This is a genomic window from Bacillus atrophaeus, from assembly GCF_001584335.1.
Classification (GTDB): Bacteria; Bacillota; Bacilli; order Bacillales; family Bacillaceae; genus Bacillus; species Bacillus atrophaeus.
Genome location: NZ_LSBB01000003.1, coordinates 171339 through 212918 on the forward strand (window position 1 = coordinate 171339; position 41580 = coordinate 212918).

The 41580-nt window shown below is 39.4% G+C and carries 32 protein-coding genes and 5 pseudogenes (1 of these 37 cut by a window edge); 26 read left to right on the plus strand and 11 right to left on the minus strand.

Annotation, left to right across the window (positions count from 1 at the left end; genetic code table 11):
- On the plus strand, positions 1-222 hold the end of the coding sequence (locus AXI57_RS06910) for a PhzF family phenazine biosynthesis protein (RefSeq protein WP_061572284.1). It extends 555 nt beyond the left edge of the window; the window shows 222 of its 777 coding nt (coding positions 556-777); the start codon falls outside the window, past its left edge; the stop codon is at positions 220-222.
- 483 nt (positions 223-705) lie between these two features.
- On the opposite strand, the gene AXI57_RS06915 is transcribed toward AXI57_RS06910, so the two are convergent.
- Complete coding sequence (locus AXI57_RS06915; RefSeq protein WP_061669658.1) at positions 706-1908, minus strand: MFS transporter; 1203 nt, start codon at positions 1906-1908, stop codon at positions 706-708.
- 304 nt (positions 1909-2212) lie between these two features.
- Here AXI57_RS06915 and AXI57_RS21950 point away from each other — a divergent pair.
- Positions 2213-2439 (plus strand): annotated as a pseudogene (locus AXI57_RS21950) (MerR family transcriptional regulator); the annotation flags it as partial.
- Positions 2440-2782: 343 nt separating this feature from the next.
- Positions 2783-3030: pseudogene (locus tag AXI57_RS21955) on the plus strand (EamA family transporter); the annotation flags it as partial.
- A 329-nt stretch (positions 3031-3359) separates the two neighbouring features.
- Here AXI57_RS21955 and AXI57_RS06920 read toward each other — a convergent pair.
- Positions 3360-4223 (minus strand): DMT family transporter, encoded by an 864-nt coding sequence (locus AXI57_RS06920; RefSeq protein ID WP_061669659.1) that lies wholly within the window; start codon positions 4221-4223, stop codon positions 3360-3362.
- Positions 4224-4392: 169 nt separating this feature from the next.
- On the opposite strand from AXI57_RS06920, the gene pdxR reads away from it, so the two are divergent.
- The 3 genes and pseudogenes from pdxR to AXI57_RS21960 all read left to right on the plus strand — a co-directional run.
- On the plus strand, positions 4393-5784 hold the full coding sequence (gene pdxR, locus AXI57_RS06925; RefSeq protein WP_061669660.1) for a MocR-like pyridoxine biosynthesis transcription factor PdxR: 1392 nt from the start codon (positions 4393-4395) through the stop codon (positions 5782-5784).
- Between the two features lie 280 nt (positions 5785-6064).
- Positions 6065-6937, plus strand: coding sequence for a YitT family protein (locus tag AXI57_RS06930; protein ID WP_003328210.1), 873 nt, complete (start codon positions 6065-6067; stop codon positions 6935-6937).
- Between the two features lie 91 nt (positions 6938-7028).
- A pseudogene (locus AXI57_RS21960) lies at positions 7029-7103 on the plus strand (NAD(P)H-dependent oxidoreductase); the annotation flags it as partial.
- 175 nt (positions 7104-7278) lie between these two features.
- Here the strand turns inward: AXI57_RS21960 and AXI57_RS06935 are convergent.
- A complete protein-coding gene (locus AXI57_RS06935; RefSeq protein ID WP_061669661.1) occupies positions 7279-7542 on the minus strand; it encodes an ArsR/SmtB family transcription factor in 264 nt (87 codons plus the stop codon).
- Positions 7543-7691: 149 nt separating this feature from the next.
- On the opposite strand from AXI57_RS06935, the gene AXI57_RS06940 reads away from it, so the two are divergent.
- From AXI57_RS06940 to AXI57_RS06955, 4 genes are all read left to right on the plus strand, one after another.
- Positions 7692-8039, plus strand: coding sequence for an ArsR/SmtB family transcription factor (locus tag AXI57_RS06940; RefSeq protein ID WP_061669662.1), 348 nt, complete (start codon positions 7692-7694; stop codon positions 8037-8039).
- 11 nt (positions 8040-8050) lie between these two features.
- On the plus strand, positions 8051-9349 hold the full coding sequence (locus AXI57_RS06945; RefSeq protein WP_061669663.1) for an arsenical efflux pump membrane protein ArsB: 1299 nt from the start codon (positions 8051-8053) through the stop codon (positions 9347-9349).
- Positions 9350-9373: 24 nt separating this feature from the next.
- Positions 9374-9793, plus strand: a complete 420-nt coding sequence (gene arsC, locus AXI57_RS06950; protein ID WP_061669664.1) for an arsenate reductase (thioredoxin) — start codon at positions 9374-9376, stop codon at positions 9791-9793.
- A gap of 467 nt (positions 9794-10260) precedes the next feature.
- Positions 10261-10902: a hypothetical protein gene (locus AXI57_RS06955; RefSeq protein ID WP_061669665.1), complete on the plus strand. Its 642-nt coding sequence runs from the start codon at positions 10261-10263 to the stop codon at positions 10900-10902.
- Positions 10903-11336: 434 nt separating this feature from the next.
- Here the strand turns inward: AXI57_RS06955 and AXI57_RS06960 are convergent, their stop codons facing one another.
- Positions 11337-12815, minus strand: a complete 1479-nt coding sequence (locus AXI57_RS06960; protein WP_061669666.1) for a sodium:solute symporter family protein — start codon at positions 12813-12815, stop codon at positions 11337-11339.
- Positions 12812-13012, minus strand: coding sequence for a DUF3311 domain-containing protein (locus AXI57_RS06965; RefSeq protein WP_035174964.1), 201 nt, complete (start codon positions 13010-13012; stop codon positions 12812-12814). Before AXI57_RS06965 ends, AXI57_RS06960 begins: the two co-directional genes overlap by 4 nt.
- Positions 13013-13682: 670 nt before the next feature.
- Between AXI57_RS06965 and AXI57_RS06970 the strand changes: the two genes are divergently transcribed.
- From AXI57_RS06970 to AXI57_RS20720, 6 genes and pseudogenes are all read left to right on the plus strand, one after another.
- Positions 13683-14138 (plus strand): MarR family transcriptional regulator, encoded by a 456-nt coding sequence (locus AXI57_RS06970; RefSeq protein ID WP_003328220.1) that lies wholly within the window; start codon positions 13683-13685, stop codon positions 14136-14138.
- Positions 14135-16792, plus strand: a complete 2658-nt coding sequence (locus AXI57_RS06975; protein WP_061669667.1) for an MMPL family transporter — start codon at positions 14135-14137, stop codon at positions 16790-16792. The genes AXI57_RS06970 and AXI57_RS06975 overlap by 4 nt, the downstream gene beginning before the upstream one ends.
- An 818-nt stretch (positions 16793-17610) precedes the next feature.
- Entirely contained in the window at positions 17611-19563 is a 1953-nt protein-coding gene (gene manR, locus AXI57_RS06980) for a mannose transport/utilization transcriptional regulator ManR (RefSeq protein ID WP_061669668.1), read from the plus strand.
- Between the two features lie 148 nt (positions 19564-19711).
- A complete protein-coding gene (locus tag AXI57_RS06985; protein WP_061669669.1) occupies positions 19712-21649 on the plus strand; it encodes a PTS fructose transporter subunit IIABC in 1938 nt (645 codons plus the stop codon).
- A gap of 14 nt (positions 21650-21663) precedes the next feature.
- The gene (gene manA, locus AXI57_RS06990; protein ID WP_141292208.1) at positions 21664-22611 is read left to right on the plus strand and encodes a mannose-6-phosphate isomerase, class I; all 948 of its coding nucleotides are present in this window, start codon (positions 21664-21666) and stop codon (positions 22609-22611) included.
- A 60-nt stretch (positions 22612-22671) separates the two neighbouring features.
- A pseudogene (locus tag AXI57_RS20720) lies at positions 22672-22887 on the plus strand (hotdog family protein); the annotation flags it as partial.
- A 242-nt stretch (positions 22888-23129) separates the two neighbouring features.
- Here the strand turns inward: AXI57_RS20720 and AXI57_RS06995 are convergent.
- Complete coding sequence (locus tag AXI57_RS06995; RefSeq protein WP_061669671.1) at positions 23130-24029, minus strand: DMT family transporter; 900 nt, start codon at positions 24027-24029, stop codon at positions 23130-23132.
- Between the two features lie 133 nt (positions 24030-24162).
- Between AXI57_RS06995 and AXI57_RS07000 the strand changes: the two genes are divergently transcribed.
- Together AXI57_RS07000 and AXI57_RS07005 are read left to right on the plus strand one after the other, a co-directional pair.
- Positions 24163-25611 (plus strand): aminotransferase-like domain-containing protein, encoded by a 1449-nt coding sequence (locus AXI57_RS07000; RefSeq protein ID WP_061669672.1) that lies wholly within the window; start codon positions 24163-24165, stop codon positions 25609-25611.
- A gap of 218 nt (positions 25612-25829) precedes the next feature.
- Positions 25830-26603, plus strand: a complete 774-nt coding sequence (locus tag AXI57_RS07005) for a GNAT family N-acetyltransferase (RefSeq protein WP_061669673.1) — start codon at positions 25830-25832, stop codon at positions 26601-26603.
- An 86-nt stretch (positions 26604-26689) separates the two neighbouring features.
- Here the strand turns inward: AXI57_RS07005 and AXI57_RS07010 are convergent, their stop codons facing one another.
- Positions 26690-27451, minus strand: a complete 762-nt coding sequence (locus tag AXI57_RS07010; RefSeq protein WP_061669674.1) for an MBL fold metallo-hydrolase — start codon at positions 27449-27451, stop codon at positions 26690-26692.
- A gap of 295 nt (positions 27452-27746) precedes the next feature.
- Here AXI57_RS07010 and AXI57_RS07015 point away from each other — a divergent pair, with 295 nt between their 5' ends.
- Positions 27747-28166: an Lrp/AsnC family transcriptional regulator gene (locus AXI57_RS07015; RefSeq protein ID WP_061669675.1), complete on the plus strand. Its 420-nt coding sequence runs from the start codon at positions 27747-27749 to the stop codon at positions 28164-28166.
- Positions 28167-28240: 74 nt separating this feature from the next.
- Positions 28241-28348: pseudogene (locus AXI57_RS21965) on the plus strand (methyltransferase); the annotation flags it as partial.
- Between the two features lie 357 nt (positions 28349-28705).
- On the opposite strand, the gene abc-f reads toward AXI57_RS21965, so the two are convergent.
- Positions 28706-30340, minus strand: coding sequence for a ribosomal protection-like ABC-F family protein (gene abc-f / locus AXI57_RS07025; protein ID WP_061669677.1), 1635 nt, complete (start codon positions 30338-30340; stop codon positions 28706-28708).
- A 708-nt stretch (positions 30341-31048) separates the two neighbouring features.
- Between abc-f and AXI57_RS21705 the strand changes: the two genes are divergently transcribed.
- Positions 31049-31297: a hypothetical protein gene (locus AXI57_RS21705; protein WP_174522097.1), complete on the plus strand. Its 249-nt coding sequence runs from the start codon at positions 31049-31051 to the stop codon at positions 31295-31297.
- Between the two features lie 156 nt (positions 31298-31453).
- Here the strand turns inward: AXI57_RS21705 and AXI57_RS07030 are convergent, their stop codons facing one another.
- Positions 31454-31870 carry a hypothetical protein gene (locus tag AXI57_RS07030; RefSeq protein ID WP_061669678.1) on the minus strand — a complete coding sequence of 139 codons (417 nt, stop codon included), beginning with the start codon at positions 31868-31870 and terminating at the stop codon, positions 31454-31456.
- 268 nt (positions 31871-32138) lie between these two features.
- Positions 32139-32750 (minus strand): DUF2306 domain-containing protein, encoded by a 612-nt coding sequence (locus tag AXI57_RS07035; RefSeq protein ID WP_061669684.1) that lies wholly within the window; start codon positions 32748-32750, stop codon positions 32139-32141.
- 658 nt (positions 32751-33408) lie between these two features.
- Here AXI57_RS07035 and blaOXA point away from each other — a divergent pair.
- Positions 33409-34215: a class D beta-lactamase gene (gene blaOXA / locus AXI57_RS07040; RefSeq protein ID WP_061669679.1), complete on the plus strand. Its 807-nt coding sequence runs from the start codon at positions 33409-33411 to the stop codon at positions 34213-34215.
- Between the two features lie 111 nt (positions 34216-34326).
- Here blaOXA and AXI57_RS07045 read toward each other — a convergent pair whose 3' ends face one another.
- Positions 34327-34797 (minus strand): DinB family protein, encoded by a 471-nt coding sequence (locus tag AXI57_RS07045; RefSeq protein ID WP_003328242.1) that lies wholly within the window; start codon positions 34795-34797, stop codon positions 34327-34329.
- 171 nt (positions 34798-34968) lie between these two features.
- On the opposite strand from AXI57_RS07045, the gene AXI57_RS07050 reads away from it, so the two are divergent.
- From AXI57_RS07050 to AXI57_RS07065, 4 genes are all read left to right on the plus strand, one after another.
- Complete coding sequence (locus tag AXI57_RS07050) at positions 34969-36174, plus strand: Bcr/CflA family efflux MFS transporter (protein WP_010787685.1); 1206 nt, start codon at positions 34969-34971, stop codon at positions 36172-36174.
- Between the two features lie 639 nt (positions 36175-36813).
- Positions 36814-37923 (plus strand): glycerol dehydrogenase, encoded by a 1110-nt coding sequence (locus AXI57_RS07055; RefSeq protein ID WP_206699496.1) that lies wholly within the window; start codon positions 36814-36816, stop codon positions 37921-37923.
- Between the two features lie 207 nt (positions 37924-38130).
- The gene (locus tag AXI57_RS07060) at positions 38131-39396 is read left to right on the plus strand and encodes a glycoside hydrolase family 18 protein (RefSeq protein ID WP_010787687.1); all 1266 of its coding nucleotides are present in this window, start codon (positions 38131-38133) and stop codon (positions 39394-39396) included.
- Positions 39397-39671: 275 nt separating this feature from the next.
- Positions 39672-40856: a macrolide family glycosyltransferase gene (locus AXI57_RS07065; protein ID WP_061669680.1), complete on the plus strand. Its 1185-nt coding sequence runs from the start codon at positions 39672-39674 to the stop codon at positions 40854-40856.
- Positions 40857-41580: the final 724 nt, after the last annotated feature.

A 41580-nucleotide genomic window follows, 5' to 3' on the forward strand; every position in this document is an offset into this window, starting at 1 on the left:
TCCAGAGCATTTTTTCCAAAATTAAATGTAAATGAAGATCCTGTCTGCGGATCTGCACATTGTAATTTTATTCCTTATTGGGCAAAAAATCTAAGCAAGAATGAAATGGTAGCTAGACAACTTTCTAAAAGAGGCGGCAAGTTATACTGTAAGTTTGAAGGTGACAGAGTGAAAATCAGTGGTTCTGCAGTTTTATATTCTATTGCTGATCTTCAAATATAAAAGAGGTCGACATATGATGGATATAGAGCGGAAGCTGTAAGAGCTAGGTATTTACTTGGCTGAAGATCAAAATCAATATCCTGTTGTTTTATGGGCGTTCACTTTTTTGAGGGAGACTGATCAATAGTTCAGGAGCAGTCATGAATGACAAGTGTAGAGAATGTAATGTGAAAAAACAAAGAAGTTAAAGTGAGTCTATTTATGAGCTGAAATGGTGGAGAGAATTGGATGAACTTTAAAAGTCACTATGCGTAGTGGTTTATTTTAGTCTAAAACAGTGCCCATTTTGTGCCCAAAATGTATATAAAATGCTGAAAACTCGGTACCGAATGACTTACAAAGGCTTGAACGGTTTGCCTTTAAATACTGAAAAAAAACATACCAACATTATTTGGTATGTTTTCTTTATAAGGCCCTTCTCTCGCTCGCAATTGAGTTTACCTGTATAATCCAGATTTTTAAGCTTGATTATTTAGTGAACAGTTAATTCAGGGGTGAAACTTCATTTGATTTTTCTTTCCATAGCATTGTAAGACTTAGACCAATAATCATAACTATTCCAGCAAAAAGGAAAGGATAATGAATGTTAAGGTCAAATAGAATACCACCTAGAGCTGGACCAAATATAGTACCTAAGCTAGTGTAAGTGGAGTTCATGCCTGCTACGAAACCCTGCTGGTTACCGGCAACTTTAGATAAAAAAGTAGTTAAGGCTGGGCGCAGCAAATCAAACGCTAGAAAAATAAAACAAGTTACAAGCAAAACAGCTAAAAATCCTGACATAACAGTAGACACGAAAGCTAAGACCGCACCGATGATTAAGCAAAGCTGAATCACCCTTTTCTCTCCAAGTTTATTGACCAATTTCCCGAATAATAGAACTTGAATAATCACGGCAACTATTGAACTAATCGTAATAATGATTGCGATATCCTTTGGTGTGAAGCCAAATTTATGATCAGAAAACAAGCTGAATACCGTTTCATAGGCTGATAAGCCGAAAGCTAGTACAAAGACTATAATAAATGCAATTAAATAAACAGGGTGAATTGATTTTTTTAAATCTTTAAAGAAATTGGATTCCTCTGTATTAGCCAAGAGTTGTTCGCGCTCTTTTTTCGGCAATGACTCTTTTAATATAAAAACGGAAGAGATAGCTGCTAAGCATGCTATAGCGGCAGCGAAGAAAAATGGCATGCGAATGCCATAGCCGGCAATAAACCCTCCAGCCCCAGGTCCAATAATAAAGCCAGTGCTAATAGCTGCAGAAACATACCCCATAGCCTTTGACCTTTCCTGCATGGTTGTAATATCAGCGACATATGCTGTTACAGCAGGCATGATAAAGGCGGCGCTTATTCCGCCCAATATCCTCGACAAATAAAAAATTGAAACATGGGTTCCTAAGCCGAAAATCAACTCTGATATACTGAAGACAAGTAATCCGATGACAATCATTTTTTTTCTCCCAAAACGGTCAACCCATCTTCCTGCAAAAGGTGAAGTAATTAACTGGGAAACAGCGAAAACCGCAACAAGATAACCCATGGTGCTGCCGGATAAATTCATAATATTCATAAAAGAAGGCATAACGGGAATAATTAGACCAATACCAAGAAAGACTATGAAAATGTTGCTTAATAGTATAATTAATACCGTTTTTTGTTCTTTAATTGATTTTTTCATCTAAAAACTCCTCTAAAAAATTAATCAGTTTCCTGCAGAAAACAGACCAAAGAGCATCTATTTTTTTGTTTTGAAGCACTTTATCGTTTCCAAGTAAGTTCAGCTATTAAAGAATCAACAACTTAAAAAACGCACCGATTTACAGGCGTGAGAATTATTCAAGACAAGCGGAGATCAAATAAGAAAGAAATGATCTGAATGGGTTAGAATTTTCCGCCTTAACCTTTTCTTTGTTGACCGAAGCTTCTTTCAGGTCCAATAAAATCATAAAGTATATGGTTGCCGTATAGTCAAGGAGATTTTCATGAACGATGATTTAAGAAAGTTTTTCATAACAGGTGAGTTTGCCAAGCTCTGCAACATAAAAAAACTTCACTATGTTCTCCCGAATTAAAAAAAGAGAATGGTTATAGATATTATTGCTCTAATCAGTTGGAGCTTTTTCAAGTTAGCAATTTGTTTAAAGAGGCTGGTCTTCCTCTTAAAAGGCAAACACCAGGCAGGATCGTACCGCTTCTGTTGAAGCTTTCACTTTATTGAGGGCCTAGTGGGTGAATAACCCGTGGAGGTTCAAGTCCTCTCGGCCGCATCTCGATAATACCAAGGGTATAACCACCTTTGGTCGCAGAAAATACGGATCTATGTATATGGGCAGAGGATTTTTACTTAACTGACCAAGCAGACTAGCTGAGTAATCAGTCTGTGATACTCATTTACTTCTACAAGTCATTCTTTTATCCTGACTATACCTTAATTTGTGACAGAGTTGAATAAACATGCTTTGGACTCCATTATTTGAAAATGATGCACCAGTAGCACTTCTCCGCCCTTAGTGGCATTTATTTGACCTAAACTAAAAACGGAGGGTGCAAAAATGAAAAACACTTTGTTAGGTTCCATATATTCGGCATTAGCCGCCAGTGTTTGGGGCGGTATGTATGTTGTTGTAAAGGTTGTAGTATCGTTTATACCCCCGTTAGAACTGGTGTAGATGCGATATTTAGTCGCAATTGTCGCATTACTCATTATGGTTTTGTGAAAAAACTAACCTGGCGAATTCATAGACGTGACATTTTATTAATTATAACCATTGGGATAATTGGTAATACCATTTCGATTGTTATGTAATAAATTGACACTAACAATTCATAAAAAAAGAAACCTGCGGAGTCACAAAGTCCAAAGGCTTCTTTTTTCATATGGTATTTAATGATTTTATTGTAACCTACATAAGAACGGGGGCTTATTCAATTAACAGGTCAATCTCATATGAATTAACGAGGGATGAAAAAATCTTAGCGAAGAAGAAGAAGCAGACTATTTATGATTTTTTCCTTCGTGTATTTTTTGCAATTCTAGAAGTTTAAAATCAATTTGCAACGCTTTAAGAGTGCTGGAAAACAATAAAAAGCAAGTATTAATCTTGTTCGACCTTTTTTAAATGGTCTGCTTTACTTTGCGAATCGCCGAGCGGCTGCCACGCACCCTATAACGGCGACATTCACTGCTACGAGTGCCCAACCCACTTTCTCGTGCAGAATCACTGAGGCAAGCAGCAGTCCAAAGAAAGGCTGGAGAAGCTGCAGTTGTCCAACCGCCGCAATACCGCCTAGGGCGAGACCCCGATACCAGAAAACGAAGCCGATCAGCATGCTGAATAAGGATACATATGCAAGACTGAGCAGTGCAGGAACGCCGATGCCCGACCATGAGTCCGGCGTAAAATAGAATGAAAATGGCAGCATTACAGGAAGCGACAAAACGAGAGCCCAAGAGATCACTTGCCAGTTCCCTAGCCGACGCGAGAGCCGGGCTCCTTCTGCATAACCGAGCCCGCATACGACAATAGAAGCCAGCATGTATGCGTCGCCGAGGGGGGATGATCCTCCCCCCTGAATCAGGGCGAATCCTGCTACCAGTAAACTGCCTGCAGCTGAGAAAATCCAGAAGACCGGCCGGGGGCGTTCGCCTCCGCGCAGTACGCCGAAGATCGCCGTTGCGAGCGGAAGAAGTCCAATGAAAACAATGGCATGTGCGGATGTGACATACTGAAGCGCCAAGGCTGTCAGCAAGGGGAAACCGATCACCACACCGAACGCTACCACCAATAGCGGAATTATGTCACTTTTGGCAGGACGCTGCTGCTGGAAGGTGAGAAGGAGCGCTCCTGCCAATACACCAGCTATCGCAGCGCGGCATACGGTGAGGAACAATGGATCGAAGTCCGCCACAGCCAAGCGTGTTGCGGGGAGCGAGCCGCTGAAAATGAGTACCCCTAGAAAACCATTCATCCAGCCACTTGTTGCTTTGTTCATTACCATCACTCCAACTTATGTTTCTTCTGATTCTTCACTAGATCCTTTTTGAATCTGGGATTTTAAAAACCAGTTATTTTAGGATTACAATGACTATAAACTGGAATTGGCCTTGAATAAATAGCCAGTTTTCACGAAAAAAAGCATACCAGTTAGGAGGAAACAGCAAATGGATATCACGCCTTTTTTAAATAGAAATCTAAATATTCCGCTTTATCAGCAGCTTTATCAGTTTTTTAAAACAAACATGCACCATGGACGCATTCAAAAAGGAATGAAACTCCCTTCAAAAAGGCTGCTTGCGAGTCAGCTTTCCATCAGTCAAACGACTGTAGAACGGGCCTATGAACAGCTTGCTGCTGAAGGCTATATCGTGAGCAAGCCAAGAAGCGGATGGTTTGCTGATTATAATGGTTCTGATTTTGTCCATAGTAAAATGCCAAGCACATCATCAATTAAACGAAAAGCACAAGAAGATAAACGTTGGATTGATTTTCACTATGGAAATGTAGATTCTTCTCACTTCCCTTTTTCCGCTTGGCGAAAAAGCATGGTCAATAGTTTAGATCAGTATGGTTACGAGCTTTATCGACCAGGAAATGCTTTAGGGGAGCTTGAGCTGAGGAAACTCATTGCAGAGTACCTGTATCAATCGCGCGGCGTTAATTGCCTCCCTGAACAAGTCATCATAGGTGCCGGGAACCCTGTTCTTCTGCAAATCTTGTGCCAAGTTTTTGAACCGAATATTTCCATAGGATATGAGGATCCGGGTTATCCAAGAGCTCGGAAGATTTTTGAAGCCAATCGTATGAATATCGTTCCTATACCAGTCGATGATGAAGGAATCTGTATACAGAAGATCCAAGAACAGCAGCCAAACCTTGTTTATGTAACGCCTTCTCATCAATTTACGCTGGGAACAATTATGACGATTAACAGAAGAATTCAGCTGCTTAAATGGGCGGCAGAAAATCAATCATTCGTCATAGAGGACGATTATGACGGGGAATTTAGATACACAGGACAGCCGATCCCATCCTTGCAAGGGCTTGACCAGCATAACCGTGTCATTTATATGGGCACTTTTTCTAAGTCTCTTCTTCCTTCGCTGCGTATCAGCTATATGATTCTCCCTTCGCCTCTTTTGAAAAAAGGCCATGAAATCACTTCCTTATATAAGCAAACTGTGTCCTGTCACAGTCAACTGACGCTAGCTGAATTTATAAAAAATGGAGAATGGCAAAAACACATTAACAGAATGAGAAAGCTGTACCGAAAAAAAAGAGCAACTTTATTAGAGGCTGTGAAAGGTGAATTAGGAAAATACGTTAGGATTCGTGGAGAAAACTCCGGACTTCGTATCTTACTTGACGTTTACGTACCCTATAGTGAAAACGAGCTAATTGAGAAAGCGAAAGAACATGGGGTGAAAATCTATCCTGTTTCTCTTTCTTATAAAAACCATCCTCCGACAAAAACTGTCTCACTTGGTTTTGCAGGGGTTTCTGAAGTCAATATACGAGAAGGCATAAAAAAACTGAAAGCTGCCTGGAAGATATAAGGGAGATTTAAGTTTAGATTATCATGCAAAAATACTTTGATATTCATCAGGTATAACAACTCACATTCATTCACCATGTGTTAACCACAATTCACATATTGAATGTTTTAATCCATAAACGGTTAACTTATCTATAAGTTCTGTCATGGTATCAGTAGCAGTCTGCCTACAGAAATACCCGGATGACAAACACTTTTCTACATAAAAGCATGATTTTAACCGAATAAATCTATTATGGTATAGTTAAATATAACGAAATATTTGAGAAATGAGGAATGGTATGAATACAATCAAAAAGCATAAGAAATTTAAAGCAAAAATGATTCTGCAAGTCATAATGGTTATGATCGGAGGAATCATAGCGGCATATGGATTAGAAACAGTGCTAATTCCAAACAGTGTATCTGATGGAGGGGTGACAGGCCTCAGCATTGTTGGTTCACAGCTATTCAATTTGCCGCTGGGGATTCTTATTGCTGTTATTAACATCCCGTTTGTCTGGTTAGGGTATAAGCAAATTGGGAAAAGCTTTGCTTTATTATCAATTATCGGAATTGCATCACTTGCCGCTGGTACAAGTTTTATGCATCATACCCCAGCTATCATAGAGGGGGATACGTTGTTAATAACCGTTGTTGGCGGGATTATTCTTGGATTTGGAATGGGGTTAGCGTTACGTAATGGCGGCGCGTTAGATGGAATTGATATGCTTGCTGTGCTGCTATCCCGAAAATTGCCATTTGGGACGAGCGATCTCATTCTATTTTTAAACCTTTTTGTATTCATTTTTGTTTCCACTGTATTTGGCTTACAAGGGGCATTACTTTCAGTCATTGCTTACTACATTGCGTCTAAAGTCATTCATGTTGTTGAGGAAGGCTTAAGCGGTTCTAAAACCTTTCAAATTATTACAACCCAGCCTGAATTAATGGTAGAGACAATACGTGATCAATTAGGCCGAAGCGCTACATATAAAGAGGCTTATGGGGGTTTTTCCTACGAGAAATTTAAAGAAATCACATGTGTCATCAACCGCTTAGAAGAAACCAAACTAAAGGAAATTATTAATGAAATTGATAAAAGTGCCTTTGTTACCGTATATGACGTAGCTGAAGTGAAGGGCAGCAATTTTAGAAAACTTAATAATCATTAGAAAAAAAGAATCACCTTTCTAACGATAATAGCTAGGCTGGTTTTTGCCATCATGCCACCAGTGATATAATCAAAAACGCTTTATTGAGGGTGCTCATGGCCCTGGCGGAACGAAATTGAATGGTAAAGAGTGGGTGACGGCCATGTCCATCGGTTCACCTGAACATAGAATTAAATCCTAAGGTTCGCCTGCAAAGTTATTTAAAACAACTGTTGATTAAAAATAATAATTTAATGAAATTGTCAAAATCCTGTTCTCATCAAGCAGGATTTTTTGTTGTTCAGCTAACCGCTCTATTGTTAATAACAATGATGGGAAAATTTAAGCCAAGGGATTTTAACTTACCGAGAAAATAAGCATGAATAATAACTCCAAGTACCTTTTGTTTCTTTTGTAATTAAACCTGCATCTAATAAGATTTTTAAATGATAAGATAACTTAGATTGCGGCATCTGGATTTCATCATCACATACACAGGTAGAGCTACGTTCACAAAGAATATGTAACAGATGCAACCTTTTTTTATCAGATAATCCTTTGAACTTTTTTTCGTAAAGTTCAAATGTATGATGCAGCTGCTTGTTTTCCAATGGTATTTGTAACATGATAAGTCCTCCGGTTTTTTAATCAAATAATTTTGATGTAATAATCATAAATCAATCTTTTTTAATTTTTAAATTGTGGTTGGTTTATATAAGCGTTTACTTATATTCTTGTCTTGTTATACAATGTGCGATAAGGAGGGAGGAGGAAAATGACTGCTCAATCTAGCCTTGAAGCTGTTAAAGTGGTACAGTGCTTAAAAATTTTAAGTGATCAGACGAGACTCACCATAATGAAGCTTCTTCAAAAAAAAGAATATTGTGTTTGTCAGTTCGTTGATATGTTTCAAATGAGTCAACCTGCAATTAGCCAGCATCTCAGTAAATTAAAAAAAGCGGGATTTGTTCATGAAACGAAAAAAGGGCAATGGCGTTTTTATTCTATAAATCAATCTTGTCCAGAGTATGATTTGATACTGTCTATTCTTAATAAAATTGATTGTCACGATAAGTTGTTACAGTCAATTACACAAAAAGAAACTCAGGTTTCCTGTCGTTAGGAGGTTTTAAGTTGTTATCGACAATCTTAGCCGCATGTATTTTTGTGCTGACTCTTGTATTTGTCATCTGGCAGCCGAGAAATTTATCTATTGGGTGGTCAGCTTGCGGAGGTGCTGCATTAGCCTTAATCGCAGGAGTTGTTAACTTTCAAGATGTTATAGATGTAACGGGAATTGTTTGGAATGCAACGTTAGCATTTATTGCGATTATCATCATTTCCCTGATCCTCGACAATATTGGATTTTTTGAATGGGCAGCCTTGCATATGGCCAAAGCGGCCAAAGGTAATGGTGTGCTGATGTTTGTTTATGTGACGATATTAGGGGCGGTTGTTGCAGCATTTTTTGCGAATGATGGCGCTGCTCTAATCTTAACTCCGATTGTTTTGGCTATGGTGCGTGCGTTGAATTTTCAAGGGAAATTGGTTTTTCCCTTTATTATGGCGAGTGGGTTTATAGCGGATACAACGTCTTTGCCATTAGTCGTCAGCAACCTTGTCAATATTGTATCAGCAGATTACTTTCACATTGGATTCATTGAATATGCATCCAGAATGATTGTTCCAAATCTGTTCTCGCTTATTGCGAGCATCATTGTTCTATGCTTTTTCTTTAGAAAAAGCATTCCAAGACATTATGATCTTTCTGAAGTCAAAAAGCCTGTTGAAGCTATAAAAGACCAGAAGATGTTTCGTATTTCTTGGTTTGTTTTAGGAATCTTGTTAGTTGGCTACTTAGTAAGTGAACTGTTCTCGATACCTGTTTCCTTTATAGCCGGTGTCATTGCGATTTTGTTTCTCGCGATGGCGCAAAAGAGTTCAGCCGTTCAGACGAAGGAAGTTCTTAAAGGTGCACCATGGGCAATCGTTTTTTTCTCAATAGGTATGTATGTTGTTGTATACGGTTTGCGAAACGCAGGTTTAACAGATGTTCTATCTGAACTTATTCAAACAGCGTCTAACCAAGGACTGTTTGCCGGCACTATAGGAATGGGCTTTCTAGCTGCTATACTGTCTTCTATTATGAATAATATGCCTACGGTTATGATTGATGCACTGGCCATTGCTGGTACAGATACACATGGAATGATGAGAGAAGCGTTAATATATGCAAATGTCATTGGTTCAGATTTAGGGCCGAAAATCACACCGATCGGTTCCTTGGCTACACTTTTATGGCTGCATGTCCTTTCACAAAAAGGTGTGAAGATTTCTTGGGGCACGTATTTTAAAACAGGAATTATCTTAACCATACCAACCCTATTTATTACACTTGTAGGCCTGTATGTTTGGCTGCTGATTATTCATTAACAGTTCTAAAAGGAGAAGATGAACATGTCAAAGAAAACAATTTACTTTTTATGCACCGGGAACTCGTGCCGCAGCCAAATGGCTGAAGGGTGGGCTAAAAAACATCTTGGAGTTAAGTGGAACGTGTATAGCGCAGGAATCGAGGCTCATGGATTAAATCCGAATGCTGTCAAAGCGATGAAAGAAGTAGGCATTGATATCTCGGATCAAACCTCAGATATTATTGATCCTGATATTTTAAACAACGCTGATTTAGTTGTGACGCTTTGCGGTGATGCAGCCGATAAATGCCCGATGACGCCTCCTCATGTAAAACGTGAGCATTGGGGGTTTGATGATCCGGCAAAAGCACAAGGCACAGAGGAAGAGAAATGGGCGTTTTTCCAAAGAGTTCGTGATGAAATTGGAGACCGATTAAAACAGTTTGCTGAAACTGGGGAATAAAAAAACAAAATGAGCTGAGAAAGACTCAGCTTTTCCTTCAGTTTATATATAAGTGTGCTGCGGACCACTTCTTAAAAAGAAACATACCAAACAATGTTGGTATGTTTTTTTATTTCAATTCCCATAACGTTGAACCAGTGACATGTTTTTATCTGTGGCTCGCTGTTCATTATCCTAGTGACATTATTGACGGAGCACTTATTGGGCTGATAGTTATTAAAACTCCGGAAATAAAACTCTTTCACTGGATGATACATTAGACAAAAAGTTTTACCTTCAAAAAGAAAATGGAGTATAACATGCAATCAAAAATGGTATTTGTTTATTTCAACATAGTGCTCCAACACTTGGCTCAAATCCCCTTTTTTAAAAAAGTTATTCTTATTTTCATTTCATTTTTCTAGTTTAATCTTTTGTTTTGGAAGGAAAATAAGTAACAGGTAAATAAAAGGAGGAATAATCTCTATATGAAAAATAAGACAAAAAGTTTCTGTATCGCTTTAATAGGCTTATTTATGGTTGGAAATTTGATTGGCTGTACTAATCAACAAGGTTCACAAGAAAATACAACTGAAAATCACAAAAGTACTCATCAAAACACATCGAATTTAAAAAAGTATTCTAAAGATCCCGACAAAAATAGTGATGATGAAGACTTTGACTTAATAGGAACATTGGGTACTGAAACCAGCGATCAGTTAACTCTGGTTATTGATCAAAAGAAGGTCAAAGTCCCAAAAAGCAGTTCATTTAAAAAAGAGAAGATAGGGAATGAAAATGTTAAAGGGAAACTAGTTAAGGTCGAAATTGATTCAAAAAGACAAGAAGCTGAAACGTTAGAATTAACACCTCAGGCGAAGGCTGATTCTAATGGAGTGTATGAGAAAGATGATGATGGCGATTTTAAATTGATTGGAAAATTGATTGAAGAAACTGACACTAATGTGACAGTCCAAGTATCTAAAGGGAAAAAAACATATAAAAAAGCTGCTGATTATAAGAAAGATACAGAGGGTATCTCCGGAGACATTCAAGGCAAAATAGTACGGCTAGAAGTGAAGGAGAATAATGAAGTAGAAAGTTTAGACATTGATCCTGAAGATCAATGAGATAACTAAGGGAGTGGCTAAATGGTTACTCCTTTTTTGTACTGGGAAAGACTTTTGTTAGTCTGTTAACAAGATTTTCCTTGCCTATCATAGCCAATATGGTTTATGTCGTCTGTTTTTTACAACGACAAGATTGGTATTAAAAACTCCTCCTCAATTTAAATGTGACATAATTTTTTTCTATTAACTGCTTTGCGCGTATAGGATCCTGTTATGTTTTTTAATCCGCAACAGGCACATGATAAGACAGGCCTTGATTATGTGATGCTATGATATTGAGCCGCAATTGCAGCTTCCGTAAGTCCAATTTCCCGTGTTGTCTGTAGCGCTGCTGTATCCAGAGTATATAAAAAGGACTGCCAATAAAAAGCAGTCCAACTGAGACCTTAAATAATGTATCGGTAATTATTCATTTAGTGAAACCAAAAAATACTTTATTTTGCCGAGCTTATTGTTTCATCTGCGCCATGTTTGTATTTTCGAGTAACCATACTGACCATCACCATCACCATGCAGTTAATGACCAAAGCAATAATACCGGTATTTACATCTTTCAATGATTGCGGGAAAGTGGGGAATACATCAGCAATCGTTGTGTGACTAACAGTAATATATGCTACTGTGGCCAGTCCGCAAATGATACCGGCACCTGCTCCGTATTTCGTAATAAAATTATTCTTCATTAAACTAAAGAACAGTGACGGAGCTAGTTGTGTCATTAAGCTATAGCCCATCAGAATAATATTTGATAGAGTAGCTCCCCCATTCAGGGTAAAATAGACAGCTATAAGAGAGACGACAGGAACAAGAAGCTTAGCCAGTCTGCCGATTGTCTGATCAGTCGCGGAAGGTACGAACACTTTATATATATTTTTCGATAATAAAGTTGCCGTATTCATGATGAGCAATGAACCAGGTACCAACGCTGTCAATAACCCAGCTCCTCCTATTACACCAATAACCCAAGGATCAAAAGTGTCGATAGAGAGACGCAGTAAAGAAAGATCCACTTCTTCGCCTTCTAATCCCGGAACCTTCAGAATTGCTGCTGTTCCAACGAAAAATACAAATAATAACATAAGGGTATATAACGGACTAATAATAGCGTTCTTACGAAATACCTTTTCGTTTTGTGCTGTATATGTAGAACTGAACACTTGCGGCCACATATAGAAACCCAACACAAGCAGCAATACAGTGGAGATTAGCCAAGAAACACTAAGACCCTGGTCAGGGAACTTCAGAAATTCAGGGTTCGCTGTATGTACTGCTTCGAACATAGGTTGAAACCCGCCATAATAATGTATAGGCAGATAAATTCCCAGGAAGCCTATCACTCCGACCATCACAATATCTTTGATTATAGCTATCCAAGCTGATCCATGGACTCCTGATATCATGACGTATACGGTTAGACTTATAGCACCCAGCCAAACAGCTGTATGCATCGGGATCGCCCCATACGATGCTTGCGAAACGATGATTCCCATGCCTTTCAGTTGAACGACAATAACAGGTATCATTCCTATCACACCAACCAGTGCTACAAGCACACCTAAAAACGGACTTCTATACTTACTCACAAAGAAATCCGATTGCGACAGTAAGTTATTCTCTTTTGCATACTTCCATATGACAGGCAATAGCCAATAGGATAAAACATATGATAAGACAATATACATAAGAACGTATAAAGCCGGCGCTCCTTTGCCGTAAGCCCAGCCGCTGCCGCCAAGGAAAGAGAAGGTCGTATAGATTTCCCCAGCCATCAAAAGAAAGACCAAGATTGCACCGAATCCCCTGCCTCCGACTGTCCATTGTTCCAAGTCCATCTTTTTTCCTTTTGTGGATCGAATGCCTAAGAAAACTGCCAGAAGTAAAAATCCTATTATAATCAAAAGAGCAATATTCATTTTTTATCATCCTCTTTGTTTCGGGGATCCAATTTATACATGATACCTAGAATAACAGAGGTAAGAACTGTCCAAATAGCCACCCAAAACATAATAAACGGCATAGAAAACACAAAAGGCTCGACTCTGTTAACGAAAGGAAGAAAGCACAACATACCTATGAAAGGTAGTATGGAAAGAAGATAAACAACTTTCATTTTGAAATCACCATCCAAATATTAGTTGAAACCTTGCGATTAGTGAGTTGCTTCATGAAGACATCTTATGCTTTATTTCATCTTTATGCAAAATTGTTTACCATGTAGCGATGTTCACAATATGATTTATTGTAACACCTGGTTTGAATCTTAAGAGATAGAAACTTTTTCTGCATGAGATGATAGAAGTTAAAATTTCACAAAGAAAATATGTGTTGAACCCCTATTTCGGAACACTGTAGTCTGTGGCTAAAAATATTCCTGTTCACCTAACCGCTCATTAAAAAATGTAAAAAGTGAAAATTACTTTTGTACTAAAGCTTCAACAAAAAGGGATTATTATTAATTTTGGTAGTATCATGTTCACAATACGTATTCCTTTATTGAGGGCCTATCTATCTTAAAATGAAACATACCAAACAATGTTGGTATGTTTTTGGTTGTAGGGTATAATCATAAATTCTTTGTTTATATATCAATATAACTGATGACCTCTAAATGAGATTGTTCTTTTATTTTCTTTGCCTTTGTTTAGGTAAACCATTGTTTGATTTTAGACATTCCTTGTTTGAAAATAACATGTTGACAGGACATAGTTTAGCGGGATAAACTAATTGACATCAATCATAAAGTTTATAGGGATAAACTATAATGCAGGGAGGGAATACGATTGGATGAAAAAAAGCTATGTCAGGCAATAGAACTCTTTGCAGAAGTATTATTTGAAGGCACAGAGTTTGTGCATCGCGAAGTAAATCAGGATGTATTCGAACATATTTCAAGAGAACAGGCTGACCTGTTAATGATTTTAAAAATTAAAGGCCCATCCTCTCCGGGCAGTTTGGCTATAATACAAAATGTCCATAAGAGTGCTATTTCTAACAGATTAAAGAAGCTGCTGGAAAAGGGATTGGTTGAATGGGATGACTGTCAAATCAAGAGTGATAAACGCTCAAAGCTTATTAAAATCACGGAAAAGGGAGAAAAAATAAAGGAAGAATTAGACTCAGCTGTATTTAACGCTCTCGAAGAGCTTATCGACGATATAGATGATGAGCATTTAGATTCCTTCATTGAAATATTCACCATCATAAAAAGAAAATTTAAAGGAGAACTTGCAGAATGAGGTTCATAATCAAATTCAAATGGGCAATAGCTGCGGTCATCTTAGCGCTGACGGTCGTATTGAGTTTATTTTCTCCGAACTTAACGGAGCTGGCCAATCAAAAGGGGCAGTCACAGCTTCCTGCTGATTCGGTTTCGGAAAGAGCAAATGCCATTCTAAAACAAGCCGGAGAAAATAATAACTCGATAAGCGTTGTCTTTACATTAGACCATGCTTTAAAGAAAGATACAGAAGATCAGCTCCGTAAAATGATTGGTAAAATCAAAAAGATCGACGGTGTTGAAGAGGTAATGTCTCCTTTGACAGATGAAAAAGAAGTCAAAGATCAATTGATTTCTAAAGATAAGAAAACAGTTCTTATTCCTGTAACCATTACGGGATCTGATAAAAAGGCGGAAAAAATCGCCGACGATATTTATAAAATCGTTCCCGATGATTTGACGGCATACATTACGGGAGCTTCTCTAATCAATCAGGATTTCGGACACAGCTCAGAGGACGGGCTAAAGAAAACGGAAGTGATCACAGTCTGTTTGATTATCGGTTTACTGCTGATTGTTTTCCGATCTATCGTGACACCTTTTATCCCTATTATTATTGTTGGTTTCACCTATTTAATCAGTCAATCCATATTGGGAATCTTAGTGTATAATGCTGATTTTCCTATTTCAACGTTCACCCAAACATTTTTAGTCGCAATACTGTTCGGTATTGGAACCGATTACTGTATTCTTCTTCTCACCCGTTTCCGTGAAGAATTAGCAAACGGACATGACAAGAAAGAGGCTGCTCTTATCGCTTACCGTACAGGTGGGAAAACAATATTTATCAGCGGTTTTGCGGTATTGATCGGGTTTTCTGCTTTAGGCTTTGCGAAATTTGCCATATTCCAATCGGCTGTGGGAGTCGCGGTTGGGGTTGGGATATTAATGATCGTCCTATTTACCCTGCTGCCACTATTTATGGTGACACTAGGTGGGAAATTGTTCTGGCCGTCTAAGAAAGTTTTATCTCATAGTGACAATAAATTGTGGACTTTTCTTGGCAAACATTCGGTTGCGCGTCCGTTCCTATTTATCGTTATTACAGTTATTATTACGCTGCCTTTCATTTTGACATATGATGATCAGATTTCATTCGATTCGACTGCCGAAATAAGCAGCAATTACAAATCCATAAAAGGCCTGCAAACAATCAAAGATGGATTTGGTGAAGGAAAAGCGTTTCCTGTGAATGTGGTGATTAAAGGAGAAAAAGATGTAGCGACTGCTGAAACCATCCCATATCTCGGGAATATAAGTAAAGCGATCGAGAAAGTGGATCATGTCGATTCTGTCATGACAATCACACAGCCAACCGGAGAGAAAATCAAAGATTTATATATTGATAATCAACTAGGCTCGGTATCAGACGGATTGGATAAGACAGTCAAAGGACTAGGCGATGTCCAAAGCGGTTTAACAGATGTAGAAGAAGGACTAAACCAAATGGCCGGACAAACCGGAACGGCTGCAAATAGTGATTCTGGCGGTTCACTGGCGGACACAGCAGACGGGTTGGGGAAAATCAATAAACAGTTACAGCTTGTCAGCAAGCAGCTTTCTCAAACCGGCAATACCGCGCAGGCTGTACCTCAGCTTACAGCAATCAGCGGGCAGTTGGGGCAGATTCAAAGCGGGCTTGAACAAGCCGATCTACAGCTTTCAGGCCAGCAAAAGCAAGCAGGCTCTCTGACAGAAAGTCTGAATCAGCTTGCCATAGGTGTAAGGAGTGCAAATGACGGCCTTACTAAAATTTCGGACGGCATAACCGCATCTTCTGATATGTTAGAGAAAATGAGTAAAAGCTCAACAATTCGTGATACGGGTATCTTCATTCCTGACAGTGTTATGAAAAATAAAGATTTTAAGACGTCAATTGATCGTTACTCCTTTGCAGACGGTAAAGGTGTGCAATTAAGTGTCGTCTTGGATTCAAACCCTTATTCAGAACAAGCAATCACTACAGTAAATAAGATCAAAAAAGCCGTAGCAAACGAAGTCGCCGGCACACCATTAGAGGATACGGACATTGTATATGGCGGGGTGTCCAGTACAAATGCGGATTTAAAAGATTTATCCACAACAGACTTTTCAAGAACAATGGTCATTATGATTATTGGTTTGTTTGTAGTGTTAACCATTTTGTTCCGTTCAATGGTCATGCCGATTTATATGATGGCATCACTATTGCTTACGTATTACACTTCGATATCGATTACGGAATTAATTTTTGTTAACTTCTTGGGCAATGATGGGGTCAGCTGGGCAGTTCCATTCTTTAGTTTCGTCATATTGATCGCTTTAGGTATAGATTATTCGATCTTTTTGCTCGATCGTTTTAAAGAAGAGGTACACCTTGGAATTCATCAAGGTGTAGTCAGATCAATGAGCAAAATGGGATCTGTTATCATTACAGCGGCCATCATTTTGGCAGGCACATTCGCGGCGATGATGCCTTCAGGAGTAAATACGCTTATGCAAGTGGCAAGTGTCGTCATTATTGGTCTGCTGCTATACGGACTTGTCATCCTCCCGCTGCTGTTTCCGGCAATTATCGTTACGTTTGGAGAAGGTAACTGGTGGCCGTTTGTGAGGAAGAAAATGAAGGAATAATCAAATGAGAGTGATGGACAGCGCTTCTGTTCATCACTCTTTTTTAGAACTGCACAAAGACATGTTTATTCTCACATTTCGCTTTTTCAAATGCTTTTTCTTGGGTTTTTACTTTATTTAATTTTCGGGTACCGCCCATCATTTTTTCTCAGCTTTTCATGTAGACACCTGCTTCATTTCCTAGATCAATAACCGTAAACCCCTACAACAATTAAACAAATTCCTATACCGCTTGCAAGATTAATTTTTTCTTTCCACATTAGAATTGAAATCAGTGTAGTCCCCACTGCTCCTCATCCAGCCCATATCGCATAAGCTACATTTAATGGTTTTTAGTGCTAATGAAATACAGAAAAAGGATATAAAAAACTACAAAAACCCCGATAGTAGGCAAAATCTTGGGTCGTGTTGAATGCTGTCGGACCTGGACATGGTGAAGCCGCCAGTACAGGTAATGACTGATTAAATATTAATAAGTGTTTTGGTGAGTAGCTGAGGAGCTGCTCTTTTTTTATAAACTTTATGGGAGCTCTTGCAATAAACTAGGTGCTCATCCATTAATTAGTGCTTATATACCTAAAGAAATTCATCTCGATTGAAGCTTGTCCTGAGCAATATTTTATGGTGAGTATCTTCTTTTTGATGAATGAACAGCTAAGTTTTCTGAGCATAAATCCAATTTTTCCGGAAGTTTCGGTAAAAAACGAAACTTTTAGCGCTTTTATTTTATTTTATAATGTAAGCGGTTTCGCATGTAGTATATTTATACTATTAGTACATCATTTGAGTGAAACACACAGGAAGGATAGAAAAAACAGATGAGATACATGAATACTAGACAAAAAGACATTTTGTATCTGTTGTTATCTGAACCTGATGACTATTTAGTCGTGCAAGATTTCGCCGACAGGGTAAAGTGTTCTGAAAAAACGATCAGAAATGATCTGAAAACGATTGAAAGTTATCTGCATGAACATTCTCCTGCTCAGCTCATTCGCAAACCAGGGTTAGGTGTCTATTTAAATATAGAAGAACATGAAAGGGCCCGGTTAACTCAACAATTAGGTACTGAACATTTTGCTTCAAAGCAGCAGTCCGATGAAGAAAGAATTCTGCAAATCGCTTACAAATTATTAATGCATCCAAAACATGTTTCGGCAAAAGAAATTGCCGCTCAGCTTTTTTTGAATAAATCTTCTATTAAAAGGGATTTACATGAAATTGAAGAATGGCTGAAGCGATTTGATCTCAAATTGGTTTCAAAGCAGCGGCTCGGTTTAAAGATCGAGGGAAATGAAAGAAATAAAAGAAAAGCCTTAGCCAGAATATCTGATTTGATTGATAATCCTGAGTTTACAAGTCAATTTATTAAAAGCAAGTTCTTAAGTCATGAAGTGGAATTTGTGTCGAATGAATTCAAAACATTGCAAAAGCACCATTCTATCTATTTCACAGATGAAACGTTCGAGAATTTATTATTGCATACATTGCTGATGATACGCCGAATCAAAATGAAGCAGCCAATCTCGATTTCGCCAACAGAAATGGCAGCAGTAGAAAAGAAGAACGAATATCAATGGGCAATTGCATGTTTAAAACGGCTGGAAGCGGTTTTTGCCATCCGCTTTCCTAAAGAAGAAGCCGTGTATTTAACGCTGCATATACTCGGCGGGAAAGTTCGTTTTCGGTCTCGGGAAGAAGAGAAAAAGGTTCTGGAAAATCCCTTGCTTTCTATGGTTGTGCGGCATTTAATCGATCGTGTATCAGAGCTGAAAATGCTTGATTTTCATAGTGATCAGGATTTGATCAACGGATTGAACATCCATCTCAATACAGTGCTAAACCGGCTGAATTACGATCTTTCTGTATCAAATCCAATGCTAAATGACATAAAAAAAATGTACCCTTATCTGTTTCATATGATCATTGACGTTCTGGAAGACATCAATCAAACGTTTGCTCTTTCTATTCCTGAGGAAGAGGCCGCTTATCTGACATTGCATTTTCAAGCTGCGGTTGAACGTTTGCACCACAGCAGCGAGAAGCATAAAAAGGCAATCATTCTCTGCCACATGGGCATTGGAATGTCACAATTGCTGCGAACAAAAATTGAACGGAAATTTCATCAAATCGCTGTGAAGGCCTGTATTGCAAAAGCTGATTTAACAGATTACACAACAAAGCATGGGGACATAGATCTTGTCATTTCCACGATAGCGCTGGAACATGTACCGATTCCTCATATTGTTGTATCACCGCTATTGGAGCCTTCTGATGAGAAGAAGCTAAGTGCATTTATGGATCAGGTTGAAGAATCGCAACGCCAAACACAAAAAACGTTTAAGATGTTGAACAATACGACTCCTTTCTTAGTTTTTTTGCAGCAAGAGTCAGTTCATCGCTACAAGCTGATTGAACAGATGGCAATGGTCTTATACGAGAAAGGCTATGTGGAAAAGGAGTATGCCATTCATGCTGTGATGAGAGAAAAAATGTCGGCGACAAACATTGGGGCTGGCATTGCGATTCCTCATGCAAACTCTAAATTTATTAAACAATCAGCCATTGCGATTGCCACATTAAAAGAGCCGCTTGATTGGGGTGCTGAAAAAGTGTCGCTCGTCTTTATGCTGGCTGTCAAACACGAGGATCAAAACATGACAAAGCAATTGTTCCATGAACTGTCATATCTTAGTGAGCAGCCGGCATTTATTCATAAGCTGACGAAAGAAACAAATGTTATGACATTTTTATCTTATTTGGATTATTAAAAGCGGGGCCTCGATGCCCTGCTTTTTTTGTATATGGAAAAATGCTAGTTTTTCCGGAATTAACGGTAAAAAACAGCGCTTTTACCAGCATGATTTTGATATACAGTTGTTACAGGCCTTATGAATCATACTTTAAAGGAGGACTCGTATGAAACTGTTAGCGATTACATCATGTCCGAATGGAATTGCCCATACATATATGGCGGCGGAAAATCTTCAAAAAGCTGCCGACAGATTAGGCGTCCAAATGAAAGTCGAGACCCAAGGCGGAATCGGGGTGGAAAATGAGCTGACCGGAGAGGAGATTCGTGAAGCAGACGCGATCATTATCGCTGCAGACCGCTCGGTAAACAAAGACCGGTTTATAGGAAAAAAGCTGTTGTCTGTCGGGGTTCAGGATGGTATCCGCAAACCGGAAGAATTGATTCAAAAAGCACTTAGCGGCGATGTGCCGGTCTACCGTTCAGCTTCAAAATCGGAAGTCGGCAATCAACAGGAGAAAAAACAAAATCCGATTTACCGTCATTTAATGAACGGTGTTTCTTTTATGGTTCCATTCATCGTCGTCGGCGGGTTATTGATAGCGGTTGCATTGACGCTTGGAGGTGAGAAAACACCGAAAGGCTTAGTCATTCCGGATGATTCTTTTTGGAAAACGATTGAACAGATCGGAAGTGCCTCATTCTCATTCATGATACCGATTTTGGCCGGATATATCGCGTACAGCATCGCTGATAAGCCTGGGCTTGTACCAGGAATGATCGGCGGATATATTGCAGCGACGGGAAGCTTTTACGGCAGTGCAAGCGGCGCCGGTTTTCTCGGCGGCATCATCGGCGGGTTTTTGGCGGGGTATGCTGCCCTTTGGATCAAAAAATTAAAGGTTCCAAAAGCGATTCAGCCGATTATGCCGATTATTATTATTCCAGTGTTCGCTTCACTTATTGTAGGTTTGGCGTTTGTGTTTTTGATCGGTGCACCTGTAGCCCAAATTTTCGAATCTTTAACGGTATGGCTGGCAGGTATGAAAGGTTCGAGCTCCATCCTGCTGGCATTGATTTTAGGCGCAATGATTTCATTTGATATGGGAGGTCCCGTAAACAAGGTGGCATTCCTGTTTGGATCGGCCATGATCGGAGAAGGAAACTATGAAATTATGGGACCGATTGCCGTCGCCATTTGTATACCGCCGATCGGCCTTGGGATTGCAACGTTTTTTGGAAAAAGAAAATTTCAGGAGTCGGAAAGAGAAATGGGAAAAGCATCATTTACCATGGGGCTCTTCGGCATCACTGAAGGAGCCATTCCATTTGCGGCACAGGATCCACTTCGCGTCATTCCGGGGATTATGGCAGGTTCTATGACTGGTTCTGTGATCGCTATGATCGGCAATGTCGGAGACAGAGTAGCACACGGCGGGCCCATAGTTGCAGTACTAGGCGCCGTTGATCATGTATTGATGTTTTTTATTGCAGTGATTGCCGGATCTCTTACGACTGCTCTTTTAGTTAATGTACTAAAAAAAGATATTACGGTTTCACCCGCCGGGCTGAGTGAAGCTGCAGCATCGAATGACTTTCCGCAACAGCACAATGAAGCGGAAAGCAGACAGATGGAGAAGACGGATATTAACAAGCTGACAGACATTATGAGTATAGATCTTATTGAACCAACATTATCAGGCGAAACCAGAGATGACATTATTGATGAAATGATTCAAAAATTGTCCCGTACAGGTATGCTGCATTCAGAGAGCGGTTTTAAACAAGCGATCATGAATCGTGAACAAGAGGGGACAACGGCGATTGGCATGAATATCGCGATTCCGCACGGGAAGTCTGATGCCGTCAAGAAGCCGAGTGTAGCGTTTGGAATCAAACGATCAGGTATTGACTGGAACAGTCTTGATGGATCAGAAGCAAAGTTAATCTTTATGATCGCTGTTCCGAAAGATAGCGGAGGGAACCAGCATCTGAAACTGCTGCAAATGCTATCTCGAAAACTGATGGATGACAGCTATAGGGAAAGGCTGCTCTCTGTGCAGACAAAAGAAGAAGCATACCAACTCCTAGATGAAATCATATAAAGCGGGGGATTTTCGTGATGACTGAACCGTTATTTTTCAAGCCTGTTTTCAAAGAAAAGATTTGGGGCGGCACCGCTTTGGCTGCTTTCGGCTATGACATTCCGTCAGAACGAACGGCGGAATGCTGGGCTTTTGCAGCTCATCAAAATGGACAAAGCATTGTTCAAAACGGGATATACAAGGGGCTCACGCTCAGCGAATTATGGGAATATCATCGGCATTTATTCGGACATCTGAAGGGAGACCGCTTCCCTCTTCTTACGAAAATTTTGGATGCAAATCAAGACTTATCCGTTCAGGTGCATCCGAAAGATGAGTATGCAAAAACGCGTGAAAAAGGGGAGCTCGGAAAAACAGAATGCTGGTATATCATAGACTGCCAAGAAGATGCAGAAATCATTTATGGCCACAACGCAAAAACAAAGGAAGAACTGATCTCGATGATAGAAGTTGGAAAATGGGACGAGCTCCTGCGCCGCGTAAAGGTAAAACCGGGGGATTTCTTCTATGTGCCAAGCGGCACCGTTCATGCAATTGGGAAAGGCATTCTCATTTTAGAGACACAGCAGAATTCCGATACAACCTACAGATTATATGATTATGGCCGTAAAGATACAGAAGGCAATTTGCGCGAGCTCCATTTGGAAAAGAGCATAGAAGTGATAGACGTACCATTTGCGCCAGATCAGCAAACGGTTCAATATGAACAAATAGATGATTTGCGCATAGCTGTATTGATTGAGTGCCCTTATTTTTCAGTGGAAAAGTGGGATTTAAAAGGATCAGCAAGTTTAAAACAGCAAAAATCATTCCTTCTTGTCAGTGTCCTCGAAGGAGAAGGCCGGATGATCTCCGGCGAGCGTACATATGACTTTAAAAAAGGAGATCATATGTTGCTGCCTTACGGGTTTGGGGAATTCAAACTCGCGGGGGATGCGGAGTGTATCGTATCTAATCTGTAAAATAAAACATTAGGACGAGTTTCACTTTTTAAGTCGATATAGAGAACGAACCTAAGGTAAGAGGGTTTCTATGGCGACGATATTATTGCTGGAACAGAGATGACCTTATTAAATTCATAAAACCCATGTATCCAGATGATGAACTGCATATGGTTGTTGAGGTACTAGATAAGAAACCAAAGAAAAACGAAACGGGAATACTTACTGTTATCTACTTATAATCATAAAGAAGAAAAAGTATTTGAAGGTGAGTTATCGGTATTGATTAAGCAATAAATAATGTAACATTAGAGGTTTTTAATCACCAATTGATAAAACGATGAGAGTATAATTAAGATATGCTTTCTTAACTATGGATATGGATTTAGAAAGAAACATACCAAATAATATTGGTATGTTTTTTTTACCATGCATTTTTTTATGAACCCGTCATTCCTGCAATGACATGAAGTAGAGTACTGATACCGTGCATCAAGGCAGTAAAGGAAAGAGAAGTGGCGGTTTGATAGAAAAGGAAATTAGAACTTTCTAATCACCTTTAACATCTTCATTTTGCTTCCTTTTATGTAGGTGAAACACACTCCGCTGACAGTAACCATTCCGCCTAGCAGTGAAATAAATGCAGGCATTTCGCCTATCCACATCCAGGAAATCACCAACGTCAAAGCCGGTGTTACATAAAGTGAAATCGTTGCTTCAGAAGCACCGACCATTGAAGTTACATATGCAAGTGCAAAGTACGGGATGACCGTCGGTAATAAACCTAAGTAAACGATAGACAATGTGGAGTTCATTGAGGCATTTACAAACTCCTCCCATAAGCCTGGCAGAAAAACAAGCATTGGTATGGCTGCACCCCAAATCGTGAATGTTACAAATGGAATAAAACCATACTTTTTTATATAACGGGCTTGAAAAACAAAATAAATACTCTCTGCAAAAGCTGCCAGCAGGATGAACAGAATACCTTTCATTGAATGCGTATGGTCTCCTGTGCCAAATGAAATAAATGACACACCTAATAAACTAATGATAGAGCCAATCCATTTAGAAAAACCAAAATGTTCACCAAAAAACAGTCGAGACAACACCGCAGAAAAGATCGGTGCTGTGGTTACGAGTAAGCTTGCAATCCCGGCACTAACTGTTTTTTCACCGATATTAAGCAAAATGTGATATAGTGCAAAACCTAAAAACCCTAATAATAAGATGACAGGGATATCTTTCATGTCAGGTAAGCGCATTTTAGTCAGCACAGCAAAAAGTAACAATGCCATCGATCCGATTAACAAACGAAATAAAGCAAGGTGTTCTGGTGTGTAACATTCCAGACCTACACGAATTCCCGGAAAAGCTGATGCCCACAAACCAATCATAAGACTGTAAGATATGATGAGTTGAACAGTTTTCTTTTTCATGATCTTCACTCCTTCTCTACAAAAACCAACCAGTTATTTAGTGTGTTTTATACTAATAGAGATTTGATAAAATGGCTTCAACCAGTTACATAATTTTTGACCCAACCACTTTAGTTGAAGGAGACTGCTTTTGATGAGCTTTACAGAAGAAAAAACAGTTAGAAAGCTTCCTAAGTACTTACAAATCATTGATTATATAAAAGAGAAAATAGGAAATGGAGAGTGGCCGATTGGAAGTAAGATTCCAAGCCAGCGCACGCTTGCAAAAGACTTTCATGTAAATCGAAGCACGGTTATCACAGCGTTAGAGGAATTGATGGCAGATGGGTTAATTGAAGGCAGAATGGGTAAAGGAACAGTTGTCATCAACAATACTTGGACACTGTTGGCTAAGAATTCTGCACCCAATTGGGAGAAATACGTAACTTCGGGAATCCAGCAGCCAAGCCGAAGAATTGTTCAAGAGATCAATAAATCAGAATCAAATTCTGATCTTATACAGCTCAGCAAAGGAGAACTTTCAAATGAGATTTTTCCTTTGTCTGCTATGAAAGAAATTATGGGCAAGGTATCTCAAAACATAGAGGCGTTCGGATATGAGGAACCAAAAGGATACTTACCTTTAAGAGAGGCATTGAGTGATTATTTAAAAACAATCGGTATTCATGCTTCACCTTCATCCATTCTTATTGTTTCAGGAGCACTGCAAGCCTTACAGCTTATATCAATGGGGCTTTTGCAAAGAGGATCAACTGTTTTTCTTGATCAGCCATCTTACCTTTATTCATTACATGTATTTCAATCAGCCGGAATGAATCTGACCGGACTTCCTATGGATAAAGAGGGGCTTTTGCCAAACCATATTCATATGACAAAGGGAGAACGGGGAAGAGCCATATTATATACAAACCCTTGTTTTCATAATCCGACTGGTATCTTAATGTCAGAAGAGCGGCGGAAAGAAATCCTTGCGGCAAGCGAGAAAACACAGCTTCCCATTATTGAAGACGACATATATCGTGAACTGTGGATAGATGAAATCCCGCCATATCCTATTAAAACAATAGATAAAAACGGCCATGTGCTATATGTAGGAAGTTTATCGAAAACGCTAAGTCCAGGTTTAAGGATTGGATGGATAGTCGGGCCAGAGCCAGTGATTGAACGTTTATCTGACATTAAAATGCAGACAGATTACGGATCCAGTTCGTTATCTCAAAGAGTTGCGGCGGAATGGTTTACATCTGGCCAATATCAGAAGCATCTAGAACAGGTGAGACATCAATTAAAGATAAGAAGGCAATTTGTTACGAGCGCTTTAGAAACCAATATGAAGAATGCAGCTGTTTGGACTATTCCAAAGGGGGGATTCTTTATCTGGTTAAAAATATTGCCTTCGATATCTATGAAATTACTTTATAAAAAAGCCTTAACAAAAGGGATTCTTCTCAATCTTGGCAGTATCTATGCTCAGGAAAAAGGCAATTATATTCGCTTGTCATACGCTTATGCATCCCTTGAAGATCTCCAAAAGGGAATTTATGAATTAAGTTTGATCATTAAGGAACTGGCAAGTAAATAAATATGCATTCAATGTTGAGAAACTATCTATCAAAAAACATACCAAACAATGTTGGTATGTTTTTATTTTTATAAGTTCTAAGAAATTATAAAATGAATATGCAGAGGAGTAGGTATCTCCTCATCTTACTGGCTGTTCTAAAAAACAGAAGTGTCTCTTAAAAGAGGGGAATTCTTTTACGGATAGAATAAAGAGAGAAAGTGATAGGAGGGTACAGTTTGCAGGAGGTAAAAAAAGAACAATATAGTGATGTCAAAACATTGTTACATAATAAAGAAACATGTTGCCCGACATTTGTCTATTCAATATTAGAACAAACAATTTCAGGAGTTGTTTATGCAGATGATCAATCGTTTCTGATAGGAACCAGCTCAGGAATTTATTATGTTGCCGGGGATGAAAGGAATCAAAATTGTAATGAATTTATCGTTGATTTATACAAAAGGAAAACAGAATCCAAAAAAAGATTTACTCTGTTCTCTTCTAATCGTTCATGGGACAGCGTAATAAGAACTGTACTGCATGATGAATTGAGCCAAATGATGCGATATGCATTTTCTCAACAAATTTCTGCCATAAAGGCTTTTCAGCTTCCAAAGGGGTTTACATTAAAAAGAATAAATGAAGATATTATTTTAAGAAGCACTGAATTTCAAAAAGCTTATTATGAGGAATATTGGGGTTCAGTCTCGAATTTTTTAAAAAACGGATTTGGATTTGCTGTTTTGTATGACAATCATGTTGTCAGTGAGTGCACTTCCATATTTCTAGGCGGCAATCGTGCGGAAATGGATATCTATACACGTGAAGAATATAGAGGGATGGGGTTCGCTTATATAGCTGGAAGTAAGTTTATAAATGATTGTCTCGAAAACGGCGTCAGCCCTAGCTGGGATTGTGATGTCAGCAACAAATCATCTATTCATTCAGCAAAAAAACTAGGATTTGAGATATCAACCAAATACTCCATCTTTTTTAAAAAATCAGGTTAATAAAGACCCTTCTAAGGAAGGGCCTTTTCTTGAGCACCAAGCTGACGGAGAATATCATGCTTATCCACAAGAACTCTTTTCTCCATTTAAAATGAATATGATTCGCCATCATCCGGCACTAGTACATGAGATGACATGCCTTTTTCATGAATAAAGCTTTTTAATTCTTCTCTGGATAATGTCCAATGGTTGACCGCTTCCATATGGCTCACGATTATTTTTGCATGAGGAGCAGCTTGATGCGTTTCATAGATATCTTCTTTCCCCATGACGAGAGAGCCGCCCTCAAAGAATTGATTGTTTCCTCCATTCACTACAATGATTTCTGGCTGGTGTGTATCGATCTCTTCTTGGATCGCATCATACCAAACCGTATCTCCGGCTACATATAACGTTTTCTCGCTTTGGTGTTTGAACACAACGCCGCATACAAGACCGGCAAGTTTTAAAATGTCTCCTCTGCCGTGCTCGCCTTTGGTTTTGATTAATTGAATACCTTCAAAGACTGTATCTGTTGTGAGAATCTCGACATTTTGAAAACCGGCGTTTCTTACTTCTTTCGCATCTTCTTCATTTTGTACAAACATTTTCATGTCTTTTGGCAACATGTCTTTGGCTGCATCATCAAAATGGTCTAAATGCAAATGAGTGACAATGACTGCATCAAGATTGTTGATCATATGATCCACTGATGTCGGCAAGCTGACTAAAGGATTTTTTTGGTCTTGTCTTGGTGAATTTGGGAATGGAGGGTAAGTGCCCTTTTCTGCTAACATAGGATCTATTAAAAACGTTTTGCCTGCATATTCGACAACAAGTGTGGCATTACGAATTTGTTGAATGTTCATGTTAAAACTCCTTTTCTTTAATATACGTATAGCTTATACTATGACCAATCACCAAATACATGGATAAAATCAAGTCTTTTTGCCGTTTTACTTGAATGTTGAAAGAACCTATTACATGAACATCGAACGGGCTAAAGGATATCCTTTCGGAGAGAATACAGGAGACAACTAAAATAGAACGCGGGTTTTAAAAAGTGAATGTGTTTTCGGAACTCGGACACGGGTGCCAATTTACTGCTGCCAAATTACTTTGCGCATACGATGTTTTCATATGCTTTTGAAAGGATAGGATATGATGTTGGATCACACGGATATGCGAATCATAGAAGAGTTATCTAAAAACAGCCGTATTACAATGAAAGAATTAGGAGAGAAAGTTCATTTGACGGGCCAAGCCGCTGCATCCAGAGTTGCCAAATTAGAAGATAACGGAGTAATTGATGGTTATACCATTAAAGTGAATCAAGACAAATTGGGATATTCTATCCATGCTTTGATTAATATCTATACAAAAAGCACGCATCATCAGCCTTATCTTTCCTTTATAAAAACACAAGAGACATACGTTATCAATAATTATAAAATCAGCGGGGATGGCTGTTATCTTCTGGAATGCAGATTTCCTTCTAACGAATTGCTAGATGAATTTTTGGTAGGCTTAAATAAGCATGTAAACTATAAATTGTCTATTATTATTAATAATATGCAACAATAAAAATGCATAAAGTAAGAATATATGAATGCTAAAAAAACCAAGGGTGTCAGCCTTTGGTTTTTGTTATAAGGCGGAAGGATACTGAAGTGATGAAGACATTTAATCAGACTGAGGCGAATCATCCGCAATTGGAATCCATTCTTATTCCAATTAGTGACGGGGTGACTGTAGCAAAGGTAAAGAGCGGTGATAAACAAATTGTGAATATCATCTGGATCTGTGGAGTTCTCTGGAAACAGGGGGCCGCTGCACCTGCTGTTGAACTGAACGGCCAACAATTGATATAAAAAGGCACACAAAGACGTCCATTCACACGCGTCTTTTTTAATGCAGCTTTTTAGGACTTGGATTTACATTCTCATGATCGATTTCATCAAATAAATTTCGGTTCTGAATGGGATGGCTGAACATTCACGGTTTACGAGAATAAACAATCATTTGAGCGGTCTTTAGACATTTCCTTCGATATTTTTTGGCAAGGGCTGAGGCGAAAGCTTGAAAAATACCAAGAGCGAACAGCCCTTGGTATTCTTTAAACGTTATTGATCCAGTTCATTGATTCGTTTCGTTAGCTCATTGAAAGCCTGATCAAGCTCCTTGTACGCTTTATCATTTGGCGTCATAAAACTGAGCTTGCCTAACACCTCTTGTCTTTCTGTCTCAAGCTGTAAGCGGAGCTCCTCCTGGTCATTTCTTTTGGCAGGAGCTTTGTTTAGTTGCTTTTGGATATGATTGTTCGAGATAACGAGTTTACTGTCCGTTGTTTTCTCGAGAAAATAACGGTCGTGTGATACCACAATCAGTGTGCCGCTGTATTGTGACAGTGTTTCTTCCAGCTGTTCGCGTGACGGCAGGTCGAGGTGATTGGTCGGTTCATCTAATATCAGCACGTCTTTTTCTTCTAAGATATATACCATCAGCTTACACTTTACACGCTCACCCATACTCATATGTTGAATTGGTTCTGTCCATTGAGAAGCTGTAAATCCCAATCGCTTCATGATATTCTGCACGTTTCCTCTCGCCTCGAACGTGTCTTGATAAAATAACTCCTCCGGTGTTTGTTCTAAAGGCAAATCAAATACTTCCTGTGTTAAATAACCGATTTTTGCAGATGGTGATATCCACACCTTTCCCTCTGCCGTTTCCTGTCCAAGAATGACTTTCAATAAGGTTGTTTTTCCGCTGCCGTTTGGGCCTGTAATGGCAACCTTTTCTCCGTGCTGAATCGTAAAGCGGGCGTTTTGAAACAGTGTCTTTTCGCCAAATGACTTCGTCAGGTTTTGGACCTCCAAAAACCGTTTTCCTGTTTTATGAGTTGTATCAATTGAAAAACGAACAGTATATTCCGGATCGACAGGTTCAGCCTTTGTTTTTTCGAGTTCTTTTTCAAGCCGCTTTTGTTTCGATTTGATCTGGGCATCTGTGCGCTTTGCTTTTACACGATAGTATTCTTTAAACCCTTCCTTTTTCGTCGATTGTGCGTGGGCTTTTTTCGACCATGAAGTGAGTTCTGTCATTTGTGATTCAATCCGTTCAATCATTTTCTGCTGCTTTTCATATTCGCGCTGCTGGGTCAGTCTTTTCTCTTTCCGGAACTTCATGTAACCAGAGTAATTCCCTTTGTATTCAGTCAGCGTGTGGCCCTCAATTGACCATATTTTCGTGGCAGCTTCATCTAAGAAATACCGATCGTGCGAAACGAGAATGACAGTGCCGGTAACATTTTTCAGCTGTTGAATGAGAAATTGCAAGCTTATGTCATCAAGATGGTTTGTCGGTTCATCTAACAGGAAAAGGTCTGCATCCTCTGATAGTCCTTTTGCCAGCCGTGCTTTCAGTTTTTCTCCGCCGCTTAACTGGCTGAAATCACGGGCTGGCACGTTCCATTTCTCCAGCAGTTTCACTTCGGCAGGTGTCTGATTCTCAAAGGAATACGATTCAGTCTCCTGTTCAACCAGCACCGTTTTTAAGCCGTGCTGCATCCATTGGATATGTCCCTGTGACGGAGTTAAGTCCTTGTTGATCAGGTGAAGCAGCGTCGATTTTCCAGCTCCATTTTTACCGATAATCCCAATGATATCTCCTTGCTGAACGCTGGCATTTATGTTTTTAAAAACGGTAAGATCCTTCACTTCATAGCTGACGTTTGTAAGTTTTAATCGTTCTTTCATCTATATCCCTCGCTTTAAGGGAGAACAAAAAATCCTCCCAAAATGTTTTGGAAGGATTAGCCGTGCCTTTGCCATGATCAAATAAGCTATTCTTCAGAAATAGCGCTTACGTATATAGAAAATGGGCAGACTAATCCTATTTTGTATGATTTGAAATATCAATTTCAAACGTTAAAAATAAGATTAGTTAATCATCGTCCACCCATCATCCCTTCTCATGTTATTAACATCAATATAGCATAAACTCATTTGTTAAAGCAAAAGTAAATTGGGAATTCAATTCAAATTCCCATAAGGCACTTCGATATAAAATATGAATGGGAAGACGTGAGAGTGACCGGGTATAAATAAAAAGGATTTATTATTTCATACACATGAAAGGCCTCTCATTTTCTTTTCTTTGCCATGCTAAACAAAAATCAAAGGACAACGTTAAAGCTGCCCTCTTACGTATTACATCATGTTCCCTGCAATGCTCGCTCTGCTTGCTCCTTTACACGTCTTCATGAATAGAAAATAGGTGCATGGAATGCTTCCGCCCATTCAACTTGTGCAGGGGAATGGTTTCTTACATAGTTTGACCATTATCTGCTCTAATGATTTGTCCTGTTAGTGACTTTTGAAGAAGTGTATAACAAATGGTTTCAGCAATGTCCTCAGCTATTCATGGAAAATCTAAAAAAGGATCTTCGCCTTGAGATCATAAAATTGTCGTCAAGTTTAGGCAGAGATTCTGATGATCAATCTCATCCGATAAATGACGTGCATACAAAGCGAATGATCGGTAATCTTAAGTATTTTATCACGTATGAAATACCAGGTATTTGCAGTCGTACGTTCGATTTAGATGTATTAAAATCTTCCTCAGTACAGGTGCTGCCAGCTGGCGGCAGTACTTCACAGGATTTCTTCCCTTATCATTGTGCCCGGGCATTAGGAGAACAATTAGAAACATAAGTTGTAGAATTTCCCAGACATCATAACGGCTATAGAATCCATCCTAAAGAGTTTGCTGACAGGTTGCACGACGTTTTGGTGAATTATTAGAAAATAAAGGAGTAGATATTTGTCTACTCCGTTTTTGATAAAATCGGACCCCCATCACTCCGCTTTTTAAAAGACATCTCTATTAATCTTTAAGGTTGCATTTGATGGGGTGAGTGCGTCATCTGGAGTTGAGACATCTCCATTTTCACGACTTATTTCTGCATAATGAACGACCTTATCATGATTAACAAATACAATTAAATAAATATCATCTCTATAATCTATGCTGCTTGGATCCTTGAAATTTATACCGATTTGCTCATTTATGCTTTCTTGCGGGGTGTAAGGCGGAAATATATAAGCTTTATCCCAATCAAAGTCTGTTAAGGAGTTTAAGTCAATTTTCTCCACACTGTTTTCCTTGAAAGCCGAATTGATAGATTCTTCTAGTTCTTTATTATGTTTTCCATTATATAGTGAAAAACTCACTATAATACTTACTAGAATAATTAGAAAAAAAGACACCAAAACTAGTTTCCTCACAAAAAATCACTCCTAACATACACTTGGAAAAATATTGTTAATAGAAGCTTATCATAATTTTCGTTTTTCAGAACAACAATTTGATATTGCTCAACTTTGCTTAGTTGGAATGAGTATTGCCGTGTGCGCAAAAACACATAAAGGAGTAGATATCCAATCTATCTGGCATTTCCTTTTGGTTGTTAGGATAGAAGTGCGTCCACATGCATCAATAGTTATTTTGACTATATATCAAAAGTGTTATTATGGCGCTCACTATGTTTGGATATCACAGGGTGTTTAGTCTCTTTTTAAAAATAAACCGAATGATATATTCAGCTATGACAAAGTTAAGCGTAATTGCCCCATAAACTCCTATCGTGTAACTGATTTCATAAGTGAAGCCTAATCCGTTAGTGCACATAAAAGTAATCATATGAATGAACAAATTGGTAAAGCAGAATAAATAGCTTCGAATCATCCACTTCCGATGCTTGTTGAACTGCTTTCGTCTAACTTGATATATAGCGATTATCGTCATCGCCGGCCAGATGATATTCACCATATTAAAGGCTATACTTACGATTCTTCCACCGGTCGAGTGAGGCGCCATATAGCCCGATGACAGTGTCACAATAAGTACAGAAATGAAATAGAAATAACCGTTCAATCGGTGGAACTTACGGTTGCTTGTTACTATTTTTCCGGAGAAATTAATTGCTCCAGTTAACATGGCGAAACATGCAAAAATCACGTGAACATACATGACATTTAACCAAAACGGAAGATTAAATGAATCACGCAGTACTGTTTTATGGCTCAGAAAATCTGCAGATTGCGAGTCTGTAACCAAATTCTCAAGCAGAGTGTAAGAAATATAGATTATGATAAAAATCAGCATTGTCGAATACATGTATGTCATTCTTGGACCTTGAAACTTTCTCTGACTCAGTTTATGTTCCTCCTTCAATGGATGCTGTTAAATGTGTTGCTTTGCTTTTTTTATCATAGAAGAAGGGGCCTTCAATGGCAAACCGCAATGGAATGGAGGTCCCGGAGCATATTTTGTTGAGAGAATAAGTTCGCATAATCGTCTCCGCATTCTCAATCTACGATCTGCACGCCTGCGGAAGTCACAATCTAAATCTATTTTGTGACCAATAGTGTTCAAACTTAAAATAATTCATCTAAACGTATAGGTGAAGAAAAATGTAAGATGTGGAAAAAACAAAAGGGTTTGTTTATACTGAAAATTGAAAAAAGAGGGAGTTGTTGCTTGTAAAACCTTTCATTAGTTCTCAAGTATAAAAATGGCTTTTATGCTGGCGAACAATAGGTGGGCGCTCAAAAGTACAGGCGGAAAAACTGTTGGTTCAGGTATGCCCCGGAAAGTTATCCAGATTGCCTTTCATACAAATAACGGGATGATTATCGTTGGTTAAAGCATCTGCTCTGTTTGCAGAAAAAATATGTCTTCTATATTTCTGACCTAAACTCTAAGTTCTGAAAGAAAAAGTCTCTCTGCTTAGTATTGAGCGGAGAATTTGAGGTGAATAAATATGAAAAAACGCAAGATGTCAGCAGTTTTCTTAGCTTTTATTGGTGCAGCCGGTCTATTATTTACTACAAGTGTACAGCCAATAAGCGAAGCTAGTGCTGCCGAAAAGAATCTGAATATCAAAAAGCTCGATGTCGATGAATTTTTTGCCGATCATAACGGAACGTTTATATTACGTGATATGAAAAAAGACAAAACATTTATCTATAATCAGGAACGCGCCAACCAAAGATTTGCACCGCAATCGACTTTCAAAGTTCCTAATGCACTTATTGGATTACAGGTAGGAGCTGTAGAAGATGAATACTCCATTAAATATTGGGATGGTGTGAAGCGGGAAATTGACATCTGGAATCAAGATCACACGCTTGGGTCTGGGATGAGGCACTCAGTTGTTTGGTATTATCAAGCGATGGCCCATGACATTGGAGAAAGCCGAATGAAGGAATGGATCGAAAAAATTTCCTATGGCAACCAAGATATAAGCGGTGGAATTGACCAGTTTTGGTTAAGCAGCACACTCAAAATTTCTCCGATAGAACAAGCAGACTTTATGGAAAGACTGTATAAAGAGAACCTGCCTTTTGATAAGGATGTCATGAAAACAGTAAAACGGATGATGATTCAGGAGGAAGAAGATCACTCTACTCTTTACGGAAAAACAGGTTCAGGGACAGGCATAGGGTGGTTTGTCGGTTTTGTGAAAAAAGACAATCGAGCGTATAGTTTTGTTACGAATATTGATGGAACAGGTGCAGAAGCTAAAAACATCACAATGGATATTCTAAAGAAATATAAGTTATATTAATTTCATCGTGACGGTTTTGGTGTAGAAAAAAAGACTGAAGAGTAGACGCATAGTCTACTCTTTTTGTATCTCGAGAGATTGCTTGAAAGGTATTGTGACGCGTCAATAAGCTCAATCCCAAACCCGGACCCTTGGAACATCTGCACTTCTTAAATAATCCAATAACTGACCGGCATGAACAGATTCATGATAGGCAACCCGAAGCAGCATGTCACCTAGATCTCTTATGTACCCCGCATCAGTTCGGTCAATCTTTATATCTTCTAAGTCTTCTTCGGAAAATGTTTTGATCGTATCGATGAACTGATTGCGATATGGCTCCGCAAATGCCAATTCATCAGTTACAGTGGTGAAAGGTCTATGTTCGAAAGGGGAATTGAAGACGGATAAACTCCCTCTATTTTTAATTGCTAAATGGTAATAATGTTCACTTTCCAATACGTGCCGAATCATTTCTAAACAACTCATTGCTTCATGATCTGGCTTCCAATGGAGCTTTTCTTCAGGAATAGATGTCCATACTTTTATGCTTCTTCTCCTGACTTCATGAAAGTTCAAAATGATTACATCAATTGAGTTCATAAAATATCCCCCTTTAATAGACATAACTTCATTATACAGGAATAAATGTTCTTGGGTAATCAGCTTTAACTGTTAAAAAGATATGGTACAATATAAAAATGTTTTGCAGCCTTTCATCAGTAGCAGAACACAAAATGAAATCAGAACACATAGGAAAGGTCTTGATATGATATGCTGCACAATCCAACTGGAAAAGAGCGTTTGGCATTAGCTTTTCTTCTCGGAATGCTTGCCATACTGGGACCGCTTAATATAGATATGTATTTGCCCAGCTTTCCTGAAATTGCTGATGACTTATCTGCCCGTGCATCGCTTGTCCAGCTCAGCTTAACAGCCTGTCTGATCGGGCTTACCATTGGCCAGATTATTGTCGGACCGGTCAGTGATGCGAAGGGAAGACGGAAACCTTTATTAATATGCATTTTTTTATTTGCGTTATCTTCTCTGTTTTGTGCGCTTTCGCCGAACATTACCACATTAGTGATTGCACGATTCTTACAGGGATTTACTGCCTCAGCAGGGCTTGTGCTCTCGCGTGCCATCGTGCGGGATGTCTTTACCGGAAGAGAGCTTTCGAAATTCTTCTCGCTTTTAATGGTTATTACTGCGGTCGCGCCGATGGTTGCGCCAATGACAGGCGGCGCGATTTTACTTTTACCATTTGCAACATGGCATACTATTTTTCACTTTTTAACATTAATCGGATTTATACTCGTTCTGATTATTGCTTTAAGACTAAAAGAAACTTTACCGCCAGAGAAGCGGATTCCAAGCTCAATCGGAACATCTGTAAGAACCATGGGCAGTTTGATGAAGGATCGGTCTTTTATTGGCTACGCACTGACCGTCGGTTTTATTCACGGCGGAAGTTTTGCTTATGTATCTGGAACGCCTTTTGTATATCAGGATATTTACGGGGTATCGCCTCAAGTGTTTAGTATTCTATTCGGCATTAACGGCTTGGCCATTATTACAGGGAGTTTTATTATAGGGCGCTTTGGCGGAATCATTCATGAAAAAAGCTTGCTTCGAATTGCAGTTATAACTGCCTTCATTGCAACCGCCGTTCTGCTGACCATGACAATAGTTCACGGTCCGCTGATAACACTGGTCATATCGATCTTTATTTATATGATCACGATAGGCATGGTTCTGACAAGCACTTTTACGCTCGCAATGGAAAACCAAGGGCACCGCGCAGGGAGTGCAAGTGCGATGTTAGGGATGCTTCCGTTACTGCTGGGCTCCATTGTCTCACCTCTTGTGGGAATTAACGAAACGACAGCAATTCCGATGGGAGCCATCATGTTTATAACTTCTGTTATTGGTTCTCTGGCCTTTTTTAAACTAACAAAGCAAAAGGCAGAGCAACAATAAGGGAAGATATAAACACCATAGTGCTCTTGTTTATTAGGTTTATCATATCTGTTTTTCACTGATGCCAGGGTTCTATCACCCTGGTCTTTTTTTATTTGCTAGTTTTAACTAAATCGCCACGAGAGGCTGTAGACCTTTTATTATTTTTCATTCAGCATCAAATTCCATCAACAACGAGGCGAATATGACCCTTCAAAAGAGGAATAGTCTGAGACAGGTATGGAAGCTCCCGAGGTGTGAACAGGCAAGTATTGGCGGACCTTTTAACAAGGTTCTTTTTTATTGCGTCGGGCAGCTTCTGATGATGTAAGCTATGTTATTTTTTCGCTATTATTAAATTTTTTTAAGCAAGTTCTTTGCGGAATCATTAAATAATATGTTATATTTCTTATCGTTTTGAATGATGGATTTCTTTTCATATACAGATCAGTGCCCGAGACGCCTAGTGGCTTTTGATGAAAGGGTTCCCCAAAGTGGAATACATTACTGCTCATAGGTCCGATGAAAACTTATGAAAATGAGCAGTGAGTTGATTTAATGGCAACAAGTGAATGTTTTATTAAGGCGAAATTGAGGAATCATATGAAAAGAAATTCATTTTTTATCAACAGAGTGAAAAACAACAGAGAAGGGATGATTATGTTGGAAAGAATCTTTATCAGTCCAGCTAAGTATGTACAAGGAAAAAACGCAATCGAAAAAATTGGTGACCACCTAAAAGGCATTGGTGATCAAACCGTCGTCATCGCAGACAAAATCGTGTGGGATATCGCAGGGCACAAAGTTGTAAATGAGTTAAAGAAAGAGAACATCTCCTCTGAACAGGTTGTGTTTAACGGAGAAGCGTCTAAGGAAGAGATCAAAAGAATTACTGAAATTGCTAATAACGCAGGTGCAACGATTGTGATAGGTGTCGGAGGCGGTAAAACGCTTGATACGGCAAAAGCGGTGTCAGATGAAGTGAACGCTTATACTGTTATCGTTCCAACGGCAGCTTCGACGGATGCTCCGACAAGCGGACTTTCTGTTGTTTATTCCGAGAGTGGAACCTTTGAAAATTATCGGTTCTACAACAAAAATCCGGACTTGGTTCTTGTCGATACAAAAATCGTAGCAGAAGCGCCGCCGCGTTTCTTGGCATCAGGAATTGCTGATGCAATGGCCACATGGGTAGAAGCGCGCAGTGTTATTGCCTTTGGCGGTAAAACGATGGCAGGCGGGATCACAACTATAGCCGGTGAAGCGATTGCGGAAAAATGCGAACAAGTATTATTCCAATATGGCCACCTTGCTTATGAATCCGTAAAAGCAAAAGTCGTTACTCCTGCATTGGAAGCCGTTGTTGAAGCCAATACACTTCTAAGCGGTTTAGGATTTGAAAGCGGCGGTTTGGCAGCAGCACATGCCATTCATAACGGTTTCACCGCGCTTGAAGGTGAGATTCACCACTTAACACATGGGGAAAAAGTGGCTTTTGGAACTCTGGTTCAATTAGCTCTAGAAGAACACTCATTAGAAGAGATTGAACGTTATATTGAATTCTACATCAGCCTGGGACTGCCTGTTACACTAGAGGACATTAAATTAAAAGATGCATCAAAAGAAGATATTATGAAAGTTGCTAAGGCTGCAACGATTGAAGAAGAAACAATTCATGCCGGCTTTAATGTGACAGCTGAAGACGTGGCAGATGCGATCATTGCCGCTGATCAGTACGCAAAAGCATACAAAGAAAAACACCAATTGTAAAATCGAATTTTCTCGGAAGTATCAGAAAACACCAAGGGACTTAAAGCCCCTGGTGTTTTTTTGTGTTTTAATATCAAATGGATTCTGCCTGGTATCCCTTCATGAAATGAAAACATCTTGAGAATGGCATATAGAGGCAAGTGATTTAATATGATTTTATGATGCAGCCTTAAATGGATTAACTAACGAATAAATGGAGGCTTGAAAATGTTTATTCATACAGTTCAGCCTGGGGACTCTTTGTTTTCAATAAGCAGAAGATATGGTTCTCCGATTGATCAGATACGCGGTGTTAACGGCTTAGAAGAAATGAATATTGTGCCGGGCCAAGCTTTGCTTATTCCGCTATATGTATATACTGTTCAGACGGGTGACACGCTTACCAGCATTGCAGCAAGAGCGTTTGTCCCCTTAATACAACTAAGAGCAGCAAATCCCTCCGTTAACCCTAATACTTTACAAGCAGGCATGAAAATAACAATTCCTCAAATATCAAAAAACTATCTTGCGGGAAATTTGAGTTTTTATGTGATTCGAAATCCAGATCTCGATCGTGCGTTGATTTATGATTTTGCCCCTTATTCATCTTACATTTCTATATTTGAATATCATTTTGCTCCAAATGGAGATATTGCCAACGAATTAAATGATATAGCTGCTATTGAAGCCACTTGGGGAAAAAGAGTCACACCGCTGGCGACCATTACAAATCTGACTCCGGGAGGTTTCAGTACCGAACTTGTTCATCAAGTGGTAAACAATCCAACAGCAAGAACAAATCTCGTCAATAATATTTTTTATTTAGTATCTAGAAAGGGATACGGCGGAGTAAATATTGATTTTGAGCAAGTAAGTGCAGGAGATAGGGATCTTTTTACCGGCTTTTTACGTCAATTAAGAGATCGGCTGAAGCCTGCAGGTTACGCTTTGACAATAGCTGTTCCGGCAAAAACGAGTGATCATATCCCTTGGTTGAGAGGGTACGATTATGGCGGGATTGGAGCTGTTGTCGATTTTATGTTTATTATGGCATATGACTGGCATCATGCAGGAAGTGAGCCGGGGCCTGTAGCGCCGATTACTGAGGTGAGAAGAACAATTGAATTTGCCATCGGAAGGGTGCCGCGGAGAAAATTGATATTGGGAGTCCCTCTATATGGTTATGACTGGATCTTACCTTACAGCCCGGGAACAGTCGCCACAGCCATATCAAATCAAAACTCAATTGAAACAGCCATGAGGTACCAATCACCGATTCAATATTCAGCCGAATATCAATCACCATTTTTTCGGTATAGAGATCAACAGGGGCGATCACATGAAGTGTGGTTTGAAGATGTCAGAAGTATGAGCGAAAAAATGATAACGATTCGAGAGTATGGGTTACAAGGAATAGGTGCCTGGCAATTAACACTCGGATTTAAGCCGGGACCCTGGCTTTTAAGAAAGTTTTTCACCATCAAAAAGGTGTAACGTTCACCTCCATATTATGAAATATGGAGGTTTTAAGCGTTCCTGTTACTCCATCCCGCATTATGTCTTAGTGTTTACTTTCACGTTCTTGAGCAGCAATTAGAAGTTATCTACACGATTTCATTTTCAAACAAAAATTTGATCGAGGTCGTTTCTTGCACGATCTAACCGCCCTATTTTATGATTGAAATGGTAACTAACATCAGATGATACAGGCCAGATTGTATGTAAAGCTGTTCAAAAAGCTTACATCACTATGAAAGGGAGTTTGCGGAATGAAAAATGTATTATTTATAAATTTTCCTGCAGAAGGCCACGTGAATCCTACTTTAGGTATGACAAAAGCTTTTGCTGACAGGGGGGACCATGTCCATTATATTTCCACAGAAAAATATAAAGACAGATTGGAAGGAGTGGGTGCGGCTGTCCATCTTCATCAGGATTGGCTGAGGACAGTTCCCGTTCGTACAGGTTCCCCTGATGGTATTCTCTCCTTTTTAAAGATTCATATAAAGACATCTCTGGACATATTAAGTATCGTGAAAGAACTGTCAAAAAGCATTCAGTTTGACTTTGTTTATTATGATAAATTCGGTGCGGGAGAGTTAGTCAGAGATTACCTCAACATCCCGGGCATCTCTTCATCTGCTTCCTTCTTATTCGATGAAGACCATTTAAAGATATTGCCTCTGCATCCGGATTCAGACGTGCCTTTACAATTGGATAAAGAGTGTGAAGATCTATTATTAGAGATGAAACAAAATTATGGTGTATCACCTGAAAATATGGTTCAATTCATGAATAATAAAGGTGAATTAAATGTAGTGTACACAAGCCGTTATTTTCAGCCGGAAAGCCATCGTTTCGGCAATGAATTTCTGTTTATCGGTCCAAGCTTTCCAAAGAGAGCGGAAAAAACTGATTTCCCGATTGAGAAATTAAAAGATGAGAAAGTCATCTATATTTCAATGGGGACGGTATTAGACGAAACTGAAGAGTTTTTCAACCTATGTATAGATGCTTTTTCTGATATCAAGGGCAAGGTCGTGATAGCTTCGGGAGAAAAAGCTGATCTGACAAGATTAAAGCAAGCGCCGGAGAACTTAATCATTGCTTCGTATGTGCCTCAATTGGAAGTGCTGGAACAATCAGATGCTTTCATCACTCACGGGGGAATGAACAGTGTAAATGAAGCCATTCATTTTAACGTTCCTTTAGTTGTAATGCCGCACGATAAGGACCAGCCAATGGTGGCTCAGCGGCTGGCTGAATTACAATCAGGTTATACAGTATCTAAAGACCATGTAACCGCGCAGTCTTTACAACATGCAGTGGAAGAAGTGTTGAATAACGACCGATATAAGGAAGGAATTCAAAAAATCAATCAAAGCTTTCAGGATTGTATGAATATGAAAGAGGTAATGGAGCGGATTGATCAATTTATAGATCAGAGAAAATAAACAGCAAAAATGCCTCCGCATGGAATAAGAAAAAGAGTGAGATTAAAATGGTCTCACTCTTTTTTACTGATAGAGTCTTACAGGCATCATTGTGGAAATAACCGGAGCCATTTTGCGGATCATCGGTTTTGGCAACAGGATGATACATTTGTAAGGGCTCTTTTACTGGGAGCGCCGGCAGCAGGAGGAATACTTTCGCATTCATTCACACTCAAAATCATTTTTCATATTATGAATAAGCGTATGGGAAATTCAGTAATAAAAGGATGTGAATAGAAATTATGTCTCGGAAACCATCACATAGGTGCCCTTACTGTGGATCTAACTCTCCAAGCCCCAGTTGTAGAGTAGGCCCTAAAAAAAATCCTGAGCCTAAACATTCATGTATGTGCTGCTGTTGCGTAAGGGGAGCAAGAGGGCCGCAGGGACCACGCGGATTACGCGGTATCCCAGGCAGTATTGGAGCCACGGGAGCCACAGGACCACCAGGACCACCAGGGCCGGCCGGAGCCACGGGGGCCACAGGACCACCAGGACTGGCCGGGGCTACGGGAGCCACGGGACCACCAGGACTGGCCGGAGCTACGGGAGCCACGGGACCACCAGGACTGGCCGGAGCCACGGGAGCCACGGGACCACCAGGACTGGCCGGAGCTACGGGAGCCACGGGACCACCAGGACTGGCCGGAGTCACGGGGGCCACAGGACCACCAGGACTGGCCGG

Bases quoted from the DNA above. Each gene is read 5' to 3' on its own strand.
- AXI57_RS06915 (WP_061669658.1), bottom strand. From the start codon at position 1,908: ATGAAAAAATCAATTAAAGAACAAAAAACGGTATTAATTATACTATTA.
- AXI57_RS06920 (WP_061669659.1), bottom strand. From the start codon at position 4,223: ATGAACAAAGCAACAAGTGGCTGGATGAATGGTTTTCTAGGGGTACTC.
- pdxR (WP_061669660.1), top strand. From the start codon at position 4,393: ATGGATATCACGCCTTTTTTAAATAGAAATCTAAATATTCCGCTTTAT.
- AXI57_RS06930 (WP_003328210.1), top strand. From the start codon at position 6,065: ATGAATACAATCAAAAAGCATAAGAAATTTAAAGCAAAAATGATTCTG.
- AXI57_RS06935 (WP_061669661.1), bottom strand. From the start codon at position 7,542: ATGTTACAAATACCATTGGAAAACAAGCAGCTGCATCATACATTTGAA.
- AXI57_RS06940 (WP_061669662.1), top strand. From the start codon at position 7,692: ATGACTGCTCAATCTAGCCTTGAAGCTGTTAAAGTGGTACAGTGCTTA.
- arsC (WP_061669664.1), top strand. From the start codon at position 9,374: ATGTCAAAGAAAACAATTTACTTTTTATGCACCGGGAACTCGTGCCGC.
- AXI57_RS06955 (WP_061669665.1), top strand. From the start codon at position 10,261: ATGAAAAATAAGACAAAAAGTTTCTGTATCGCTTTAATAGGCTTATTT.
- AXI57_RS06960 (WP_061669666.1), bottom strand. From the start codon at position 12,815: ATGAATATTGCTCTTTTGATTATAATAGGATTTTTACTTCTGGCAGTT.
- AXI57_RS06965 (WP_035174964.1), bottom strand. From the start codon at position 13,012: ATGAAAGTTGTTTATCTTCTTTCCATACTACCTTTCATAGGTATGTTG.
- AXI57_RS06975 (WP_061669667.1), top strand. From the start codon at position 14,135: ATGAGGTTCATAATCAAATTCAAATGGGCAATAGCTGCGGTCATCTTA.
- manR (WP_061669668.1), top strand. From the start codon at position 17,611: ATGAGATACATGAATACTAGACAAAAAGACATTTTGTATCTGTTGTTA.
- AXI57_RS06985 (WP_061669669.1), top strand. From the start codon at position 19,712: ATGAAACTGTTAGCGATTACATCATGTCCGAATGGAATTGCCCATACA.
- AXI57_RS06995 (WP_061669671.1), bottom strand. From the start codon at position 24,029: ATGAAAAAGAAAACTGTTCAACTCATCATATCTTACAGTCTTATGATT.
- AXI57_RS07000 (WP_061669672.1), top strand. From the start codon at position 24,163: ATGAGCTTTACAGAAGAAAAAACAGTTAGAAAGCTTCCTAAGTACTTA.
- AXI57_RS07010 (WP_061669674.1), bottom strand. From the start codon at position 27,451: ATGAACATTCAACAAATTCGTAATGCCACACTTGTTGTCGAATATGCA.
- AXI57_RS07015 (WP_061669675.1), top strand. From the start codon at position 27,747: ATGTTGGATCACACGGATATGCGAATCATAGAAGAGTTATCTAAAAAC.
- abc-f (WP_061669677.1), bottom strand. From the start codon at position 30,340: ATGAAAGAACGATTAAAACTTACAAACGTCAGCTATGAAGTGAAGGAT.
- AXI57_RS07035 (WP_061669684.1), bottom strand. From the start codon at position 32,750: ATGCTGATTTTTATCATAATCTATATTTCTTACACTCTGCTTGAGAAT.
- blaOXA (WP_061669679.1), top strand. From the start codon at position 33,409: ATGAAAAAACGCAAGATGTCAGCAGTTTTCTTAGCTTTTATTGGTGCA.
- AXI57_RS07045 (WP_003328242.1), bottom strand. From the start codon at position 34,797: ATGAACTCAATTGATGTAATCATTTTGAACTTTCATGAAGTCAGGAGA.
- AXI57_RS07050 (WP_010787685.1), top strand. From the start codon at position 34,969: ATGCTGCACAATCCAACTGGAAAAGAGCGTTTGGCATTAGCTTTTCTT.
- AXI57_RS07055 (WP_206699496.1), top strand. From the start codon at position 36,814: ATGTTGGAAAGAATCTTTATCAGTCCAGCTAAGTATGTACAAGGAAAA.
- AXI57_RS07060 (WP_010787687.1), top strand. From the start codon at position 38,131: ATGTTTATTCATACAGTTCAGCCTGGGGACTCTTTGTTTTCAATAAGC.
- AXI57_RS07065 (WP_061669680.1), top strand. From the start codon at position 39,672: ATGAAAAATGTATTATTTATAAATTTTCCTGCAGAAGGCCACGTGAAT.